Annotated in this window: 48 protein-coding genes, 2 tRNA genes and 2 pseudogenes (1 of these 52 cut by a window edge); 27 read left to right on the forward strand and 25 right to left on the reverse strand. The window is 68.6% G+C overall.

Translation table 11 applies throughout. The annotated features are described in order from the left end of the window. From A4R44_RS29050 to A4R44_RS29070, 5 genes are all read left to right on the forward strand, one after another. Window positions 1-750, forward strand: the 3' portion of a protein-coding gene (locus A4R44_RS29050; protein WP_067587645.1) for a substrate-binding domain-containing protein. Its footprint begins 438 nt before the window's first position; 750 of the gene's 1,188 nt are visible here — the last part of the coding sequence; the start codon falls outside the window, past its left edge; the stop codon is at window positions 748-750. Window positions 751-806: 56 nt separating this feature from the next. Next, entirely contained in the window at window positions 807-3,338 is a 2,532-nt protein-coding gene (locus tag A4R44_RS29055; protein WP_198545471.1) for an ATP-binding cassette domain-containing protein, read from the forward strand. Further along, window positions 3,331-4,359, forward strand: a complete 1,029-nt coding sequence (locus A4R44_RS29060) for an ABC transporter permease (protein ID WP_067587647.1) — start codon at window positions 3,331-3,333, stop codon at window positions 4,357-4,359. Before A4R44_RS29055 ends, A4R44_RS29060 begins: the two co-directional genes overlap by 8 nt. A 96-nt stretch (window positions 4,360-4,455) precedes the next feature. Then, window positions 4,456-5,118: a TetR/AcrR family transcriptional regulator gene (locus tag A4R44_RS29065; RefSeq protein ID WP_067587650.1), complete on the forward strand. Its 663-nt coding sequence runs from the start codon at window positions 4,456-4,458 to the stop codon at window positions 5,116-5,118. 111 nt (window positions 5,119-5,229) lie between these two features. Further along, window positions 5,230-5,649, forward strand: coding sequence for a PPOX class F420-dependent oxidoreductase (locus tag A4R44_RS29070; RefSeq protein ID WP_067587653.1), 420 nt, complete (start codon window positions 5,230-5,232; stop codon window positions 5,647-5,649). Between the two features lie 76 nt (window positions 5,650-5,725). On the opposite strand, the gene A4R44_RS29075 is transcribed toward A4R44_RS29070, so the two are convergent. The 5 genes from A4R44_RS29075 to A4R44_RS29095 all read right to left on the reverse strand — a co-directional run bounded on the left by A4R44_RS29075 (window position 5,726) and on the right by A4R44_RS29095 (window position 9,912). Beyond that, entirely contained in the window at window positions 5,726-6,505 is a 780-nt protein-coding gene (locus A4R44_RS29075; protein ID WP_067587656.1) for an HpcH/HpaI aldolase/citrate lyase family protein, read from the reverse strand. Window positions 6,506-6,569: 64 nt separating this feature from the next. Continuing rightward, window positions 6,570-6,944, reverse strand: coding sequence for an NIPSNAP family protein (locus A4R44_RS29080; protein WP_067587659.1), 375 nt, complete (start codon window positions 6,942-6,944; stop codon window positions 6,570-6,572). A 29-nt stretch (window positions 6,945-6,973) separates the two neighbouring features. Beyond that, entirely contained in the window at window positions 6,974-7,840 is an 867-nt protein-coding gene (locus A4R44_RS29085; RefSeq protein ID WP_067587662.1) for a crotonase/enoyl-CoA hydratase family protein, read from the reverse strand. 9 nt (window positions 7,841-7,849) lie between these two features. Beyond that, window positions 7,850-8,884 carry an NAD(P)-dependent oxidoreductase gene (locus A4R44_RS29090; RefSeq protein ID WP_067587665.1) on the reverse strand — a complete coding sequence of 345 codons (1,035 nt, stop codon included), beginning with the start codon at window positions 8,882-8,884 and terminating at the stop codon, window positions 7,850-7,852. 47 nt (window positions 8,885-8,931) lie between these two features. Next, on the reverse strand, window positions 8,932-9,912 hold the full coding sequence (locus A4R44_RS29095) for a nitronate monooxygenase family protein (protein WP_067587667.1): 981 nt from the start codon (window positions 9,910-9,912) through the stop codon (window positions 8,932-8,934). Window positions 9,913-10,205: 293 nt separating this feature from the next. Between A4R44_RS29095 and A4R44_RS29100 the strand changes: the two genes are divergently transcribed. The 5 genes from A4R44_RS29100 (at window position 10,206) to A4R44_RS29120 (ending at window position 16,273) form a co-directional block, all read left to right on the forward strand. Then, window positions 10,206-12,239 carry an NAD(P)/FAD-dependent oxidoreductase gene (locus A4R44_RS29100; RefSeq protein ID WP_198545472.1) on the forward strand — a complete coding sequence of 678 codons (2,034 nt, stop codon included), beginning with the start codon at window positions 10,206-10,208 and terminating at the stop codon, window positions 12,237-12,239. Beyond that, entirely contained in the window at window positions 12,239-13,822 is a 1,584-nt protein-coding gene (locus tag A4R44_RS29105) for a class I adenylate-forming enzyme family protein (RefSeq protein WP_067587669.1), read from the forward strand. The genes A4R44_RS29100 and A4R44_RS29105 overlap by 1 nt, the downstream gene beginning before the upstream one ends. Continuing rightward, entirely contained in the window at window positions 13,819-14,571 is a 753-nt protein-coding gene (locus A4R44_RS29110; protein WP_067587671.1) for an enoyl-CoA hydratase/isomerase family protein, read from the forward strand. The genes A4R44_RS29105 and A4R44_RS29110 overlap by 4 nt, the downstream gene beginning before the upstream one ends. Next, window positions 14,568-15,392: an enoyl-CoA hydratase/isomerase family protein gene (locus tag A4R44_RS29115; protein WP_198545473.1), complete on the forward strand. Its 825-nt coding sequence runs from the start codon at window positions 14,568-14,570 to the stop codon at window positions 15,390-15,392. The genes A4R44_RS29110 and A4R44_RS29115 overlap by 4 nt, the downstream gene beginning before the upstream one ends. Before the next feature lie 86 nt (window positions 15,393-15,478). Further along, a complete protein-coding gene (locus tag A4R44_RS29120; protein WP_067587677.1) occupies window positions 15,479-16,273 on the forward strand; it encodes an MBL fold metallo-hydrolase in 795 nt (264 codons plus the stop codon). A gap of 251 nt (window positions 16,274-16,524) precedes the next feature. Here the strand turns inward: A4R44_RS29120 and A4R44_RS47470 are convergent, their stop codons facing one another. Together A4R44_RS47470 and A4R44_RS29125 are read right to left on the reverse strand one after the other, a co-directional pair. Then, complete coding sequence (locus tag A4R44_RS47470) at window positions 16,525-16,833, reverse strand: carbohydrate kinase family protein (RefSeq protein ID WP_157905024.1); 309 nt, start codon at window positions 16,831-16,833, stop codon at window positions 16,525-16,527. Between the two features lie 358 nt (window positions 16,834-17,191). After that, window positions 17,192-18,199 (reverse strand): YhfZ family protein, encoded by a 1,008-nt coding sequence (locus A4R44_RS29125; RefSeq protein ID WP_067587679.1) that lies wholly within the window; start codon window positions 18,197-18,199, stop codon window positions 17,192-17,194. Window positions 18,200-18,207: 8 nt separating this feature from the next. Here A4R44_RS29125 and A4R44_RS29130 point away from each other — a divergent pair, with 8 nt between their 5' ends. From A4R44_RS29130 to A4R44_RS29145, 4 genes are read left to right on the forward strand one after another with little or no spacing between them, the layout of a single operon-like run. Next, complete coding sequence (locus A4R44_RS29130; RefSeq protein ID WP_232791825.1) at window positions 18,208-19,713, forward strand: FAD-binding oxidoreductase; 1,506 nt, start codon at window positions 18,208-18,210, stop codon at window positions 19,711-19,713. A 40-nt stretch (window positions 19,714-19,753) separates the two neighbouring features. Beyond that, complete coding sequence (locus tag A4R44_RS29135; protein ID WP_095213683.1) at window positions 19,754-20,695, forward strand: hypothetical protein; 942 nt, start codon at window positions 19,754-19,756, stop codon at window positions 20,693-20,695. Window positions 20,696-20,714: 19 nt separating this feature from the next. Continuing rightward, window positions 20,715-22,214 (forward strand): glycerol kinase GlpK, encoded by a 1,500-nt coding sequence (locus A4R44_RS29140; RefSeq protein ID WP_067587682.1) that lies wholly within the window; start codon window positions 20,715-20,717, stop codon window positions 22,212-22,214. A gap of 22 nt (window positions 22,215-22,236) precedes the next feature. After that, window positions 22,237-23,853, forward strand: coding sequence for a glycerol-3-phosphate dehydrogenase/oxidase (locus A4R44_RS29145; protein WP_067587684.1), 1,617 nt, complete (start codon window positions 22,237-22,239; stop codon window positions 23,851-23,853). 527 nt (window positions 23,854-24,380) lie between these two features. Here the strand turns inward: A4R44_RS29145 and A4R44_RS29150 are convergent. Further along, a complete protein-coding gene (locus A4R44_RS29150; RefSeq protein ID WP_067587876.1) occupies window positions 24,381-25,295 on the reverse strand; it encodes a helix-turn-helix transcriptional regulator in 915 nt (304 codons plus the stop codon). A 102-nt stretch (window positions 25,296-25,397) separates the two neighbouring features. On the opposite strand from A4R44_RS29150, the gene A4R44_RS29155 reads away from it, so the two are divergent. Genes A4R44_RS29155 through A4R44_RS29175 form a run of 5 tightly spaced genes read left to right on the forward strand, consistent with a single transcriptional unit; the run spans window position 25,398 to window position 28,913 of the window. Then, window positions 25,398-26,810 (forward strand): MFS transporter, encoded by a 1,413-nt coding sequence (locus A4R44_RS29155; RefSeq protein WP_232791826.1) that lies wholly within the window; start codon window positions 25,398-25,400, stop codon window positions 26,808-26,810. Then, window positions 26,807-27,196, forward strand: coding sequence for a DUF2255 family protein (locus A4R44_RS29160; protein WP_067587686.1), 390 nt, complete (start codon window positions 26,807-26,809; stop codon window positions 27,194-27,196). The genes A4R44_RS29155 and A4R44_RS29160 overlap by 4 nt, the downstream gene beginning before the upstream one ends. 30 nt (window positions 27,197-27,226) lie before the next feature. Further along, window positions 27,227-27,571, forward strand: coding sequence for a carboxymuconolactone decarboxylase family protein (locus tag A4R44_RS29165; protein WP_067587689.1), 345 nt, complete (start codon window positions 27,227-27,229; stop codon window positions 27,569-27,571). A gap of 53 nt (window positions 27,572-27,624) precedes the next feature. Continuing rightward, complete coding sequence (locus A4R44_RS29170) at window positions 27,625-28,059, forward strand: cupin domain-containing protein (protein WP_067587694.1); 435 nt, start codon at window positions 27,625-27,627, stop codon at window positions 28,057-28,059. After that, window positions 28,056-28,913 carry an aldo/keto reductase gene (locus A4R44_RS29175; RefSeq protein ID WP_067587697.1) on the forward strand — a complete coding sequence of 286 codons (858 nt, stop codon included), beginning with the start codon at window positions 28,056-28,058 and terminating at the stop codon, window positions 28,911-28,913. The genes A4R44_RS29170 and A4R44_RS29175 overlap by 4 nt, the downstream gene beginning before the upstream one ends. Before the next feature lie 1,714 nt (window positions 28,914-30,627). Here A4R44_RS29175 and A4R44_RS29185 read toward each other — a convergent pair. The 5 genes from A4R44_RS29185 to A4R44_RS29200 all read right to left on the reverse strand — a co-directional run bounded on the left by A4R44_RS29185 (window position 30,628) and on the right by A4R44_RS29200 (window position 35,035). After that, window positions 30,628-31,512: a hypothetical protein gene (locus A4R44_RS29185; RefSeq protein ID WP_067587703.1), complete on the reverse strand. Its 885-nt coding sequence runs from the start codon at window positions 31,510-31,512 to the stop codon at window positions 30,628-30,630. 200 nt (window positions 31,513-31,712) lie between these two features. Beyond that, window positions 31,713-32,537, reverse strand: coding sequence for a site-specific integrase (locus A4R44_RS29190; protein WP_095213692.1), 825 nt, complete (start codon window positions 32,535-32,537; stop codon window positions 31,713-31,715). A gap of 246 nt (window positions 32,538-32,783) precedes the next feature. After that, on the reverse strand, window positions 32,784-32,951 hold the full coding sequence (locus tag A4R44_RS48350) for a hypothetical protein (protein WP_157905026.1): 168 nt from the start codon (window positions 32,949-32,951) through the stop codon (window positions 32,784-32,786). A gap of 907 nt (window positions 32,952-33,858) precedes the next feature. Beyond that, window positions 33,859-34,923: a tyrosine-type recombinase/integrase gene (locus tag A4R44_RS29195; protein WP_157905027.1), complete on the reverse strand. Its 1,065-nt coding sequence runs from the start codon at window positions 34,921-34,923 to the stop codon at window positions 33,859-33,861. Window positions 34,924-34,961: 38 nt separating this feature from the next. Beyond that, window positions 34,962-35,035: transfer RNA gene (locus A4R44_RS29200), tRNA-Pro, on the reverse strand. A 124-nt stretch (window positions 35,036-35,159) separates the two neighbouring features. Between A4R44_RS29200 and A4R44_RS29205 the strand changes: the two genes are divergently transcribed. After that, window positions 35,160-35,233, forward strand: a tRNA-Gly gene (locus A4R44_RS29205). On the opposite strand, the gene A4R44_RS29210 is transcribed toward A4R44_RS29205, so the two are convergent. The 3 genes and pseudogenes from A4R44_RS29210 to A4R44_RS52645 all read right to left on the reverse strand — a co-directional run. Beyond that, complete coding sequence (locus A4R44_RS29210) at window positions 35,202-38,417, reverse strand: HAMP domain-containing protein (RefSeq protein WP_369805949.1); 3,216 nt, start codon at window positions 38,415-38,417, stop codon at window positions 35,202-35,204. The genes A4R44_RS29205 and A4R44_RS29210 overlap by 32 nt on opposite strands. Then, on the reverse strand, window positions 38,399-39,301 hold the full coding sequence (locus A4R44_RS52640) for a HAMP domain-containing protein (protein ID WP_369805950.1): 903 nt from the start codon (window positions 39,299-39,301) through the stop codon (window positions 38,399-38,401). The genes A4R44_RS29210 and A4R44_RS52640 overlap by 19 nt, the downstream gene beginning before the upstream one ends. Window positions 39,302-39,306: 5 nt before the next feature. Beyond that, window positions 39,307-39,912 (reverse strand): annotated as a pseudogene (locus tag A4R44_RS52645) (hybrid sensor histidine kinase/response regulator); the annotation flags it as partial. Between the two features lie 242 nt (window positions 39,913-40,154). Between A4R44_RS52645 and A4R44_RS29215 the strand changes: the two are divergent. Further along, entirely contained in the window at window positions 40,155-41,666 is a 1,512-nt protein-coding gene (locus A4R44_RS29215) for a SpoIIE family protein phosphatase (RefSeq protein ID WP_067587709.1), read from the forward strand. A 29-nt stretch (window positions 41,667-41,695) separates the two neighbouring features. On the opposite strand, the gene A4R44_RS48355 is transcribed toward A4R44_RS29215, so the two are convergent. Both A4R44_RS48355 and A4R44_RS29220 read right to left on the reverse strand, forming a co-directional pair. Beyond that, a complete protein-coding gene (locus A4R44_RS48355; protein WP_157905028.1) occupies window positions 41,696-41,845 on the reverse strand; it encodes a hypothetical protein in 150 nt (49 codons plus the stop codon). A 97-nt stretch (window positions 41,846-41,942) separates the two neighbouring features. Further along, the gene (locus A4R44_RS29220) at window positions 41,943-43,214 is read right to left on the reverse strand and encodes a serine/threonine-protein kinase (RefSeq protein ID WP_095213684.1); all 1,272 of its coding nucleotides are present in this window, start codon (window positions 43,212-43,214) and stop codon (window positions 41,943-41,945) included. Between the two features lie 200 nt (window positions 43,215-43,414). Here A4R44_RS29220 and A4R44_RS29225 point away from each other — a divergent pair, with 200 nt between their 5' ends. Then, window positions 43,415-43,867 carry a MarR family winged helix-turn-helix transcriptional regulator gene (locus tag A4R44_RS29225; protein WP_067587712.1) on the forward strand — a complete coding sequence of 151 codons (453 nt, stop codon included), beginning with the start codon at window positions 43,415-43,417 and terminating at the stop codon, window positions 43,865-43,867. Window positions 43,868-43,921: 54 nt separating this feature from the next. On the opposite strand, the gene aspS is transcribed toward A4R44_RS29225, so the two are convergent. Together aspS and xylA are read right to left on the reverse strand one after the other, a co-directional pair. Continuing rightward, window positions 43,922-45,166: an aspartate--tRNA(Asn) ligase gene (gene aspS / locus A4R44_RS29230; protein WP_067587715.1), complete on the reverse strand. Its 1,245-nt coding sequence runs from the start codon at window positions 45,164-45,166 to the stop codon at window positions 43,922-43,924. A gap of 387 nt (window positions 45,167-45,553) precedes the next feature. After that, window positions 45,554-46,705 carry a xylose isomerase gene (gene xylA, locus A4R44_RS29235; RefSeq protein WP_067587718.1) on the reverse strand — a complete coding sequence of 384 codons (1,152 nt, stop codon included), beginning with the start codon at window positions 46,703-46,705 and terminating at the stop codon, window positions 45,554-45,556. Between the two features lie 79 nt (window positions 46,706-46,784). On the opposite strand from xylA, the gene A4R44_RS29240 reads away from it, so the two are divergent. Continuing rightward, window positions 46,785-47,918 carry an ROK family transcriptional regulator gene (locus A4R44_RS29240; protein WP_067587720.1) on the forward strand — a complete coding sequence of 378 codons (1,134 nt, stop codon included), beginning with the start codon at window positions 46,785-46,787 and terminating at the stop codon, window positions 47,916-47,918. Here the strand turns inward: A4R44_RS29240 and A4R44_RS50910 are convergent. Both A4R44_RS50910 and A4R44_RS52650 read right to left on the reverse strand, forming a co-directional pair. Further along, window positions 47,915-48,262 carry a dienelactone hydrolase family protein gene (locus tag A4R44_RS50910; protein WP_232791827.1) on the reverse strand — a complete coding sequence of 116 codons (348 nt, stop codon included), beginning with the start codon at window positions 48,260-48,262 and terminating at the stop codon, window positions 47,915-47,917. The genes A4R44_RS29240 and A4R44_RS50910 overlap by 4 nt on opposite strands. 130 nt (window positions 48,263-48,392) lie before the next feature. Further along, window positions 48,393-48,755: pseudogene (locus A4R44_RS52650) on the reverse strand (dienelactone hydrolase family protein); the annotation flags it as partial. 68 nt (window positions 48,756-48,823) lie between these two features. On the opposite strand from A4R44_RS52650, the gene A4R44_RS29250 reads away from it, so the two are divergent. Then, entirely contained in the window at window positions 48,824-50,050 is a 1,227-nt protein-coding gene (locus A4R44_RS29250) for an alkaline phosphatase (protein ID WP_067587723.1), read from the forward strand. A gap of 216 nt (window positions 50,051-50,266) precedes the next feature. On the opposite strand, the gene A4R44_RS29255 is transcribed toward A4R44_RS29250, so the two are convergent. Together A4R44_RS29255 and A4R44_RS29260 are read right to left on the reverse strand one after the other, a co-directional pair. Then, window positions 50,267-50,737, reverse strand: coding sequence for an SRPBCC domain-containing protein (locus A4R44_RS29255; protein WP_067587726.1), 471 nt, complete (start codon window positions 50,735-50,737; stop codon window positions 50,267-50,269). Beyond that, a complete protein-coding gene (locus A4R44_RS29260; RefSeq protein ID WP_067587729.1) occupies window positions 50,734-51,069 on the reverse strand; it encodes a helix-turn-helix transcriptional regulator in 336 nt (111 codons plus the stop codon). The genes A4R44_RS29255 and A4R44_RS29260 overlap by 4 nt, the downstream gene beginning before the upstream one ends. Window positions 51,070-51,667: 598 nt before the next feature. Here A4R44_RS29260 and A4R44_RS29265 point away from each other — a divergent pair. After that, window positions 51,668-53,122: an amidohydrolase gene (locus A4R44_RS29265; protein ID WP_067587732.1), complete on the forward strand. Its 1,455-nt coding sequence runs from the start codon at window positions 51,668-51,670 to the stop codon at window positions 53,120-53,122. A 1-nt stretch (window position 53,123) separates the two neighbouring features. Here A4R44_RS29265 and A4R44_RS29270 read toward each other — a convergent pair whose 3' ends face one another. Further along, a complete protein-coding gene (locus A4R44_RS29270) occupies window positions 53,124-53,888 on the reverse strand; it encodes an SDR family oxidoreductase (protein ID WP_067587735.1) in 765 nt (254 codons plus the stop codon). Between the two features lie 101 nt (window positions 53,889-53,989). Here A4R44_RS29270 and A4R44_RS29275 point away from each other — a divergent pair, with 101 nt between their 5' ends. Next, the gene (locus tag A4R44_RS29275) at window positions 53,990-54,829 is read left to right on the forward strand and encodes a helix-turn-helix domain-containing protein (protein ID WP_067587738.1); all 840 of its coding nucleotides are present in this window, start codon (window positions 53,990-53,992) and stop codon (window positions 54,827-54,829) included. A gap of 119 nt (window positions 54,830-54,948) precedes the next feature. Continuing rightward, a partial coding sequence (locus A4R44_RS29280) for a leucine zipper domain-containing protein (RefSeq protein ID WP_198545474.1) occupies window positions 54,949-55,164 on the forward strand: 216 nt, incomplete at its 3' end.

Below are 55,164 nucleotides of genomic sequence, written 5' to 3' on the forward strand. Positions count from 1 at the left end.
TTCCGGAAGGCACAACAGTTCGGTTTGAAGATCGGCGTGAGCAACGCGCCGCTGGGCGACGCGGTCGTGCCGAAGAGCGTCACGGCGAGCGTGGTCCAGGACTTCGCCGACATGGGGACGCGTTTCGTGAAATTCCTCGACGCCGCAAAGAAAAAAGGCACGTCGAAGATCCTCGTGATCGGCGGCACCGCGGGCAACACGTTCGACCCGCTCGTCGTGTCCGAGATGCAGAAAGCAATCCGGGATACGGGTGCGCACGTCGAATTCCTCCAGCCCTCTCCGGTGGTGGGGAACTGGGACATCGCCGCGTCCGCGCAGGCGGCAGCGTCGGTGATCTCGAAGTACCCCGAGATCGACGGACTCGTGCTGACGAACGCGGCCGTCGCGTCGGGGGTGATCCGCGCCTTCCAGAATGCCGGGCGTCCCGTGCCGACTATCGCCGGAACGGGAATCACCAGCGGCGTCTTGTGCGATCTCCATGCCGCGCGGAAGAAAGACCCGAACATCAACATGATCAGTCTTGATGCGTCGGGAAATGTGCCTGCTCTCGCCCTCGCCAAGGCGATCGCTGCCTACCAGGGAATCCGTGCACCGGAACTCGGGCCCGACGACGCCGAGACCTACGTCAAGCTCGCGACCTATGTGGACACGCTGAATCACCAGATCCCCAAGTGCGACCCCGCATTGCCGGCAGACGCGGATCCGACCATGGCGCTCACCGCGCAGGAGATCGCGGCAGCGGTCAAATAGCTGCGGCCGCACCGGTTCAGGCGATCACTGCCTCGAGTGAGAAAGGTTCCCCCCCCATGAGCGCAGACGAGGTCACAGTCGACCTCGAACGGACGAAGCCACCCGCGGCCACCCCGTCGGACACCGCATTGACGATGAGGGACGTCACGAAGACCTATCCCGGGGTCCGCGCCCTCGACGGCGTGGCGCTGACCGTGCGGCCCGGCGAGATCCACGGCCTGGTCGGAGAGAACGGCGCCGGAAAATCGACCCTGGTGGGTGTCGCGGCCGGCACCGTCGAACCGGACAGCGGCGAGGTGTGGATCGACGGGGCGCGGTTGACCCGAGCGGACCCGGCATCGGCGCGCGAATCCGGCCTCGCCATCGTCCACCAGGAGCCTGCGCTCATGGCAGATCTCACCGTGGCGGAGAACATGGTCCTCGGGCAGGCCCCGCAGCACCGGCCTGGATGGGGGAGCGCCCGGGAGTGGGCGGCCCGGGTGCTTTCGGAATGGACCGGGACCAGATCCATCGACCCGGCGACGCCGGTCCGCGACCTCAGCCCCGACCGCCGGTTCATCGTCGAGCTGAGCAAGGCGTGCGCGCAACGGCCGTCCGTGCTGATTTTGGACGAGCCGACCGAGCACCTGGTCGCCGAGGACGTCGCCACGCTGTTCCGGGTGGTGCGCGGACTGGCGGCGGCGGGGACCGCGGTCGTCTACATCTCCCACCACATCTCCGAAGTCCTGGAAATCTGCGACCGGATCAGCGTCCTGCGCGACGGCGTCATGCAGGGCGTGCTGGAGGCGGACGAGGCCGACTACGGCAGCGTCGTCACCCGGATCGTCGGCAGGGAGCTGGACGCCGAGTTCCCCGCCAAACGAGCTGCGAGCGAGCCTGCTGAGACGCCTGTGCTCACTGTGTCAGGGCTCAACGGAGACGGTTTCGCCGACGTCGGTTTCGACGTGTTTCCGGGCGAGATCGTCGGCCTCGCCGGGGTAGAGGGCAACGGCCAGCGGGAAGTGATCCGGGCGTTGGCCGGGGTCGGGTCCTCCCGCGGCGAGGTGTCCGTCGGCGGTCGGAAGGTGGCGCGGAACCGGACGCCGGCCGCCGCCGGGAGCGGCATCGCGTTCGTGCCGAACGACCGACACCGCGAAGGCATGCTCAAAGGCCTTGGTGTCCGCGAGAACATCGCTGTCGGCGTCCTCGGCCGGCTGTCTCGTCTCGGGATCGTCAGTCGTCGCGACGAACGGGAAACCGTCGGCGAGCGGATCCGGGACCTCCGGGTCGCGACTCCTGGCATGGACACGCCGATCGACAGCCTGTCCGGCGGCAATCAGCAGAAAGCCGTGTTCGGCCGAGCGCTGGAACGGCGGCCGAAGGTCATCCTCGCCGACGAACCGACCCAGGGTGTGGACATCGGCGCTCGCGCCGAGATCTACACCTTGTTGCGCGGCGCGCTGTCCGATGGAGGCGCAGCCGTCGTGGTGTCGTCGAACCAGGCCGAGCTCGAGGGTTTGTGCGATCGGGTTCTGGTGTTCTCGCGTGGCCGCGTCGTCAAGGAACTGCGCGGTGCGGAGGTGACCGAGCACGCGATCGTCGAAGCCGCCCTGACGTCGACCGCGGCGCGCGAAGACCGCACGGCCGAAAAGCGCGGCACGGTCAAGAAACTCCTCGGCAGCGACTTCGCCCCGCCGGTGATCACGCTCGTGCTCACCCTCGCCCTGGCTCTGTACAGCTGGACCCAGAATCCGACGTTCCTATCGAACGTGGCTCTGAGCGGGCTCCTCACCACGTTCGCCGCGTTCGCTTTCGCGAGCTTCGCTCAGCAAGTGGTGATGCTCGTAGGCGCGATCGATCTGTCAGTCGGCCCCCTCATGGGGTTCTTGGGCGTCGTGGCGTCGTTCTACCTGCTGCCCGGGGCGGGCGCGCAACCATTCGTCTCGGGATTCCTCCTCATGATCGGCATCGCGCTGGTCGTCGCGGCACTGAATTTCGTGCCGATGCTGGTGAACATCCCGCCGTTGCTGACCACATTGGTCACTTATACCGCATTGCAAGGCCTGTCCCTGTTGCTGCGCCCGGTGCCGGGCGGGACGTTCGACGAAGGAGTGCTCGACACCGTCGCGACCACAGTCGGGTTTGTTCCGATCGCCGCGGTGGTCGCAATCGTTCTCGCAGTGATGCTCGACGTGGTGGTCCGGCGGACAACGTGGGGAGTCTCCCTTCGCGGCGTCGGCTCATCGCCGTCACATGCGCGCGCGGTAGGCGTCCGGGTCAAAGGGATCCAGCTGAGCGCATACCTGGTGGCGGGCACGCTGGTCTTCCTCGCCGCGCTGATGCTGATGAATCAGGTCGGTGCCGGCAACGCGAACGCCGGCGTCAGCTACACGCTGACCAGCATCACCGCGGTGGTGGTCGGGGGGACCAGCATCAAAGGCGGACGGGGCGCGTTCGCCGGGGCGCTGACCGGTGCGCTCCTCATCGTCGTCGTCAATTCGGCAGTGACTTTCCTCGACCTCGGCACCGCGTGGCAGACCTACCTGGTCGGCATCCTGACCCTGGCCGCGGCGGGCATCTACTCACGACTGCGGAGCAACAATGGCTGAATCGTCGATTCCCGGGGCGAAGCACCTACCGGGAAGCTCGCTCAAATCTCTCGACTTTCTGATGGTGTGGGTGGCGCTGGCCGCGCTCGCGATCGTCAGCGGGATATTCGTGCCCGGAACACTGGCGCCCTCCGGTCTGCTGGCGATGCTGCCGTTCGCCGCGGTGCTGGTGATCGCTTCGATCGGCCAGTGCCTGACCATTCAGAGCGGCGGCATGGACCTCTCGGTGCCGGGCTCCATGACGCTGGCAGCCGCGGTGGTGACCGGTCATGCCGACCGGCAGGACGGCCGCATCGGCAGTGCGGTCCTGCTCGCCCTTGGCGCGGTGGTGCTCGGCGGCCTGCTGAACGGCGTGGCGGTCACGAAGCTGCGGATCCCGCCGATCGTGGCGACTCTCGCCGTCAACGCCTTGATGCTCGGATTTGTGCAGAGCTACACCGGCGGGGTGCTCCAGGCAGTTCCGCCGAACCTGGCAGCGCTCGCGAGCGCCAAGACGTTCGGGCTGCCCAACACGTGGTACGTCGCCGCTGTATTCGTCGTGATCGCCGCGGTCGCGGTGAACAAGACAGTCTGGGGGCGGCGGCTGACCGCCGTCGGCGCCCAGCCGGAATCGGCACGGGCGGCCGGGATCTCGGTGTCTCGCTACGTCATCGGCACCTACACCGCGGCCGGCCTGTGCTTCGGCATCGCGGGGATCCTGCTCGCCGGGTACCTGCAGACTCCGGCGACGACGATCGCCGACCCTTACCTGTTCTCGACGATCACCGCGGTCATCGTCGGAGGGACGGCGTTCGGTGGCGGCCGCAGCAGGATCGTCGGTACGGCGGTCGGCGCGGTGTTCGTCAGCCAGCTCAACGTCTTCCTGACGGCCACCGGGGCGCCGTCGTCGATCACCTACCTCGTCCAAGCCGCCGCCATCGCGATCGCCGTACTGCTCAACAGCGGCGGCTCGCTCGCGGAAGTCCGCGGCTACGCGCGGCGTCTCGTGCGCCCGTCGCACCGGGCGCCGACGGAAGCCTGAGCGGGTACGGCTGGCCGCCCTGCCGAGCTGTGTGTCAACATGAGTGTAGACAGACTGAGTTGTCCAGGGCGGGACGAGCAGCAGAGGACGAGGAACGTGGCGAATCCCAGGGGGTCGAAAGACTCGAGCGGTCTGGACCGTCGGCGGAAGCTGGCGCAGACCAAGGAGAACGCGAACTACGCGGAGAAGCGGGCCCAGATCCTCGCTTCAGCCGCCGAGGCGTTCGCCGAAGTCGGCTACGACGCCACGACCCTGAACGACATCGCGGCGCGCGCCGGGACCGACCGTGCTTCGGTGTACTACTACGCGTCCAGCAAGGAAGAGCTTTTCCAGCAGGTGTGCTCGGGCATGCTCGCGTCCAACCTGGCAGCCGCGGAGGAGATCGCCGCGCGTGAGCTGAGCGCGGCGGAGAAGCTCGAGCTGATCATGGTGCATCACCTGCAGACGCACGAAAAGGGCTATCCGCAGTGGACGGTGCTGGTGCGGGAACTGCGCCGGGTGACCGATGCGCGGACCGAATGGTCGAGGGACGAGGTCGAGCGGATGCGCCGCTACGAGGCTGTCGTCCGCTCCATTCTCCAGGACGGCATGGACGACGGCAGCCTGCGCTCCGACGTCGATCCGGAGGTGGCGATGCACGCCATCTTCGGCATGCTGAACTGGACGCACCGATGGTTCCGCCCGGACGGGCATTACGATGCGGCGACGGTCGCGAAGGAGTTCGCGGTGATCACGCTGTCGGGGCTCACTCAGAGGTAGCGTGGCCGCGAATTCTCATGCGACTGCCTGGTTCGGCAGGAATTCCGTGGCCTGTGGCGAGGTTGGCACAAGCGAGTACAACCCGTTCACGAACCACGAAGGACGCCTAACGTGGCAGACGAGCTTTCGGACGAAGTCAAGAAGTACATCGACGAGTCTCGCGTCTTCGCGACGCTTGCGACAGTGTTGCCCGACGGTCAGCCGCACCTGACGGTGGTGTGGATCAAGCGCGACGGTGGAGATCTGCTGCTGTCCACCACGGTGGACCGGGTGCAGGGGCGGAACATCGCTCGCGACCCGCGGGTGACCGTGATGATCAATCCGCCCGAGAACCCGTATGCGTACGTCGCGATCCGCGGGACTGCGACCATCACTCCCGGTCCGGACCGCGAGCTGCCGGACGAGCTGTCCCGGAAGTACACGGGCCAGGATTACGCCACGTTCAACCCGGCATCGAAGAACGACGGCGAACGCGTCGTCGTCCGCATTGCTCCGGGCAAGATCACGGGGCGGTGGCAAGCGGTGCACTGAGCGCCGCCGGGTGTCCGGCCGGCAGAGCGGGGGGTGGGCTTCACCAGAAGCCCACCCCCTGCTCTGCTTTTGCCGGTCAGAACCAGCGGTGCCCAACGGTTTCCTTGCCGAGTTCGGTCGCCATGGACCTGATCTGGCGGATCATCAGCCCGATGTCGGAGCCGAGCGATACCATCCCGAAGCCTTGCTTCACGCGGTTCTGGGCGTCCGGAGTGTCCCGCGCGACGATGCCGGTGCGGATGCCGCGGTCTCGGGCTCGGCGGAGGATGTCAAGGTTCAGGTCGGCTACGCCAGGGCCTTCCCATTCGCCGACGGCGCCGCGGCTGGCGGACATGTCGCCGGGGCCGAGGAAGACGGCTTCGATCTTCTCGGCGGCGAGAATCTCGTCGAGGTTGTCGTAGGCGCGCTGGGTCTCGATCATCGGGACGAACAACAGTTCGTCGTTGGCGTTGGCCACGTACGACTGCAGGTCGAGGCCCCATTTAACGCTGCGCTCGCCGCCGATCCCGCGCCGCCCGATCGGCGGGTAATAGAAGTGCTGGTAGGCCGCTCGTACTTCGTCCGCAGTGTCGACCAGGGGAAGAATGACCCCGTGGGCGCCGACGTCCAGCGCGCGCTTGATCGGTTCGAGGTCTTGGGACGGGGGACGGACGAGCACGGTCAGGTCGGTGCCGCGCGCCGCGGCCAGGTGGCCCTGGATGTCGCGGAAGTCGAGGTAGCCGTGCTCCATGTCGATGCAGATCCAGTCGATGCCGAGCAGTCCGGCGACTTCGGTCACGGCCGCGGCTTCGGAGGTCACCCACAGCCCGAAGGCGGTCTCGTCGGCGGCGAATTTGCTGCGCAGTTTCTCGTTCACTGTTGTCCTCGTGGTGGCCGCGGACCGCCGCGGCCGGGTTGTCGGGGAAGGGCGTGGCCCGCTGCTACGGGGTCTGCCCGTAGCTGAACGCGGTGAGCGGCTCGGTCGGAGCCACTGGGAGTTCGCGGATGGGCGAGAATCCGGTGGGGTACATGATCGTGTTGTCCCACCGGATGATCATGGGGCGGACCACCTTGATGCAGGCCTGCCAGTCGGGATCCGCGGCGAGCTCGGCGCGGCGCCGCCTGCGGTCTTCGAGATCGCGGAACGCCCAGAAGTGCCGCACTTGGTTCTGCGTGCCGAACTCAGTGGTGAAGTAGCCCAAGAACCCTTCGAGGATGCGCTTCTGCGCGGGCAGGCCGAGGGATTCGTAGTTGTCGAGGAACTCGGGGAGGGGGATTCCGGGGTCGATGTCGTACGTGCGCTGCTCGACGAGCATGGTTCTCCGATCGTGTTCCGCGGCTTGGGTCAGCCGAGGTCGGGGACGTCATGGACGGTTCGGGTAAAGACCGGTGCGCGCTTTTCGAGGAATGCGGCGACGCCTTCTTTGCCGTCGCCGATCGACGCGTGCCACATGGCGAGGCTGTCGCGACGGTGGGCGTCGAGCGGGTGCGCGGATCCGGCTCCGGCGAAGAGGAGCCGGCGGGCCATAGCGATGGCAGCCGGAGAACGTTCCCGCACAAAGGAAAGCGCCAGTGCGTGCGCGGCCGGGAGCAGCTCGTCCGGTTCGTGGATCGACCGGACCAGCCCGGCATCGAGGCTTTCTTGGGCGGTCAGGATGTCAGCGGCGTAGACGAGCTCGAGCGCTTTCGAGAGGCCGACGATGCGGGGCAGGAAGAACGAGGACGCAGCCTCGGGAACGATGCCCAGCTTGCCGAACACGAAACCGATCCGTGCGCGCGCCGACGCCATGCGGATGTCCATGGCCAGGGTCATGGTCGCCCCGATGCCGACGGCGGCTCCGTTGATCGCAGCGATGACCGGCTTGTCGCAGGCGTGGATAGCGAGGGCGACTTTTCCGCCGGTGTCGCGAACGCCGTCCTGGAAGGGCGGCTCTGTCAGGTGGTCGCGCAAGTCGTCCGCGGTCGGCGCCGCAGTTTCATCCAATCCGAACACATTCCCTTCGGCGGACAGGTCCATGCCGGCGCAGAACGCTTTCCCGGCACCGGTGACGACGACCGCGCGAACGTCGTCGGCGGTGCGCACCCGGCGGAAGGCTTGCTCCAGTTCGGCCGCCATGGTGACAGAGAAGGCGTTGAGCTGGTGCGGGCGAGACAGTGTGAGGGTCAGGATCCCGTGTTCGTCGACGTTCCAGTCCAGAGTGCTGAAATCCATCGATCGGCCTCAGTTGTTCGGTGCGGCGACGGGCGGTAGGCCGGCGTCGGCGCGATTGGCGTTGATGGTGCGCAAGAGTCCTTCTTCCAGCCGGATCCTTGGCGCGTAGCCGATTTCCGCGGCAGCACGGCTTCCGTCGTGCCGGACGGCCCAGGTCATGGACGAGCCGGGCGGGAGCGGAGCGTCGTTTTCGTCGAGTCGGACCGGTGCTGCCGGGAAGACACGGCGGACGAAGTCGTAGGCGTCCTTGATCGGGCGGTATTCGCCGAGTGTGAGGTAGTCGCGCGAGCCGGGTTCGGTGTGTGCCAAGGCTTTCAGACAGGCGTCCGCGACGTCTTCGATGTAGACGAAGTCCATGGAGCGCGCGCCGAACGGCACGACGACCTCGACGTCATTGCCGATCGCGGGGTCGTAGAGCAGAGAGGAGAGCCATGAGGTGCCGCTGCCGCGGGAAGCCTTGATGTGCTCCCCGTATCCGTAGATGCGGCTCAGGCGTAGGCCGGTGATGCTCAGGCCGTGGTTGCGCGCGTACTGGCGGGCAAGGTACTCGTTGAACACCTTGGTCGCGCCGTAGAGGTAAGGCGGGTCGTAGACCGATTCGTCGCTGATTGTCTGGCCGGCGTAGGCAGGACCGTGCCCGAACACATCCATGCTGCTGGCCCACACGACTTTCTTGAGCTTGAGCCGTGCCGCCGCTTCGAAGACGTTCGCGGTGCCTACTGCGTTGACCTGGATCGCGAGCGGCGGATTGGCTTCGACCGCGGCGGACAGCATCGAGGCCATGTGCACCGCCTTGGTGACGCCGTGGGTGCGCATCGTGTCGCTCAGCGCGTCCAGGTCCCTGATGTCGCCGACGACGATTTCGGTGCGGTCGGCGTAGTCGTCGCCGATAATACGCTTGAGGACATGCAGGTCAGGCGTCGGCGCGTCCGGTCCGCCGGGGCCGCCGAACAGTCCGAAGAGGACGACTTTCTCGCCCGCGGCGAGCAGGTCGCGGACGACGTAGCTGCCGGCGTGCCCGATGCCGGTCACCATGACTGCCATGTGCGGTGGCTCCTTCAGATCACCGCCCGGGAGGGCGGGGTGGGGTTTCAGCGAGCCAGCAAGGCCGGCAGGCTCGTTCCGAGCAGATCCTCCGCCTCGGCGACGATGGTGTCGACGACCTCGCGGCACGGGCGGATGTCGTGCACGAGCGCCTGCGACTGGCCGGCCCACCAGAGCCCGTCGTCCATCAGTCCCTTCCCGAGCACCGACTCCCGTCCGCGAGCGCCGGACGCGAGGTCGGCGATGTCGTCGAAGGTCGAGCCCGGTTGCCGCTCGATCTCGCGGATCTCGTCGGAGACGGCGTTGCGGGCGACCCGGGCGGTGTTGCGGAACTTTCGGAATACCAGGGCGGTGTCGCGTTCGGTGTTCGCGACGATTTGCTGCTTGACGTTGTCGTGCACCTGGGCTTCGTCCGTGGCGACGAAGCGGGTGCCCATGTTTACCGCGCTGGCGCCGAGGGCGAGGGCGGCTACGAGACCGGCTCCGGTCGCGAACCCGCCGGAGGCGATGGTCGGCAGGCCGACCTGAGCCGAAACCGCGGGCACGAGCACCATGCTGGGGATGTCGTCCTCGCCAGGGTGCCCGGCGCATTCGAACCCGTCGACGGAGATCGCGTCGACGCCGAGGCGCTGCGCGGACAGCGAATGCCGGACTGCGACGGCCTTGTGCACGACCTTGATGCCCGCGTCCTTGAACGCGCGGACGTGCTCGGCCGGGTTGGCGCCGGCGGTTTCCACGATGGGGATCCGGTTGTCGATGATCACTTGCCGGTATTCGGCATACGGCACCGGGTTCACCGTGGGCAGGATCGTCAGGTTCACGCCGAACGGCCGGGCGGTGCGAGTTCGCGTGCGCCGGATTTCCTCGTCCAGAGCCGCGGGAGTCGGCTGAGTCAGCGCGGACAGGAAGCCCAAAGCCCCTGCCTCGGCGACGGCCGCGATCAGTTCCGCGGTGCCGACTCCGGTCATCCCGCCGCAGACGATCGGGTGCTCGATCCCGAACTCCTCGGTGAATCGAGTGCGCAGCATGTGGTGTCGCCTTCCGTCGGAACGCACGCGCGCCGGGTGCTCGGCCGGCCCGCCGGACGTACAGTGGTCGCCAGGGCATCAACGTCACTGTTGACTCGCGGTACACCCTGCTCCGTCGGACGCCTTCTGTCAACACGCGTGTTGACTCCGTGGGTGCGGGCGTTCTACCTTGGGAGCCGGGTCCAGTGCGTGGCCCTCCTGTCATCCGCCGGCGAACGGCAGCTCTCCGCTTTCTCGTCCGAGAGGCGTGTCCGGACGCGTTCACCGGCCGTATCCGAGGGGATTTCAACCTGATGTCCAGCGACAATCCCGGGACCGACTCCGGCGGGACCCGTGCGTGGGGAGAGCCCGTCGTGCCGTTCAGCCTGGCGGGGGAGCCGGCAGGCATGCCCGTGCCGTCCGGGATCCCCTCGCCCGCGTTGACGCCGGAAGCGGTCGACGCGGCAGTCGCCAACGCCAATGTGCCGACGTTGATCGCGACGCTGGTCCAGCTCACCGGAACTCGCGAGTGGCTGGCCGAGCGCTACCGGCCGGAGCGGGCGCGGGGACTCACCGAGAGCGACGGCGGCGGATTGCCGGAGAACATCCAGCAGGAGGTGCGGACGGCCGCGGCGGTTGCGATCCGGGAATGGCTCAACGGCAAGCCGGTCGCCCTTCCGCGGCTTGCGCCGGACGAAGCACTGGAGATCCTGCGCTTCACCGTCGGCGAGGAGGTACCGGGGGAGTACGCCGACTACATCCAGTCGGAGATCTCGGCGATGGCTCCGGCCGACGACCTCGACGTGGGACCTCGCAAGACATTGAGCGGGCTCTCGGTCGGGATCATCGGCGCAGGAGTGTCGGGCATCGCGTCAGCGATTGCGCTGATGCGCCGCGGCGCGGACGTCGTCCTTTTCGAACGCTCCGACGACGTCGGCGGCACCTGGCACGCCAACCGCTATCCGGGATGCGGTGTGGACACAGCGAGCCACCTGTACCAGTTTTCCTATGAGCCGGGGGACTGGTCGTTCTACTACGCGCCGCAGACGCACCTGAAGCAATACCTGCGCCAGGTCGCCGAAATGCACGAGGTGACGAGCCGGGTCCACTTCGGCTCCGAAGTCGTGGCTGCCGAGTACGACGACGTGCGATCGAACTGGACCTTGCGGGTTCGCAGGAGCGACTCCGGGAACCGCGAGCACACAGTCGACGTGCTCATCAGCGCAGTGGGCGCCTTCGGCACGAAGTCAGTTCCGCCGATCGCGGGTCTCGACAAGTTCGCCGGGCCCACCTATCACACCGCGGACTGGCCCGCCGACGCCGATCTCGAAGGCAAGCGCGTCGCGGTGGTGGGGACCGGAGCCAGTGCGATGCAGCTCGTGCCGGCCGTCGCGGACTCGGTCGCATCGATGACGATCTTCCAGCGCAGCCCGCAGTGGGCGGCGCCGTTCGAGGCGTTCCATCAGCCGATCAACGAGGGTTTGCGGAGCCTGTTGCGCACGGTGCCGGTGTTCCGGGCGTGGTACCGGGCAAGGCTGGGCTGGATCATGAACGACAAGATCCACGCTTCGCTGCAGGTCGACCCGGACTGGCAGGACGAAGGCCGGTCGATCAACGCGGTCAACGCCGGGCACCGGCGCTTCTTCTCCCGGTACATGGAGAACGAGCTGGGCGGCGACGCCGATCTGCTGGCCAAGACGTTGCCGGCGTATCCGCCGTTCGGCAAGCGGATGCTGCTGGACAACGGCTGGTTCCGGACGTTGACGCGAGAGAACGTCGAGCTCGTGGTCGACCCGATCGCGCGGGTGGTGCCCGACGGCGTCGTCACCGCTGGTGGCAAGCACATCGAGGTCGACGTCCTGATCCTCGCTACGGGATTCGACGTCGTGCATTACCTGTCCACAGTGGACGTCCGAGGGGTGGGCGGGGCATCGTTGAATTCGGTGTGGGACGGCGACGACTGCCGCGCGTATCTGGGCATGACGGTCCCCGGCTTTCCCGGCCTGTTCTGCCTGTACGGGCCGAACGCGGCGCCCGGGCACGGCGGGAGCTACATCAACACCGTCGAGTGCCAGCTCGACTACATCGCGGATCTGCTGGAGAAGATGCGTTCCGCGGGCGGGGTGGCGGTCGACGTGAAGCCGGAGGCCTACGCGGAGTACACCGAGCGGGTCGACGAGGCGCACCGCCGGATGGTGTGGTCGCAGCCGGGCGTGACGACCTACTATCGCAACGCGCGCGGCCGCGTCGTCTATGCGAACCCGTGGCGGATCGTCGACTACTGGCATATGACGAGGACGGCTGACCTCGAGAACTACGAGATCCGGAAGCGGAGTGTCGGCGAGTGATGGCGGTGCGGGAAACGCAGACCCTGATGGACATGTTCGAGCAGGCGGGGGCTCTGGGCAACGCGCCGTTCATGTCCTATGTGGACCAGCTCGACAAGGCTCCGGCCGAGACGATGGCCTATGGGGAGTTCGCGGCTCGGGCACAGCGCGTGGCGGCGAATCTGTACCGCCGCGGCGTACGCCGCGGCGACCGGGTCGCCCTGGTAGCGCTGCCGAAGACCGACTACGTCACCACGCTGGCCGGCTCGATCCTTCTGGGTGCGATTCCGGCTCCGATCAACCACCACTTCAAGGCGCGGGAACTGCGCGCGACGCTGGCCGTGCTCGAACCCGCGGCGGTCGCGGTCGACGACGCGACCTGCACGACGGTCCGCGGGGCGATCGAATCATTCGGCGACGCTCCGCGGCTCGCTGGCATCTCCGGCTGCACCACTGCTGATGTCATGCTGGACGACCCGGCCACCGACTACCCGCGACCGGCGGTCACCGCCGACGACCCGGCGCTGATCCTGCACAGTTCCGGCACGACTGGCTTGCCCAAGCTGGTCCTGCGCTCACACGGTTCGATCGGCGGGTTCCTCGACCTGTTCGCCGGCTATTTCGGCGAGGACGAGCACTTGCTCAACTTCCTCCCGCTTTACCACCAGGCGGGGCTGCTGCTGAATGTCCTCACCGCGTGCCGGCTGGGCACGGACGTCGTGCAGACGTCGCGATACTCGACCTCGTCGTTCTGGACGCTGGTGGACCGCTACCGGGCGACTCACGTGAATCTCGTGTCGCCCATGGCGAGCTTCATCCTCTCCCGTCCACCCGCCGACGACGACCGCGAGCACTCGCTGCGGTGGATGGTGATCGCCGGCCGCAACGACCACTGGGCCGACTTCCAGGACCGTTTCGGAGTCACCGGGATGACGTTCTACGGTTCCACCGAGACTCTCCAGATCACCTCGACCGGCACGCCGAAAAACGGCCCTGTTCCCCGGGAGATCCTCGAATCTGTCGGAGCCGGCACCTATACGGGACCGGTCATCGGCGACCTGACGGAGTTCCGCGTCATCGGTCAGAACGGCGCCCGGATCGACGCTCCTGGTGTGCCCGGGCGGATCGAAGCTCGTGGCCAGTACTGCTTCTCGGAGTACTTCAACCAGCCGCAGCAGACGAAAACCGCGTTCACCTCCGACGGATGGTTCGTGACCGGCGATCTCGGCTACACCACGCCGGACGGGGCGCTGGTGCTGCTGGGCCGCGAAAGCGGCATGATCCGCCGGTCCGGGGAGAACATCGCGCCTCGAGAGATCGAACTGGTGCTGGAGGACCATCCCGAGATCAAGGAAGCTCTCGTGGTCGGCGTGCCCGACGAAGCACGCGGGCAGGAGGTCTTCGCGCAGGTGGTCCTCGAACCGGGCTCTCGCCTGGCCGCTGACGACGTGTTCGCCTACCTCGACGAGAATGTGAGCAGTTTCAAGGTGCCGCGATACCTGGAGTTCCGGGACGAGTTCGAGCGCACGGCCACGTTGAAAATCAAGCTCGACCAGACAGCGACCGTGGACCGGTCCGCCGTGCACGACCGGTTCAAGTCGTGAGCGGGGTCGCCGAGGTCCTCATCGACGATCCTCGTACGCGCAACGCGCTCGGGACCGCAGTGCTGCACGGGATCGCCGCATCAGTTGAGGAACTGTCGACTCAGGACGAGACACGGGTCATCGTGCTGGCCGGAGCGGGCGGAACGTTCTCCTCCGGCGGCAACCTCAAGGAAGACGCGCCAGTCGAAGACGTCATCGCCGCCACCATGCGTGTCTACGCTGCGATCGCCCAGTCGCCCAAGCCCGTCCTCGCGCGGGTCGAGGGCAACTGTCTCGGCCTCGCAGTCGGGATCATGGCTGCGTGCGACCTCGCGATCGCGGCTCGGGAAACGAGGTTCGCGCTCCCCGAGCCGCATATGGGCCAGGCGCCCACGATGGCGGCCGCCATCATTGTGCCGAGGCTCCGCCCAGCGGACGCGAACCAGCTCTTGCTCACCGGTGCTGCCTTCGGCGGAGACCACGCTTACCGCATCGGACTGGTCAACGCGAGTGTCCCGGCCGTCGAACTGGCGAATGAGCAACAGCAGTGGATCGAGTGTCTGGTCGACGGCGGTCCGGTCGCATTGGCGGCCTGCAAGGAACTCGTACGGACCATGGCGACTGCCGAACGCTCCGACGCTCTTCAGAAAGCGGCGGCGCTCACGGTCGAGCTCGCAGACAGTTCCGAGGCCCGCGAAGGAGCATTGGCTTTCCGTGAACGCCGCTTGCCGGCATGGCAGGAAACCCTTCGAGACAAGGAAATCCCGTGACTGAGTTCGACACCATCACGGTCGAGCACGCCGACCACATCAGCTGGATCGTCCTGGACCGGCCGCAGGCGGCGAACTCGCTTTCGCACGCGCTGCTCCAAGATCTCAGCGCGGCACTGCGGGCGCTGCGCACCGAGGGAGCCAAGGTGCTGGGCATTCGCGGTGCGGGCAAGGGTTTCAGCTCCGGCTACGACCTGCGGGACGTCGCGTATGCAGACGCATCCGGCAACCACCCGGTAAAAGACCGGGAGCGGCTGCAGGGGTACATGGATCATTACCTGGAGATCTGGGACCACCCGAAGCCGATCATCGCCGCGGTGCACGGCTACTGCATCGGCGGAGCGACCCAGCTGTGCACATTCGCCGACCTCACCATCGTGGCGGAGGACGCCAGCGTGGGGGAGTCGGTGGTGCCGATCGGCGGCGGATTCGTCGCCCCGACCTGGGCGCCGCTTGTCGGTGCTCGGCGCGCGAAGGAGATGACGTTTCTTCCCGGCCACCGCATCGACGGCCGGACCGCGGCCGAGTGGGGCTGGGCCAATTACGCGGTACCGGCGGGCGAGGTCGTCCGCACCGCGGAGTCCTACGCCGAGCGGATCGGCCGAATGCCAGCGGACGCGTTGCGAATCAAGAAGCTGGCCGCGAACCGAGCCGCCGAGTCCGGCAATCCGCGGGAGATCGCTGCCTTCGTAGCCGAGCTCAACGCGATGGTCCACGCGACGCCGGGCATCACGGCTCTGCGCTCCTGGCTGGCGGACGTCGGACTCAAGGCGGCTGCGCACGCGTACGCCACGGGCGAAGGACTACCCGAGGGCCTCTAGCTTGAATCAACACGTGTGTTGACACTGTGTGCGGCACCTTCTACCGTTGCGAGAAGCGGGACGACGTCGTCTGACGGGAGCGGAAAATGAAGGTCGGAAGCCTCGAAATCGTGCCGATCGTCGACGGAGTCGCCCGCGAGCCGATCGAAAACGCGGTGTCGCATCCCGACGGCAAGTCCTGGGACTGCCCGGACCATCCCGCCGACGACAACGGACGCATCCGCCTCGACATCGGATCCTTCCTCATCCGGATCAAGGACCGGGTCGTCCTGGTCGACGCCGGCGGCGGCGTGTACGCAGACGAGAGCACGCAGACCGGAGAAATGCTCGACAACCTCCGCCGCGCCGGCGTCGAGCCCGCAGACGTCACCGATGTGTGCTTCACGCACATGCACTGGGACCACATCGGCTGGTCGACGACGCACGGCGAGATCACCTTCCCGAACGCGACCTTCCGGGTGCACGAGAAGGATTGGGCGTACTTCATGACTGGTCCGGCTGCGGTGCCCAAGATCCGGGACCTCATCCTGCCGATCGAATCCCGGGTGGAGCCGATCGACGGTGAATCCGAATTTTTCCCCGGGTTGATCGCCCGGCCAGCACCCGGGCACACGCCCGGCAGCACCGTCTATGTGGTCCATGACGAGGGCGAGCGGGCTTTGCTGCTGGGCGATACCTTGCACACAGTCGGCGAACTCACCGAGCCGGAATGGATCGGGATGTGGGATGTGGACCCGGTAGCGGCAGGCATCATGCGGAGTCGCCTCGCTGAGGAACTCGCCGAGTCAGGGGATGTCTTCGCGCCCGCGCACTTTCCGGAGCTCGCGTTCGGTCGTCTGTTCACGGTTGACGGGATACGCAAGTTTTCCTGGGTGCCGTAGACGGGGTGGTCCACGGCATGGCGCAAGCCGAGCAGTCCTGCACGCTTTGCGCCATGCCGAGCAACCGGCGCGCTGCGCCAGTTCGCGCTTCGTCCCGCGGAGATCGTCGGAGTCGAGGGTCAAGGCCGGCAAGGAGGAGCGCATTGCTTAGTGCCGCGGCGACGAATCGGTGTATTGGCTACGTGGCTGGAGACGGTTGCAAGCAATGTGTCCGGGCTGATGTCCTGGGCCGGCTAAGCCGGCCCAGGACATCAGCGGGCCGTCGCGTGCGCGGTGTCGAGTTCTTTGCGGGTGGGCATCGAGGCGGCACCGCCCAGGGAAGAACATGTGATGGCTGCCGCGGCGACTGCGCGCGAGGTGATCCCGGCCCAGCCCGCGAGATCTGTTGGAGGACCGGAGAGCCAGAGGTCTCGCAGGATGCTTGCCATGAAGCTGTCGCCCGCGCCGGTGGGGTCAGCGGCATTGATCGTCGGTACCGGGACGAGTTCTGCCCCGGACCTGCAATTGGATTGATTGGAGCTTCGGGGCGGCTTGAAGTCCACCTGCTTCGCGCTGATCACGGCACTCCGCGGTTGCGGCCGGGCGACATCGTGCAAGCAGGCGTCGCGCATTTCGTGCGATAGGTGATGGTGGGTCTGTCGGGTGCGAACGAGGATGGGTCGGTCGCACGGCAGGATTGCGGTTGACGGGTTGAAGCTGGTCCCAACCACGGTGGTTGCGACCAGCCTGGGGCGGCAGCGATGTTGTTCGCAGTCTTCTTGGGTCGGCACGGACGCCGAGCGTTCCAGCCGGATTGCCTGGACGGCGACGGAGCCGGGGGCGAATTCGGGACATCGGCACGCATCGCCGGGTGCTCTCGGCGGTGCCGGGCTGTGTGCGGAGTCGGATGCGTCGGCGCAGCGACGGCTTGGTCGTCGGTTAGCTTCGGCCGGTGTGCTGCGCGGCGGTTCTCGCGGCGCGCCGCAAACGGGAAGCGCGTTCGGCTTCCTCCTCGAATCCCCGGTTCTGCTCCTCGTCGAGCTGGGCGAACTGAAGTGCGGACAGGACGGCGCGGATCTCCTCGCGCGCGCCTCCCATCGCGAGTACGGCGCGGGACAGTTTCTCGCGCACTGCCTCAGCTTCGGGTCGGGAGATCGGGAGCAGGGACAGCCCGGCGAGTTCGACGGGAATCGGCGATCGGGTGACGTGCCAGACCCCGGCGTCGACGATGCCCGCGGCTACGTATGCGGGAACGTCCGGGAACGGTACGTCCACGTAGCGGAAACCCGCGTCGCCGGGGAATTCCGCGCGAGTCAGTGCCTCGTGGTCGAAGGAGTCGCGGTCGATGGCGACCGAAGCGGGGGCGCGGGTCAGGGCGTCCGTCCTCCGGACGGTGACCAGGCGGGCCGGAGCATAGTAAGTGCCGGGCTCGAGAGTCCGAACCGTGCCGTGCCATGCAGTTGCTTCGGCTGCGCGAGTGCCATCGAGGGTGCCGCTCGAGACCACGGTCAGGTCATGCTCCCCGTTCCGCACAGCAGACAGTCGTTGCGAGCCGCCTCGAAGATGCTGCACGGTGTGCGGGATGCCGAGCTCGCCGAGGCTGGCCGCGATCGCCTGTTCCAACGCGTCCATTTCGACCGCGCCTGCCGGTGACAGCACCACGCGGACCGGTGCCAGCCGGGCCAGTTGCCACCCGGCGCCGACATCGACCGATTCGATCCGTCGGCCGAGGTGGCCGCGAGAGACCGTTGCCAGCGCGCCCCGGTCCGCCAGCAGGTCGAGCGCTCGCTGAATCGTGCCCGCGCTGATGCCGAGTTCCGTTCGCAGCGCGGTGTTCGTGGTGAGAGTGCCGCCGGTTCCCTTCGCGAGCGCATCGACGACCAGCGCTCGGAGGGCAGCCTCCAGTCCCTGTTGCGGGGTCGCGGACTCGGCTGTGCCCGTGGTCATCCGCCTCCTTGTCCTCGGTCGCATCTCCGGCGCTTGACAGCAGCGCGGTCGGCGTCAATAGTACCAAACACGGAATACTCAAAATTTGGATTATTGCTCGACCGGGAGTGAACCCTTTGTCCCTCGACAACGACGCGACAGCAGCCCTTCGTGCCCTCCTCGGGCCTGATGCGGTGGATGCGACCGACAGTGCTCGCGACGCGAGCAGCCATGACACATGGCCGCTTTCGACCAAACAGTCCATGGCTGGGCGGCACCCGCACCGCGCGGATGCGGTCGTCGCGCTCAGCTCGTTCGACGAGGCGTCCGGTGTCTTCCGGATCGCTGCGGAGCACCGGATTCCGGTCACGGTCCGCGCCCTCGGCTCGTCGGTGACCGGGCAGCCCTTGCCGGTCGACGGGGGCATCGTGCTCGACGTGTCGAAGATTCCCGCGGAGCACCGGATCGACGAGCGCGACATGACCGTGACCGCGTCCGCGTCCTTCAACGGCGGCGTCCTGGAAGATCTCCTCGCAGAACGGGGCTACACGACCGGGCACTCGCCTCAGTCGCTCTATCGGTCGACCGTCGGCGGGTGGATCGCGACGCTGGCCACCGGGCAGTTCTCCTCCATGTACGGCGGCATCGAGGATCTCGTCACCGGGTACACCGTCGTGCTGGCAACCGGCGAGACAGTGCGCGTGGAGGCTCGTCCGCGCGCAGCCATGGGGCCTGACCTCCGGCAGGTCTTCCTGGGCTCGGAGGGGACTCTCGGGCTGGTCACCTCGGTCACGCTGAAGATCTTCCCCCGCGACTTGCCGACGCGTCTGCAGACCTTTGCGCTGCCCACCGTTGAGGCGGGCCTCGAGCTGATGCGGGAGCAAGCGCTGCAGGGGCTGAGCCCGTACCTGCTGCGGTTCTACGACACCGACGAAGCTCGGCATGCCCTGAAGGACCCGTCGGTGGGCACCCCCGTCCTGTTCGCGGGCACCCGCGGACCCGAGGATGTCGCGCGCGCGGAGATGCAGGTCCTCGAACGTCTGGCCGCGGCTCGGGGCGGGCGGCTTCTGGGGCCGGCCGGTGCGGAGGCCTGGATGGGACGCCGTTTCGACTTCTCCACCGTCGAGAACCTCCTCGGCGAACCAGGCGGCTACGCCGAAACGATCGAGGTCGCGCACACCTGGTCCGGCATCGGCGGCCTGTACCAGGCGCTCAAGGAGTCGCTCGCGCCGCTCGCCGACGAGGTCCTCGCGCACTTCTCGCACGTCTATACGCAGGGGACCTCGATGTACGTGATCCTGCTGGGCCGCGCGGAGACCGACGCCGCAGCCGTGGACCGGTTGCGGCAGATCTGGGACACGGCGATGGCCGTGTGCCTGGAACACGGCGCTGAACTGTCGCACCATCACGGCGGCGGGCTCGCGCGATCGCCGTATGCGCGCCGCTCTCTCGGGTCGGCGCACCTGGTGCTGCGCAAGATCAAGTCGGCGCTGGACCCGGCCGGAATCCTGAATCCCGGCAAGCTCGGCCTCTGACCGCCGCCGGCGTATCTCAAGTCCAGGAAAGGGAATCCCTATGCACATCGACGTGTCGGGGCTCGTCGGCGCCGCCGCCGGAGGCTTCCTCGGAGCCACCTTTGGCGCGCTGGTCGCGTTCGTGTTCACCGGTATCGCCGTCCTCATCGGCGTCGCGGTCCTGATGGGATCGGGAAACTCCGCCTTCCTCGACACCGTGGCCTTCGGGCCAGTTTTCGGCCCGCACATCTCCTTCGCCGCCGGCGTGGCCGCGGTCGCGTACGCGCACCGGCGGGGATTCGTCGCCTCCGGCCGCGACATCGTGACACCGCTGGTGAGTCTGGCGCGGCCGAGCGTTCTGCTCGTCGGCTCCGGATTCGGAGTGCTCGGATACCTCGGCGAACGGCTCTTCTCCGCAGTTCCCTGGTTCGGGGCGAACACCAACACCGCGGCCCTCGCTGTCGTGGCTTCCGCGGTACTCGCCCGGCTGGCGTTCGGGCGCAGCGGGTTGGTCGGCGCGCACGCGGACGGGGTGACCGGCTGGGCTCGTTTCGTTCCGGATGCTCGCCATGTCTGGCTCTCCTACCAGCAGAAGCCCGGAATGGCGATCGTGCTCGGACTCTTCGTAGGCGGGCTCTCGGCCTGGGCGGCGGTGAGCTTGCTGGCCGCTTACCCGCACGCCAGCGGAGCGATCTACCTCGGATTCGGGGTCTCGGCGGTCTCGCTGCTGTTCCTGGCGTTCGGGGTCGAAGTTCCCGCGACCCACCACATCACGCTGGTCAGCGCGGTCGCCGCGGGCGCTGTCGTCACCAAGTTCTCGACAGCGGACCCGCTCGTCGGTCTCGCCGTCGGCGCGGCCGCCGGGGGAGCGACGGCGCTTGTCGGAGAGGCGTTCTCGCGATTCTGGCTCATCCGCGGGGACACTCACATCGATCCGCCGGCCAGCGCGATCTGGCCGATGACGACGGTGGCGCTCGCCGCCGTCGCCCTGTTCCCCGCCTGAATCTCTTTGGGAGACAACGATGTCCGCGCTCGCCCGCATTCTCGTCATCGACGCCGGAACCACCGGCATCCGCGCTCTCGTCTACGACGAGCAGGCCAGGATCGTCGCGCAGGCTTACACGGAATTCCCGCAGTACCATCCCGGGCCCGACCGCGTGGAGCAGGACGCGATGGAGATCTGGGACGCCACGCGGCGCATGGTGGCCCAGGCGCTGGGCAATTCCGGCACGGCTGCCGCCGAGATCACTGCGGTCGGCATCACCAACCAGCGCGCGACCACAGTCATCTGGGACCGCGAGACCGGGCTTCCGATCACGCGCGCGATCGTGTGGCAGGACACCCGCACCGCCGATCGCGCCGCCGAACTGGAGGCCGAGTGGGGCGAGCGGGCCTACCGCCGCACCGGCTGGTCGGTGGCACCGGTGTACTCGTCGCTGAGCATCGAGTGGGTCCTGCGAAACGTCGACGGCGCGCGGGAACTCGCCGACGCCGGACGGCTGGCCTTCGGCACGATCGACTCGTGGCTCGTGTACCAGCTCACCGGCCGAGCCGAGCACGTCATCAGCGCTTCCAACGCATCGGTGACCGGTTCCTACGACCTGATCGCCGACGAGTGGTACACCGAGTGGCTCGACCGGCTCGGGATCCCGGTGGCGCTTTTTCCGCAGGTGCGGGACGACTCGGGGGTGCTCGGGCACACGACCGCGGAGGCGATCGGCGCACGGATCCCGATCGCGTCCGCGATCGCCGACCAGCATTCGGCCCTGTTCGCTCAGGGCTGCATCCGGCCCGGGGCGGTCAAGTGCACGCATGGCACCGGCACCTTCCTGGACATGACGATCGGGTCCAAGCCGGTCATCGACCCGGCGAGCGGGCTGACGTCCCAGATCGCCTGGCGGATCGGGGGCCAGACGGTGTACGCACTCGAGGGCTACGCCGGGTCGACCGGTGCGGCAGTGCAGTGGCTCCGCGACGGGGCGGCGATCATCGCGGATTCCGCGGAGTCCGAAACCGTCGCCCGGCGGGTCGCCGACAACGGCGGCGTCTTCTTCGTGCCGGCCCTGACCGGCCTTTCCGCACCGTACTGGGATCCCTACGCCCGAGGGACGATCATCGGGATCAGCCCCGGTACGGAGCGCGGTCATCTCGCCCGCGCGACCCTGGAGGGCATCGTCTTCTCGGTGCGCGACTTCGTCGACGCGATGAGTGCGGTGTCGGGGTATCCGATCACGCAGATCGCCGTGGACGGCGGCGCGTCCCGGAATGATCTGCTCATGCAATTCCAGGCCGACCAGCTCGACGCGGTGGTGACGCGACCGAAGAACACGGAGGCGACGAGCCTCGGCGCGGCGTTGCTGGCAGGGCTGGCTACCGGAGTGTGGCAGTCGCCCGAGGAGGCGGTGGCGACCGTGGAGATCGACGCGACGTTCACCCCGCGGATGGACGCCGGCCGGCGCGAGGACGAGTACGCGGCGTGGCGGCGCGCGGTCGAACGCGCCCGCGGCTGGCTGAAGAAATAACCCTGCGAAGAAAGGCAGAACCGTGCAGCGACCCCGTCGCGAGGACCTGGTCCACCGGCTTTTCGACCTGATCGTCATCGGCGGCGGCATCACCGGCGCGGCGACCGCGCGAGACGCGGCGCTGCGCGGGCTGTCCGTGCTGCTGGTCGAGAAGGACGACTTCGCGGCCGGCACCTCCAGCCGCTCGTCGAAGCTGATCCACGGCGGGCTGCGGTATCTGGAGACCTACCAGTTCCGGCTCGTCGCGGAATCCCTGCGCGAGCGCGAGCGGATGCTGCGGCTCGCGCCGCACCTGACCGAGGTGCGTCCGTTCCTGTACCTCCTCTACGAGGGATATCCCGAGTCGAAGTCCCTGCTCAACCTCGGACTCACGTTCTACGACGCCGCTTCCGGCGAGTGGCGCAAGCGGCGGCACCGGATGCTGTCCGCGCGCCAAGTCCTGGACCGCGAGCCCCACCTGGCCGCTGACGGCCTGCTCGGCGCCGGCATGTACTACGACGTCCTCACCGATGACGCGCGACTCACCGTGGACACCGCAAAAGGCGCGGCGGATGCTGGAGCGCGGTTGATGAACCACGCCACCGTGACCGGTCTCGTTCTCGACGGGGGCAAGGCACGCGGCGTGACCCTCGCCGACCAGGTGACCGGCGAGGTCTATGACGTCCGAGCCAAGCAGGTCGTGAACGCCACTGGGCCGTGGACCGACCGTACCCGTGCGCTTGAGCACGGCCGCGGCCCGACCGGTCGGCTGCGCCCGACCAAAGGGGTGCACATCGTCGTCCGCAAGAGCGACTTTCCGCTCAACACCGCGGTTTTCCTGCGGTCGCCGGACGACAACCGGGTGGTGTGGCCGACCCCGTCGCTCGAAAGCGACGTCGTCTACATCGGAACCACTGACACCGACTACGACGGCGACCCCGACGCGGTGAAACCGGAGGACGCCGACATCCGGTACCTGCTGAACGTGGCCAACCGGACGATCCCCGCCGCCCGATTGACCGAAAAGCATGTCGTGGGCGCCTGGGCCGGCTTGCGCCCGCTGGTCGCGCCGGAGCCTGGAACCTCCGCCAGCAACACGTCGCGCGAGCACGCAATTACCGTCGGCCCGACCGGCATGCTGACCATCTCCGGCGGCAAACTCACCAGCAACCGCGTCATGGCGAAGCACCTCGTCGACGCGGCGGTCAAACGCCTTGGCATTCCGGGGAGACGGAAGTACCTCGCCGACAAGGTCCCCGTCGTCGGCGGGGCCGCGATCGATCACTCCGAGTTCACGGGTCGCGCCCTCGCCGCCGGCGTGCCCGCTGCTGTCGCCGAAAGCTGGCTGCGTCGGTACGGCTCGCAGAGCGAACAGTTGCTCAGCCGTTGGACGACGTCTTCCAACGCACAGGAGATCATCGGGCCGCGGGGTTTGTCGCGAGCCGAGGTACGCCACTGCGTCGCCGAGGAAATGTGCCAGAGCCTGGCAGACCTTCTGGTTCGGCGGACGTCGATCTTCTTCTGGGACGCGCGCGGCGGCCTGGACCAGATCGACGCCATTGCCGGAGAACTGGCGTCCCTGCTCGCCTGGAGCCCGGACCGGGAACGGATGGAGATCGCGGAGTATCGGGCGCTAGTCGAGAAACACCGGCCGCATTGACGCGGTGCCGTTGCTGTCCCGGAAAGGCAGGCCGCCCGGTGCTTCCGTCACAGGACGACGTCATGAGGGCGCTCGCCGGGTACGGCACCTCTCGCCTGGAGCCGCAAGGCTCCCTCCGAACGTCCGGGACGAGAAGATTCCTGGCCTGGCCGGTCTGGGAGGTGCCGGCCGGCGAGTTCGCCCGCAGCGGGCAACGGAGCAGCAGAACGCCGGTTCAGCGGAGGCGGGAGTCAGCGCGGCGAAGCGGAGAGGATGTTGCGCGGCTGAGCCGCTGAGTGCGGAGGTGACCAGTGGACCGTTCTCGATAGCTGGGCTGCTGTCCAGCCGCGCCAGGTCCTGACTGTGGCGAGTCGCTCTCATTCTGGATCGGGCGCACCAGCGCTGGCGACCGAGGAAGGGGCCCGACCGACAACCTGGCCGAGACATCGGCCGTCGCGCGGGCGTGCGTCGACATCGCTGCGTCCTTGCCGAACCTGAATCTTATTCTCTGGTTTTTGCCTGCCACGCGGAAGACTGGCCTGCCGGGTTCAGGTGGACTTGTTGGTGCTCTCCTCCGACAGCGTGTCCTCTGTCGTGGGCTGTGCGAGCCGGGACGGCTGTGCTGCTTCGGTGGCGGCCCAGGTAGCGAGCAGGTTGAGGCTGTCGGCCGAGGGGCTGGCGGGTTCGGCGGTGTAGGCGGTGAGGACGAGTCCTGGTGCGGCGACGAGTTCCATGGAGTCGTAGGCGAGTTCGAGGTAGCCGACGACGGGGTGGTTGAAGGTTTTGACGCCGCCTCGATGGGAGCGCACGTCGTGAGCTCCCCAGCGGGTGCGGAACGCTTCGCTGCGGGTGGCGAGTTCGCCGATCAGTTCGGTGAGGGCGGGGTCGTGCGGGGTGCGGCCGGCTTCGGTGCGCAGCAGAGCGACGGCGACGGACAGGGCGCCGTCGTGGTCGGGGTAATAGTCGGCGGCGCGGGGATCGAGGAAGTCGAACCGGGCGATGTTGCCGCGGTGCGCGGGCTCGTCCAGGACGGGGGAGTACAGGGCTCGGCCCAGTGCGTTGGCGGCCGCGATGTCGAGTCGGCCGGTGCGCACGAAGGCGGCGGTGCCGACCATCGAGTCCAGGATCCGCTGCACGCTGGCCGGGATTTTCGGCGCGGTCCGCCGTGGCGGTGTGCGTACCGGTTTGGCTGCTCGGGCGAGGTTGAACAGGTGCTGGCGTTCGACGTCGCTCAGTTGCAAGGCGCGGGCGACGGCGTCGAGCACGTCCTCGGACACCCCGGCGATGTGGCCTTTCTCCAGCCGCGTGTACCACTCCGGGCTGACGCCGGCCAGGACGGCGACCTCCTCGCGGCGCAGCCCGGGCACGCGCCGCCGCCCGCCTCCGGGCAGCCCGACCTGCTCCGGGGAAAGCTTCGCGCGCCGGGTCAGCAGGAAGTCCCGGATCTCTTCGCGGTTGTCCACGCCGACCACGGTACGTCCCGGGGGCGGCGGCGAGGGGGGTTGAGGTTGTACCCCCGTAACGCGACCTGTCTGGCCTGCGCGAACTGCGGTGTGCTCGTTGGCGTGAACGACCCCTTCATTTCACCGTCCGCCGGATCGCCGGCCGCTGCCGTGCTGGATCGTCTGGCGAGCCGCGACCGGCACGCCGGGGCGGCGTTGGCGGCGGCGGTGCTCGGGTTCTTCGTGGTGACCCTGGACGCGGTGGTGGTGAACGTGACGCTGCCGACGATCCGGGCCGATCTGGGCGGCGGCGTGGCGGGACTGCAATGGGTGGTCGACGGGTACACGCTGATGTTCGCCGCGCTGCTGCTGACCGCTGGATCCTTGTCGGACCGCCTGGGCGCCCGACGCGCCTTCGGCTTGGGTCTGGCGGCGTTCGTGCTGGCCTCGGTCGCCTGCGGGTTCGCGCCGGCCCTGGGGACGCTGGTCGCCGCCCGGTTCGTGCAAGGCACGGCCGCTGCGGCGGTCATGCCGGCATCGATGGCGCTGCTGCGCGAGGCCTACCCCGAGGCCCGGGCTCGCGGCCGGGCCGTGGCGGTGTGGGCGATGGGCGGTGCGGTCGCCTCGTCCTGCGGGCCGGTGCTGGGCGGTGCGCTGACCGAGGTGGACTGGCGGCTGATCTTCTTCCTGAACGTCCCTGTGGGCGCGGTCGCGCTGGTGCTGCTGGCCCGGGCCCGGCGCTCGGCGCCTCGGGCGGTGCCGTTCGACGTGCCAGGCCAGGTCACCGCCGCGGTCGCGATGGTGGCGCTCACCTTCGGGGTGATCGAGGCGGGAGCCCGCGGCTTCGGCGACCCGGTCGTGGTGGCGGCGCTGGCGGCGGCTGGCCTGGGCATGGCCGGGTTCGTGCTCGCGCAGCGGCTCGCGGCGCATCCGATGGTGCCGCCGGGCCTGTTTCGCTCCCGGACCGTGGTGATCACCGTGGTCAGCGGGTTCGCGTTCATGGTCGGGTACTACGGGCTGCCGTTCGTGGTGAGCCTGTTCCTGCAGCAGGAGCGCGGCCTGACCGCGCTGAGCACGGGGATTGTGTTCCTGCCGATGATGCTGATCGGGCTGGTCCTGACGCCGTTCTCCGCGCGGCTGGCCGAGCGGCTCGGCCGCAAGAGCCTGATCGTGACCGGGCTGGTGCTCATGACCGTCGGGCTCGCCGCCGTCGCTGTGCTGCCCGCCTCCGCGTCGCTGTGGGCGTTCGCCGCGCTGATGGTGCTGGTCGGCCTAGGCGGACCGACCGTGTCCCCGCCCGCGACCGCGGGGCTGCTCGATGCCGTGCCGCACGCCCAGGCCGGGGTCGCGTCCGGGGTGTTCAACACCAGTCGCCAGATCGGGGGCGCGCTGGCGGTCGCCGTGTTCGGCGGTCTCCTGGCCCGGCCGGGAGCGTTCGTGCACGGCGCGCAGGCGAGCCTGTGGATCGCCGCCGGCGTTCTGGCCCTGACCGCGATCCTCGCCCTTTTCCTGCCCACCGCGAAGGAGACCTCATGAACGACACGACACCGGCCTGGAGCGGCAGCGAACTGTCCCGGTTCGGCGACGCCGGGGAAATCGAGATCAGCACTCGCCGCCGGGACGGCAGTCTGCGGCCGTTCGTGCCGATCTGGGTCGTCGCCGTCGGCGGGGCGCTCTACGTCCGCTCCTACCGCGGAGCGGCCGGAGCCTGGTACCGCCACGCCGCCGGGCACCCCGCTGGCGCCATCCGGATCCCGGGCCAGCAGGCCGAGGTCGTCGCTGCCGCCGCCGACCCGGGCGTGCGCGAGCAGGTCGACGCCGCCTACCGGACCAAGTACGCCCGGTATGGCACCACCTACCTGCAGCCGATGCTCGCCGACCAGGCCGTGGCCGCCACCCTGCGGCTCACTCCCGCGCACTGACCGTCCATCCGATCGAAAGGAATCGCGCTCATGACCGACAACCAGAACGAGAACAGCGCCGGCTGGACCGGCGGACAGAACGCCTTCGGAGACTTCGCTCCCGGAATGGTGCACTACACCGACAAAGTCCTCTTCGACGAAGTATGGGAGCGCGACGGCCTGTCCAAACGCGACCGCAGCCTGATCACGATCTCCGCGCTGACCGCGCTCGGGAAAATGGACCAGCTGCAGTTCCACCTCGCCTTCGCCCGGCGCAACGGCGTCGCCGACGACGAGTTGAAGGAAGCCCTCCTGCACCTCGCCTTCTACTCCGGGTGGCCGAACGGCATGGGAGCGACCACAGTGCTGAAGAACATCGTCGAGAACGACGCCTGAGCGCACAACCGCCCACACCCCGCGAAGAACCGCCGACACGAACAAGGAAAGCCATGACCGCGAACGACTTCGACCAAATCTTCCCGCTCGGCGAGAAGAACGACGCCTACGCGCAGTACTTCACCGGCCAGAGCTACAACGCCCCCCTCGCCTCGGGAAGCGTCCCCGTCAACAACATCTCCTTCGAACCCGGCTGCCGCAACAACTGGCACATCCACCACGGCACCGGAGGCGGAGGCGACCAGATCCTGCTGTGCACGGCAGGCAGCGGCTGGTACCAAGCCGAGGGCGAAGACCCCGTCAGCATGAAGCCCGGCACCACGGTCCGCGTCCCGGCCGGCACCAAGCACTGGCACGGCGCGAAGGCCGACTCCTGGTTCTCCCACGTCGCCTTCATCACCCCGGGCGAGGGCGTCAGCAACGAATGGCTCGAACCGGTCACCGACGAGGAATACCGCACGCTGCCCAAGAACGGAGACAACGCATGACCATCCTGAACGAAACCTACCCCCTGGCCGGCGGCGCCGAAATCCCCAAACTCGGCCTGGGCACCTGGTTCATCGACGACGGCAAAGCCGCCGAAGCGGTGCGCGCCGCGACCGAGATCGGGTACCGCAACATCGACACCGCACAGGCCTACGGCAACGAACACGGCGTCGGCGAGGGAATCCGCACCAGCGATCTTCCCCGCGAGGAACTGTTCGTCTCCACCAAACTCGCCGCGGAGATCAAGGACTACGACCAGGCCGCGGCCGCGATCGACGAATCGCTGTCCACACTCGACATCGGCTACGTCGACCTCATGCTCATCCACTCGCCGCAACCGTGGAACGACTTCCGCGGCGACAGCTACGCCGACGGAAACCTCGCCGCGTGGCGAGCACTGGAGAAAGCGCACCAGGAAGGGAAGATCCGCGCGATCGGCGTCTCCAACTTCCTGCAAGCCGACCTCGACAACATCCTCCGGAACGCCACCATCGCGCCGCAGGTGAACCAGATCCTCGTGCACGCCGGAAACACGCCCGCGGAGCTGATCGCCTACTGCCACAGCAAAGACATCCTCGTCGAGGCATACTCGCCCATCGCGCACGGCGAGATCCTGAACAACCCCGCTGTCGCGACGGTCGCCGACCGGTACGGAGTCTCGGTCCCGCAGCTGTGCATCCGGTACACGCTCCAGCTCGGCACCGTGTCCCTGCCGAAAACCGCGAACCCCGACCACATGCGCTCGAACGCCCAGGTCGACTTCGTCATCTCCGACGCGGACATGGACACCCTCCAGAACCTGGACGAACGGGACTACGGCGACTCCAGCGCATTCCCTGTCTACAGCGGCAAATAACAGCGACCAGCGCGGCCCGGCATCGCCGCTCAACCGGCCGGGCAGCCCGACAGCGGACAAACCCGCCGCCTCCGCCCCGGACCTGATCGGCCGCGACTTCTCCGGGAATGCGGAAGCAGATGGGGGCTCGCCACAACTTATATCGGGATCACCCGATCCGGGATTCCGAATCTCCAGCCCGCAGTCGGCCTGCTCGCCGGTGTGCCCGCCGTTGCCCTGGTCGGCCGCCGGCCCGGACTAGGGTTCGCGACCGCGCGGCGTTTCGGGTCCGCAGGTCACCCCGTTGGCACTGGTCGCGCGGTCCGCAGCGCACAGCCGAGATGGCCGCCGGTTTGTCTCGTCACGGGATCAAGGCGCACGCGTTCCCCTCCGACGTGCTCGATCGCGCCCAGCTCATTACGGCTCTGCAGGGCGCTGACGACACCCTTGGTCCCATCGAGATCCTTCAGTACAGGCCGATGGCCAACCGTCCAGGTATCGCGCGAGCACATCTGTGGCTTTTCGTCGAGTATTCGTATCGGATGGAGGCTGACGGACGTAGACGTCCGGCGGAGATCGTCGGCATCACGGAAGCACTCGAGCACCTGGTACTGACGCTGGCTGAATGGCTCTTGGACGTCGCCCGAAGAGTCCGCCGTCCAGCCGCAGCGCTCGCTGTGGCCAGTCTTGGTCCGGGTGAGCAGGTGACACTTGCTCTGCGGGGCATATCGCCGACAGTGTCGGTGAGTTTGACGAGACGACTCTTGCCGGGTGACGGTGTCGGGTGCTGCCCGGATCTGGCCACTGCCCCACCATGGCTTGGCCAGGGCCATGCCCGACCGGGTACGGCGCTTTAGGGGCGGAAGCCCGCTTCGCCGATGCGATGCCCGTGCGCAGCTGGAACTCGGTGGCGGCGTGCCAGAAGATCTCGAGCGCGCCAAGGCACGCTGCTCGGCGGATAGAGGAGGCGGCAAACGCGAGCTCCGCCGCCGTGACCAATCGATGGGCGAAGACGACGGCCAGTGACAGGGTTCCGCCGCTGTCCCTGCGAGCCAAACCGTTGTCATCGGTCGGTTCCGGACGCGGGGAACTTCTCCATAGTGATCGTGCCGGCGAGCCGTTCCACGGCGATCTCGACAGCGCAACGCTGCACGGTGCGACAACTGTCCCGGCGGATTGCCCGTTTAGCTGTCGGAATCCTTGAGTCGTCCGATTGATTCCTGGCGTAAGCCTACGAACTGGACCAGAGTGCCGAGGGCAGGGATGAGGCTGGCGAGGGACCACAGGGCTAGCCCGCCCGCGGTGGTGCCTGCGATGCCTGCGATCCACGCGGGTTGTATCTGGGCCATCGCGCCCCAGACGATCAGCATCGCGACCGCGAGCACGCCGATTAGGGTCGTGCTGAGGAACGGGGTGAGGTACCGCTCCGTCGCGATGCCGAGCTTGTTGAGCTTTCGGAGGAATTCTGTGTCCAGTCCGGCTGCTTGGATTGCCATGCCGGCGATGACTCCGCCGATCACGACGCCTGCGAGTGCAGCGCCGATGGCGACGNCTTTCGCTTTGTCTGAGGCACCGAGCGCGATCCAACAGCCGCCTCCGCCGCCGAGGAGAATCGCGACCCATTCGCCCCACCACATCTCACGCGGTCCGAACCTCGCGTATTGCCAGAAGGTCCGCGCGGCCGCGTTGCCCTCCCACCTGACCGGTCGTCCGTCCGGCTGCACTGCTGGGGGAGTCACGGGGCTGAATCCAGACGGCTGATCAAAGCCGCCAGTACGCGCACTACCAACGTGGCCAGTGCGGCGCGCCCGGTAGTGAGGCGTTCTTCGTCCGGCATCTCGCGCGTGTCGATCTCCTCGGCGTCGCCGTCCTCGGTCTCGCCTCGTGCGCGGACTTGCACGTGCCCGTTGGCGAGGTCGGGGCTGATCGACTCGATCAGTTCATCGTCGATCTCGAGACTCGACCGCTTCGTCGCGCGCAGAGTCCTTTCTTCCTCGTCCGCGTTATACGCGGCCAGCAACTTTCGATGTTCGGTGAGGTCGACGCCGGGATTCGTGCGCTTGATCCAGAGCGTCAGCTCGCTGATGACACGATGGGCAGCCAACCACTCCGTGACGCGAGTGCCGGAAGAAACGAAGTCCAGGTCGTAAAGGCCGGCGAACTCACGGCTTTGTCCCCATTGGCCCACTACTGCGCGGACGACCGCTTCCGCCTCGGCTCGTGCGTCGCCGACTGACATGCGCTCCGGCGGGCTGAGCGCGAACCAGCGGTTTCGGGTGTCGATCGCGATGATGGGGCCTTCGTCGTCATCGCTGCTCCGGCGGAAGGTCAGCAGCTGGAATCGATCGGCGAGCCAGCCGTAGTCGCCGTCGGGGAGGTCTGACAGCCTGAAGATGCTGAGATACCACGGATCGTCGGGATTGCCGGCGTCGTCTGCGACGACCGAGGCGAGCTGTCCTTTCTCCAGCCGCTCCTCGAAGAGCCGGATCAAGAACAGATACCGGGAGTATGCCCGCTCTCCCAAGGGTTCCGCGCCGCGGACGTTGATCCGTCCGAACGCGATGCGCTCATATGACGCGCCGGTTGGCGTTTCCTGTACCACGTCGTACTGAGTCGTCATCGACGTCCCTCTCGTCGTAGTCGCTTGCTCGACGCCGTGCATCGTCAGGTGCTCGTGTCTGGCGGAGTCGAGGTCGCTTCGACGTCGCTCAGCGTTACAACCAGGAGGTTCGTGTTCGTGCCGGTCGAGTTTGGCCTGGGGCCCTCCGCTCGGGCTCGGAGGGCCCCAGGTGTGGCTGTGCTGGTGGTGCTCCGCGGGCGTTACTGCGGTCCAATTGCGGCTAGCGGATATGGCTCGCCCGTCAGGGCAACGAGCGCGGCCGCGACTTCCTCGATGGTCGCGCTGACATAGGTCAGTGTGTTGCCCGTTCGGCCGCTGGTTTGGACGTGGCCCGCGTAAGCAGCGGCCACGGCGTAGCCGAAGTTGCGTTCGACCCACGTGAGCGTCGTGTACCGGAGCCAGTGCGAGGTGACTCCCAGCGTCGAAACCCAGGGAAGGATGCGGCCGATTCGCTTCCAGATCTGGTCGTAGTAGGTGATCGGAATCGGCCTTCCGTTGCGATGGCGGAGCAATTGTGCGGTCCTGTCGTGGTCCGGGGCCCGGTAGCGCTCGTGGGCCAAGAGCGCGTCCATCAGGCTCGGCGATACTGGCTGGGCGCGCACGGGATNCAGGCTCGGCGATACTGGCTGGTCGCGCACGGTATTTCCCTTCTCTCTCAAGCCGACGGTGAGTTGTTTGGTATCGAGGTCGCAGGGGCGCAAGGCTTTCGAGCCGCCTCGCCGGCACGCGGTTTCGATATGCAGCCGGATGATCAGGGCGGTCAATGCCGGGTCGATGCCGGTCGTGGCGGCGACCTCGTTGATCTCGGAAAGCTGTGCCGTTGTCAGCGGCCGTCGAGTGCTTTTCTGTTTTGCTGGTCGACGCAGTTCTCGTGTCGGGTTGTTGCCTTGGGGAATCAAGTGATCGGCAACAGCGCACCGGTAGAGGAATTTGATCGCATCGATGAAGTTCGCTCGTGCGCCGAGGCCGTCCCGTGAGTTGGGGCGAAGCGCCGATCGTTCCTGCACTTCGATCGAGAGATTCATGATTTCCGACGCAGTCGGCTCGTCGATGAGCCGAGTGGGCCACTCGTCTTTTGCGACGTCCGGTAGACGGCCCACATTTCCCGGGAACTGGCTGAGGCGGCTTTCAGAACCTTCGGCACGTATTGCGTGAAATTCGGCATTTCCCTTGGTCTGTAGCCGAGGTCGGCGAGGTCCTTCGGCGAGACACCCATGGTCGCCAAGAGCGCTTTTGCGGCTGCGACGATGTCGACGAACTGTCGGTCCCAGTCATGCCAGCCCCTCGGGGAAGAAGCGCTGATGCGTTTCGGCAAGGAGCTGTTCGACGAGCGGCATGGGATAGATCAGGAGGAGATCCGCGGAACGGCTGGCGGCCAGCAGCAGCGGGTCGCCGGTGCGTATTTCGCACCGCGACCGCAACCCGGCAGGCACCTTCACGCGGGGTCCGCCGATTACGGCGAAAGGCCCCTCGGGGTCTCGGCGGACGACTACCGCCGTGTCATCGCGCGACGGACAGCCTCGTGCCCGCACTCCAATCGAGCGTGTGCAGGAGCCTTCGCTCGGCGAGGCGCCCGGATCGGTCGATCCGGGCCATCGTGTAACTCCACGCGGCTTCGGGAAGACGAGCATGGATCGTGGGCAGAGCCGCCGGCGACGGCGCAGAGGCTTTGCCCGAGCCGGTCAGGCGTGCCGTCGCGGGCGGGAACAGCGGAGCGGGTCGTGGCTCAGGCATCCGACCACCTGCGAGCCTGGCCTCGGCAGCCAGCGGCGTTCGTCAGGTGCGCCCTGACGGACTTTGTCGAATACGCAGGGTTCGATAAGCAACTACTCCGTGTGTTGTGACGGTCGAGGCAGCGGCTCGAGGTCGCGTGGGGATGTATCACCGATATTCTGCGGTAAGCGGCCGCTTTGTGGGGAATCCGGCGATACATCCAGCAAGCGGGGACGCCACACCGGCGTCGTCGAAGCTTCGATCTGCGTCGCCAAGCGGCATCGCGACCGCGGTACCGGGAATGCCCTGCTGCGCAAGCAAGTCATGGCCACCACCAATGCCAGCCTATGGGTCCTGCAACCCTCGATCTTCACCGAGGGCCGCGTCAGTCTCACGCTGCACCGCTCCGCTAGCGACTGCTGTCGGCGCCCGCTAAAGGATTGCCCAACGCGCGTTCACCTGGCATGACACTCTCCTCATGGAATGCCGCAGCTCCATCGGTTGTCCGGAACACTGCCGCACACGCGCGGAACCGCTCACGTCGGGCGGGGACACAACCCGCGCACATCATGTGACACCGGTTGCCGTGGAGTCAGGCGCTCATTTGGCACGCCATGTGGCAAGCAGCGCGATTCAGAGAGCGTCCCCGACCCGGATTTTCCTGGCGGCTTCGTGGGCCCGTTCGGCGGCGGCACTGGCTCCGTACCTCCGGGCCATCTGTGCGGTAGTCCACCCGTTCAGCAGCATCAGGTCTCCTTCACTGCCGCCGGACTTGAGGAAGGTGTGCGACTGGAAGTGCCGCCCGAGGTGCGCGTGGAGATTGCGGCCGAGCACGCCGCGTGCGTCGGCTTCGTTGCCTCGTCGTCGGAGCATGATCTTGATGCCGTTCGGTGAGAGCGGCGTGCTTCGACGGTGGTCGCTGAGCCACAGTCTGGTGGTTGCATCGGCGTAGGGATGGCGCGCACGGACGCGGAGGTAGCGGCCGAGGGCTTTGCCCGTGGCGGCGCTGAAAGGCAGCGCGCGCCATTTCCCGCCTTTGCCGAGGACGTTCACGACGCGACGAGACAGGTCGAGGTCCCGTTCCAGGTCGATGTTGGCGATTTCGGAGAGCCGGCCTCCGGTGTCCCAGATCAGCCGGATGATTGCTTCGTCTCGGCGGCTGTGGAAGTCGCGGCCTTGGCAGTTCCGGAGCACCTGCTTGATGAATTCCACCGGGGTGATAGGAATCGGCTGGTCCGGGATGTGCGGCGGTTTCATGCGAGCCATCGGGTGGTGCTCGATCTCCTCCTCGGCTACAAGCCAGTGGAACCACGCGCTCAACGCCCGGTAATTGTTGTTCGCATTGCCAGGACTGGTCGTGGCAATGCGATAGGCGATCCACCGTTTGACGTGGTTCGGCTCGTAGTCTTCAGGCTCGGCCGGCTCGGGCGGAACAGAGGCCAGCCACGCCTCGGGGTCGTCGGCTTCCGGCGGTGCGACCGGGTCGGCGAGCCAGATGTGGAAGAAGCGCACGGAGTCGCAGTAGCCGCGGATCGTGCGGGAGCTCTTGTTCTCGGCCTCGAGTGACATGGCCCACTCGTCGATCAACGCCTGCCAGGCCGGCGGAGCGGGCTTCAGGGCTCGGGTGCGCATGTGAAAATCCTCAAATAGGAGTGTCACTGAGCGCTGTGCTAGCTCCCGGACCGCGTCCGGCGGCACGAAAAAGGGGCTGAACCCGCAGGTCCAGCCCCTATCTGTCGGGATGACAGGATTTGAACCTGCGACCCTCCGCTCCCAAAGCGGATGCGCTACCAAGCTGCGCCACATCCCGGCACCCCCGAAGCCCTGGTCTCCGGAGCCGCTCAAGGCCTCCGGAACCCCGGTACCCGGGGGGTGTACGACCCACCCTAGCGGGCACGCTAAGCTTGCTTCGCTCCCGGGTCACCGAGGGCGCTGCGGGTGTAGCTCAATGGTAGAGCCCTAGTCTTCCAAACTAGCTACGCGGGTTCGATTCCCGTCACCCGCTCCAACGCTTCCACCTCCGACGAGGACGACGCCGCATCCGCCTCCAGGCGGGCGGCGATCACGTCCAGCAGGAGGTCGGTGTCCACCGGCTTCGTGATGTAGTCGTCGGCCCCGGATGCCAGGGTTCGTTCGCGGTCTTCCTCCGTCGCTTTCGCTGTGACGGCGATCACGGGCAGGTCTTCGTGGGCCGCTTCGGCTCGGATGGCTGCGATGGTGGCGTTGCCGTCCAGTTCCGGCATCATCACGTCCATCAGCACCAGCGCGGTGTCCTCGTGGCGCTCCAGGGCCCGGATTCCGGCCACGCCGGTGTCGGCGTAGATGACTTCCAGGCCCTCCTGTTCCAGGACCGCTGCGAGGGCGAAGACGTTGCGCAGGTCGTCGTCGACGATGAGGACCTTCTCGCCGTTGAAGCGTTTCGGGGCGCTGTTCGGCTCTGCCACGGTGATGGTGCTCGGCAGGACCGGCAGCTTCGGGGTGGGCCGCACGGGGGTCGTGGGGGCGATCAGGTTCGCGGCGCCGACCGGCAGGTACAGCGTGAAGGTGCTGCCTCGGCCGGGGACGCTGCTGACGCGCAGTTCGCCGCTCAGGAGTTCCGTGAGCTGCTGGCTGATCGACAGGCCAAGGCCGGTGCCGCCGTATTTGCGGCTCGTCGTTCCGTCCGCCTGGCGGAAGGCGTCGAAGATGACTTCCAGCTTCTCCTCGGGAATGCCGATGCCGGTGTCCTCGACGCCGAACGCGATGATCCCGGCCGCCGAGCGCAGGGACTCCTGTTCGACTTCCTCGGGGTCGGCCATCCGGATGTGCAGGCGTACGCCGCCCTCGTCGGTGAACTTCGCGGCGTTCGACAAGAGGTTCCGGAGCACCTGTTGCAAGCGGTGCTCGTCGGTGTGCACGCTGCCCGGGACCGGCGGGTCGATCAGGACGGCGAACTCCAGGCCCTTGTCCGCGGTCAGCGGGCGGCACAGGGATTCGACGTAGTTCACCAGCTCCGGCAGCGTCACGTCGGACATCTGCAGGTCCAGCTTGCCCGCCTCGACCTTCGCCAGGTCGAGGATGTCGTTGATCAGCTGCTGCAGGTCGCTGCCCGCCGCCCAGATCGTCTTCGCGAACTGGATCTGCTTCTCGGTGAGGTTGCCCTCCGGGTTCTCCGACAGCAGTTTCGCCAGGATCAGCGCGCTGTTGAGCGGAGTTCGCAGCTCGTGCGACATGTTCGCCATGAATTCGTTCTTGTACTGCGACGCGACCGTCAGCTGCCCGGCCCGTTCCTCCAGCTCCTGGCGAGCCTGCTCGATTTCGATGTTCTTGACCTCGATGTCGCGGTTCTGCTGAGCCAGCAGCGCCGCCTTCTCGGCCAGTTCGGTGTTCGACCGGCGCAGTTCGCCCTGCTGGGCCTGCAACTGCTCGGACCGCGCGCGCAGTTCCTGGGCCAGCCGCTGCGATTCGGTCAGCAGGGCCTCGGTGCGCGAGTTCGACAGGATCGTGTTCACGTTGACGCCGATGGTGTGCCGCAGCTGCTCCAGCAGGTCGAGGTGCACCGCGGAGAACTCGTTGACCGACGCCAGTTCCAGCACGCCGAGCACCTCGCCCTGGAACAGCACCGGCAGCACGATCACGTTCACCGGCGGGGCCGAGCCGAGCCCGGACGACACCAGCGCGTACTCCGGGGGAGCGCCGTTGACCAGTATCGTCCGGCGGTCCACGGCGGCCTGGCCGATCAGCGATTCGCCGAGCCGGAACCGCAGGCCGGTGCGGGCCTGGGCGAGGCCGTAGGCGGCGATGCAGTCGAGCAGCTTGTCCGGGTCGCCGGCGTCCTCGTCGTCGTGCGCGATGAAGAACGCGCCCTGCTGCGCGCTCACCAGCGGGGCCAGCTCGGACAGGATCAGCGTCGCCACCGAAGCGAGGTCGCGGTGGCCCTGCATCCGGCCGGACAGCCGCGCCAGGTTCGTCTTCAGCCAGTCCTGTTCGCGGTTCGCGGAGGTGGTCTCCTTGAGGTTCGCGATCATCTGGTTGATGTTGTCCTTGAGGTCCGCCAGCTCGCCGGACGCGTCCACGGTGATGTGCCGGGTCAGATCGCCCGCGGTCACCGCGGTCGCGACCTGGCCGATCGCGCGGACCTGCGTGGTCAGGTTGCCCGCCAGCTGGTTCACGCTCTCGGTCAGCCGCTTCCAGGTGCCGGACACGCCTTCGACCTCGGCCTGACCGCCCAGCTTGCCTTCGGTGCCGACCTCGCGGGCAACCCGGGTGACCTCCGCGGCGAACGCGGACAGCTGGTCGACCATCGTGTTCATCGTGGTCTTGAGTTCCAGGATCTCGCCCCGGGCGTCGACGTCGATCTTGCGCGACAGGTCGCCGCGCGCCACCGCCGTGGTGACCTGCGAGATGTTCCGCACCTGGCTGGTCAGGTTGTGCGCCATGAAGTTGACGTTCTCGGTCAGGTCCTTCCACGTCCCGGCCACGCCGGGCACCCGCGCCTGACCGCCGAGGATGCCTTCCGTGCCGACCTCGCGCGCGACCCGCGTCACCTCGTCGGCGAACGCGCGCAGCGTCTCGACCATGTCGTTCAGCGTCCCGGCCAGCGCCGCGACCTCGCCCGCCGCGTCGATGGAGATTTTCTTCGACAGGTCGCCGTTCGCCACCGCGCTCGCCATCGTGGCGATGCTCCGGACCTGCACGGTCAGGTTGTCGGCCATGACGTTCACGTTGTCGGTGAGGTCTTTCCAGATCCCCGCGACGCCGGGGACGCGCGCCTGGCCGCCCAGCCGTCCTTCGGTGCCGACCTCGCGCGCGACGCGGGTGACCTCGTCCGCGAAGGCGGACAGCTGGTCGACCATCGTGTTCAGGATGTTCTTGAGCTCCAGGATCTCGCCGCGCGCGTCGACGGTGATCTTCTGCGCCAGGTCGCCGCGCGCCACGGCGGAGGTGACCTGGGAAATGTTCCGCACCTGGTCGGTGAGGTTGTTGGCCATGAAGTTGACGTTGTCGGTGAGGTCCTTCCAGGTCCCCGCCACGCCCGGCACGGTCGCCTGACCGCCGAGTTTCCCTTCCGTGCCCACCTCTCGCGACACTCGGGTGACCTCGTCGGCGAAGGACGAGAGCTGGTCGACCATCGTGTTGATCGTGTTCTTGAGTTCGAGGATTTCGCCCCGCGCGTCGACGTTGATCTTCTGCGTCAGGTCGCCGCGAGCCACCGCGGTGGTGACNCTCGGGTGACCTCGTCGGCGAAGGACGAGAGCTGGTCGACCATCGTGTTCAGCGTCGTCTTCAGCTCAAGGATCTCGCCGCGCGCGTCGACCGCGATCTTCTTCGTCAGGTCGCCTCGCGCCACCGCGGTCGCGACCTGCGCGATGTTGCGGACCTGCGCGGTGAGGTTGTTGGCCATGAAGTTCACCGAGCCGGTCAGATCGCGCCAGATGCCGGCGACCCCGGGCACGGTGGCCTGGCCGCCCAGCTGCCCTTCGGTGCCGACCTCGCGGGCGACCCGGGTGACTTCGTCGGCGAAGGACGAGAGCTGGTCGACCATCGTGTTCATCGTGGTCTTGAGTTCGAGGATCTCGCCGCGCGCGTCGACGGTGATCTTCTGCGTCAGATCGCCCTTCGCGACCGCGGTGGTCACGTGCGAGATGTTGCGGACCTGGTCGGTCAGGTTGTCGGCCATCTGGTTGACCGAGTCGGTCAGGCCGCGCCACGTGCCGGCCGCGCCGGGGACCTCCGCCTGCCCGCCGAGGCGGCCCTCGCTGCCGACCTCGCGGGCGACCCGGGTGACCTCGTCGGCGAAGGACGAGAGCTGGTCGACCATCGTGTTCAGCGTCGTCTTCAGCTGCAGGATCTCGCCCCGCGCGTCGACGTCGATCTTCTTCGTCAGATCGCCCGCCGCGACCGCCGTGGCGACCTGCGAGATGTTGCGGACCTGGTCGGTCAGGTTGTCCGCCATCAGGTTCACCGAGTCGGTGAGGTCGCGCCAGGTGCCTGCCACGCCCGGCACGCGTGCTTGGCCGCCCAGCCGTCCTTCGGAACCGACTTCGCGCGACACCCGGGTGACCTCGTCGGCGAAGGACGAGAGCTGGTCGACCATCGTGNGCGAGCCACCGCGGTGGTGACCGAGGCGATGTTCCGGACCTGCTCGGTGAGGTTGTCGGCGAGGAAGTTGACCGAGTCGGTGAGGTCGCGCCACGTCCCGGCGACGCCGGGGACTTCGGCCTGACCGCCGAGGCGGCCCTCTCCGGCGATCTCCCGGGAGAGCCGGATCACTTCGGCGGCGAACCGCGACAGCTGCGCGTTGAGGCCGTTCACGGTCTTCGCCAGCTCGGCGTACTGCCCGCGCAGCGGGCGGCCGTCCAGCTGCAGCGCCATCGGCTGCGACAGATCGCCCTCGGCGACCGCGCCCAGCACCCGGTCCAGCTCCACGACCGGGCGGCTGACGTCCTCGATCAGCCCGTTGACCGTTTCGACCGCCGTGGCCCAGCCGCCGGGGCCGACCTCGGTGTGCACGCGCTCGGTGAGCTTGCCCTCCTGGCCGACCGCGCCGCGCACGCGCATGAGTTCGGTCACCAGCCGCTGGTTGCGCTCGGCGATGTCGTTGAACGCCGACGCGAGCCGGGCGGTGATCCCGTCGCCGTGCGCCACGAAGCGCCGCCGGAAGTTGCCGTCCCCGAGGTCGTGCACCGCGGCGAGCAGCCGCTCCAGCGCCGCGACCTCGTTGGCCGGGACGGAATCCGGGTCATGGGCCCCGGAGTTCCGGGGGCTCCCGGAAGCCTGGGGAGTCTCTGTCATCTCTGCCGACCTTCCCACCACGCGTGTGCCAGCCATGGTCGTCGACCCAGCCTGCCACGGTTCGCCCTACACTTCGACCCAGTCCGCCCGCACACACTGTGCCAACCTGGAAGGACCAGGACCGTCAGGTCGACCCGGAGGCAGGAGGTTCGTGCATGGTGTCACGGCCCGCTCCGGCGTCGGCCCTGCCACCCGGCGCCGAGCTGCCCGGGCACGCCGGTTTCTGGCGCTCGGTGCTCGACGACGTCCGGGAGCCGGTGTTCCTCCAGGATTCCGAAGGCGTCCTGCGCTGGGCCAACGCGGCCGCCGAACGGCTCGGCCCGGCCGAGCTCGTTAGCGTGACCGAGACCACCGGCAAGGTCGGCCACCGGCCGGCCAAGGTCCGCGCGCTGCCCGGCGGCTGGCGCGCCTGGACCGTGGTCGACGACGGCCGCCGCCGTCCGGAAGAGTTCCTCGCCGAGGCCGGTCCGAAACTGGCGCTCGCGCGCGGACGGCACGGCACGGCGCGGGTGATCGCCGAGCTGGCGGCGTCCGCTCTGGGCGATTGCGCCTTCGTGCTGCTGCCGACGACCCGCGGCCGCTGGGAATGGTGGAGCTGCACCGAGCACGGCGCGGCGGGCCACGGCCGGATCCGGCGGGTGCCGGCGCAGCTGGCACCGGTGGTGTCCGACGCGGTCGCCGACGTCGCCCGGCCCGAGGTCCGCGCGGTGCCCGCGACCGAGGTCGCGGCGTTGCCCGCGGCGGTCGCCGAACCGTTCGAGGGGCACCTTGAGGTGTCGGTGGTCTCGTTCGGTTCCGGCATGGCGGGCGCGGTGCTGCTCGGCAGGCGCGGCGAGCCCGCTTTCGGCCTGTCGCAAGGAGAGGCCGTCGAGGCGTTCGCGGACGCGGCCGGCACGGCGCTGGCGAACGCGCAGCGCTACGCCCGCCAGGAGGAAGCCACGCGCGGGCTGGAATCGACGTTGCTGCCGACGCCGCCCGCGCAGGTCGACGGCGCGAATTTCGAGCTGTGGTACGAGCCCGCGGGCGGCGTGCTGGGCGTCGGCGGCGATTTCTACGACGTCCTTTCCCGCGACGACGGCAGCGCGTTCGTGGTCGTCGGCGACATCTGCGGCAAAGGCGCCGAGGCCGCCGCGCTGACCGGGCGGGTGCGGCATTCGCTGGCCGCGCTGCATCTGGTCGAACGCGACGGCCGGACGATGCTGCGGCTGCTCAACGAACTCCTGATCTCCGGCGGCAGCAACCGGTTCGCGACGCTCGTGCTCGGTTCGATCGCCGCCGCGGAGTCCGGGCTCGACGTCACCCTCGCCTCCGGCGGCCATCCCGCCCCGCTCGTGCTGCGGCGCGGGGGAGGGGTCGAGGAGATCAGCGTGCCCGGCACGCTGGTCGGCGTTTCGCCCCAGGCGCGCTTCGCCGAGGCGACGACGCACCTGGACGACGGCGACGTCTGCCTGCTCTACACCGACGGCGTCACCGAAGCCCGCAACCGCACGGAATCCACCGAACTGTTCGGCGACGAACGGCTCTACGCGGTGCTGGAGGACTGCGTCGGGCAACCGGCGCGGGAAGTCGTGCGCCGGTTGCGCGACGAGGTGCGGGAATGGCTCGGCAATTCCGGCCACGACGACATCGCGGTGCTGGCGATCGAGGCCGCGCCGCGCGCGGAGTAAGCCGGAATTTTCTTGCCCGGCCCCGGAAGCTACTTCCCGGGCCGGACTTCCGGCTCCGGTTCGGGCGCTGGCGCCGGAACGGTCTCGGCGTCGCGTTCCGGCTCGGCCGCGCTGGCGGTTTCCGGGCGCTCGAAGTGTTCCCGGCACTGCCGCCCGAACCGGCGTGCGTGTGCGGTCATCGCCTTCCCCCTCCCCGCCTCGCCACCAGGATCGCGCGCCGGGACGGAGTTCGCCACCGAATTGCGCCGCGTCAGCCGGCCGGGTGGTCCGGTCTGTCTAATGTGGAGGCCTGCCGCGCGGCGGCCCGTTGCCCGGAGCACGGGGCTTTTTCGGGTGTCCCGGCGGCTTTTTCGGCGGTTTCCGGTCCGGACGGTTCGCTTTGCCCGGGGGCGCGGTGACGGTGCGGGTCGTCGTGCTGGGCGGGGGAGCCGTGGTGTGCGCGGGCCCCCTCCCCGAACGGACCGGCGGATGCCAGGGAGCCGGGTCCGGTGAATCGGCCGCGGCGGAAGAAGGCGGCGAAACCGGAGCCGGCCCGGGGACGGGCGCGGACTCGGTGCCCGGCCGCAGCGGAGCCGTGAGCAGAAGCGTCCCCGCGGCGACCAGCGCCACCGGCAGACCCGCGGCGAGCACCGCGCGCCGCCGTGAGACCCGGTGGCGGCGGCCGAAGACCGCCAGCCGCGTTTTGAGCGGAAGCCGCAACGTTTCCGTGCCGCGCAACGCACGCGCCACAGCGGCCGCGGAGGGTCTTTCTTCCGGATTGCGCATGGTCATCGCGCGCAGAGTTCTCGCCAGCGGTTCCGGCGCGTCCGACGGCACTCGCGGTGCCCGATGCAGCCGCACCACCGCGGTTTCCGCTGCCGTGCCCGGGTATTCGCGGACGCCGGTCAGGCATTCCAGGAGGACGAGCCCGAGCGCGTACACGTCGGAAGCCGGGCCCGGGTGCTCGCCGAGCACCTGCTCCGGGGAGAGGTAGGCCGCCGTCCCGACGACCGCGCCGGTGTCGGTCACGCGGGTCGCGTCGACGATGCGCGCGACGCCGAAGTCGGCGATCCGCGGGCCCTCGCCGGACATGAGGATGTTGGCGGGCTTGAGATCGCGGTGGGTCACCTCGTGCGCGTGGACGTGGGCGAGCGCCTCGGCCAGCTGTGCGCCCAGTTCGACGACCTGGTCGGCGGGCAGCGGCCCGGAGCGCAGCCATTCGGACAGGTTGGGCCCGTGCACGCAGTCCATGACGAGGTAGGCGTACCCCTCGTCGACCCCGGCGTCGACGAACCCGACCAATCCCGGATGCCGCACCGCGCGCAGTGCCGCGATCTCCTGGTCCCGGCGGTTGCGGCCCAGTTCGACCGCCCCGGCGTGGAACAGCTTGACCGCGACCGCGGCTCCGGTTTCGCGGTCCTCGGCGCGATGCACGCAGGCTGTCGCGCCTTCGCCGATCCGCTCGCCCACCTCGTACCGGCCGGCCAGGACCGGTGGCACGGGCCCATGCCGGCCCAGCGCGAATCGTCTCGCGGTCGTGCCCGCGTCCGAATCGCCGGTGCCGGTCATCTGCCGATCGCCTTTCCCCCGAGTAGCGGGACAACTTACTCGCCGGCGGGCGAGCGCAAAAGCGGAGCCGGTCGGTTTCGCGAGTACAGTGGCGGCTGGGTACTACCGGCGCGCGCAATACTTGCAGTGGCATTGAGCCGCGCTCATGCTGCCCGGGGCCGCGGCCGCCCGCAACCGGGGCCGTCTGGAGGAGGTGCACCATGTCGGTGTCGGACGACGCCGTCGAGGCGCGCGCGCAAGGCTGGCGGACGCTGGCGGCGCTGCACGCGCGGATCGAAGACCGGCTGAACCGCGCGCTGGAAAGCGAGCACGAGCTGTCGGTGAGCGAGTACACCGTGCTCGACGTGCTCGGCCGCCAGGACGGCTTCCACCTGCGGATGAGCCAGCTGGCCAACGCGGTGGTGCTGAGCCAGTCGGCGACGACCCGGCTGGTCACGCGGCTGGAAGAGCGCGGCTTGCTGTCGCGCTACCTGTGCCAGGACGATCGGCGTGGCATCTACACCGAGGTCACGCCGTCCGGGCAGAAGCTGCTGGCCGCCGCCCGCCCGACGCACGACACGGCGCTCTCCGCCGCGCTCGCCGAGGCGGAGGAGCTGCCGGAGCTGGCCCCCTTGGTCACCGCGCTGGGGTCGCTCACCTTCGCTGCCAAGTGACGTGAGGGAAACCCTGCGGGAATCTGGTTCCCGCAGGGTTCCCTTCACCGACGGTCAGGGCCGCAGGCGGTGCAGGTCCCGGGGGAAGAGCGTCGCCCCGCGCACGTTCGCCACGCCGAGTACGCGCGCGACCCAGCGCTCCAGCCCGATCGCGAACCCGCCGTGCGGCGGCATGCCGTACGCGAACGCGTCGAGGTAGTCCGAGTACTGCCCGGCCGCCTCGCCGAGCACGGCAAGGTAGTCCGCGTGCCGATGGAGCCGCTGGCCGCCGGTCACCAGTTCCAGGCCGCGGAAAAGCAGGTCGAAACTGTTCGACCGGACCGGGTTCGCCGGGTCCGGATGGGTGTAGAACGGCCGTTTCGCCATCGGGTATCCGGTGACGAACAGGAATTCCGACCCGTGCTCCCGCGCGGCCCATTCGCACAGCCACCGTTCGTGCGCGGGCGCGAGGTCCGGTTCGCCGCGCGGGTCCTCGCCGGTGTTCCGGGCCAGAAGTTCTTGCGCCGCGGCGAAATCGATCGACGGGATTTCTGCCGGCACCGCTGGCGCGTCCGGCCCGGCCGCAGCGGCCATCTCCGCTACGACGTCGCGCAGCACGGCCATCACGTCACGGTGGTCGGCGATGAAGCCCAGTTCCGCGTCGAGACTCGTGTACTGAGCCAGATGCCGTGCGGTGTCATGCGGTTCAGCCCGGAAGACCGGCCCCGCCTCATACACCCGCTCGAACACCCCGACCATGGCCTGCTTGAAAAACTGCGGCGACTGCGCGAGGTAAGCGGGACGGCCGAAGTAGTCGAGCTGGAACACATTCGCCCCGGATTCCGTCGCGGTGGCAACGATCTTAGGCGTATGGATCTCAGTGAATCCCTGCCTGTCCAACACTCGCCGAAACGCCGCGACACTGGCCGCGGCTACCTCGAATCGCCGCCGCAGCACCGGATGCCGCAACGCGACCGCGGCATTGTCCAGCACCACCGGCAAACCAGCGGCCGCTTCAGGCCGGTAAAGAGCAAACGGCGGCCGCTTTTCCGGCGCGGACAGCACTTCTATGGCGGGTTCCCACAGCTCGGCTCCTTGCGGGGCCTGCGGATTGGCGACCACCTGCCCGGTGAGCCGCACAACGGTCTCCTCGGCGACCTCCGGCGGCTCGGCGAACACCGCCTGCGCGGTGCCGGACCGGTCGCGAACGACCAGGAACGCCACGGATTTCAGCACGCGCCGGCGGTGCACCCAGCCGGCGATCGTCACGGTGGAGCCCACGCGGTCACGCAGGCAGGCCACCGGGGTGCGGGTACTCATTCCTTCTCCTGAGCGCACTCGGCGACCCCTTGGGGGTGCGGGCGAGAAGGGACACTCGCGGTGCCACCGCACCTTCGCCGCCGGAGGGGCGGCCTCGTTCTGGCCGGATGACGGCGGCCGGGCCGGCGGGGCATTTCCTCCCCGCACTCGGGAGTGTCTTCGCGCTGGGCCGCGACGCTGCCTTCGCACCGGCGGCAGCTCTCTGTCCCTCGCGGTGCCCTGCGCTACTTGTCTCCGTCAACGTGTTGCCCGCAACGGTAAAACACCGCCGCCGCCCGCGTCGCCTGATTTACTGATCCGGCCACGAGCAGGCCGACCTCGTCCGGCACGTAACTGCTGCTGCGAAGCCATTGGGCCGTGGCTGTGGTCGGATCAGAAACGATCGGCTCAGTGCCGCACGCCCAGCAGATGCTCCAGCGCCAGCTGGTTGAGCCGGGTGAAATGGTACCCGCGCCGACCGGCCGCCTCGACGTCGAACTCGTCGGCGGCCAGATCGTCCAGGGTTTCGCCCTCGGACAGCGTCGGCGTGGCCAGCTCCGGCACCCGCGACGCGGCGAGCGCTTCGGCGACTTCCGGATCGGCACGGAACGCGCGGGCTTTCTCGCGCAGGATCAGGTAGGTGCGCATGTTCGCCGCCGCGGAAACCCAGACGTCCTCGGGATCCTCGGTGCGCAGCGGTTTGTAGTCGAAGTGCCGCGGGCCGTCGTAGCCGCCGTGTTCCAGGAGGTCGACGAGGAAGAACGCGCTGGTGAGATCGCCGTGCCCGAAGATCAGGTCCTGGTCGTACTTCGGGCCGTGCTGGCCGTTGAGGTCGAGGTGGAACAGCTTGCCCTGCCACAGCGCCTGCGCGATGCCGTGCACGAAGTTGAGCCCGGCCATCTGCTCGTGGCCGACCTCCGGATTCAGCCCGAACAACTCGGGCCGCTCCAGGTGGGAGATGAACCCGAGCGCGTGGCCGATCGTCGGCAGGAGGATGTCGCCGCGCGGTTCGTTCGGCTTCGGCTCCAGCGCGAACCGCAGGTCGTAGCCCTGCGAAACGGCGTAGTCGGCGAGGACGTCGAGACCTTCCTTGTACCGGGCGAGCGCGGCGCGGACGTCTTTCGCCGCATCGGATTCCGCGCCTTCGCGACCGCCCCACAGGACGTAGGTCTGCGCGCCGAGTTCCGCGGCGAGGTCGAGATTGCGCCGGACCTTGGTCAGCGCATACCGCCGGATGTCGCGGTCGTTGCTGGTCAGGCCGCCGTCCTTGAAGACGGGATGGCTGAACAGGTTCGTCGTCGCCATCGGGACGCGCAGGCCGGTTTCCGCCAGCGCTCGCTGGAACCTGGCGATCGCGGTGTCGCGGTCCGGTTCGGTGGCGAGCAGATCGTCGTCGTGGAAGGTCACGCCGTATGCGCCAAGGCCGGCCAGCCGGTGCACGCTCTCGACCGGGTCGAGCGGCGGCCGGGTGGCGACGCCGAACGGGTCGGCCGCGGGCCAGCCGACGGTCCACAATCCGAACGAGAATTTGTCCTCCGGCGCGGGGGCGTAGTCGGCCATGCCCGTCCCTTCATTTAGTTCATGTTGTAGACTAAATACTGCGCTACGGTCGTCCCGGCCGTCAAGAGCGGAGGTGTGGATGGAACCGGTCCGGCACGACGCGATGCGGGCGCGGAACCTCGAACTGGTGCTCGGCGAGATCAGCCGCGGCGGCCCGCTGACCCGCGCCGCGCTGGCGGAGCTGACCGGGCTGACCAAGTCGACCGTGTCCACTTTGGTCGGCTCGCTGCTGGAGGCGGGCTTCCTGTCCGAGACCGCCGCCGTGCGGGCGGGGGAGCGCGGCCGGCCCGGGGTCGAGGTTTCGCTGAGCGGCGCGCGGATGGCTTCGCTGGGGCTTGAGGCCAATGTGGACTATCTCGCCGCGTGCGTACTGGACTTGACCGGCGCGGTCCGCCGGTCGGTCCGCGTCGAGCGGGACAACCGCGGCGTGCCGGCGGAAACTGTGCTGAAGGCGGTGCGGGAGCTGGCTTCCGCGGAGTTGGCGCAGGCGCGCGAGCTGGGTTTGACGGTCGCTGGCGCGGTGCTCGCGGTGTCCGGCCCGGTGCGGGACGGCGTGGTGCTGAGCGCGCCGAACCTCGGTTGGCGGAACGTTCCGGTCGAGTTGGAGCTGCCGGTCCCGGTTTCGGTGGACAACGAGGCGAATCTCGGTGCACTGGGCGAGCTGTGGTTCGGTGCCGGGACGGCGGATTTCCTTTACGTGTCAGGCGAGATCGGCATCGGCGCGGGGCTGGTCGTGGACTCGCGGCTGTTCCGCGGCACCGGCGGCGAGCTGGGCCACGTCCTGGTGTCCCCGTCCGGATCGTCCTGTCGCTGCGGTGCGGCCGGTTGCCTGGAGACCTACGCCGGGCAGGAAGCGATGCTGACCGCGGCCGGAGTATCCACAGTGGACGCGCTGTCTGCTGCCTTGACGACGGGCGACGACGCGGCGTTGTCGGCCGTCTCGGCGGCAGGGGAGGCGTTGGGGCTGGCGCTGGCGTCGGCGGTCAATCTGGTGGATGTGGACCGGGTGGTGCTCGGCGGCGTGTTCGGGCCGCTGTTTCCCTGGCTGGCTCCCGCCGCGGAGGCCGTGCTGCGGACGCGCTTGACCGGCCTCCGCGGTTCGGTGCCGGTGCTGAGCCCGTCCGCACTCGGCGAATCCGCCGCGACACTGGGCGCCGCGGGCCGCACCATCCACGGCGTTGTGGCCGATCCGGGACCGTTTCTCGCCCGCTAGCCCAGGTTCTCGGCCAGCAGAGCCACGACGTCGCGCCAGGCCCGCTCGGCCTGCACCGGCTGATAGCCGACGCCGGGGAGGAGCCGCTGCTCTGGGCCGACCGGCGGGTGGTGGAAAGCGTGCTGGGCGCCGCCGTAGACGGTGAGCCGCCAGTCGACGCCCGCCGCCTGCATCTCGGCGGCGAACGCGTCCCGTTGCGCGGGCGGCATGATCGGGTCCTCCGAGCCGACGCCCGCCCACACCGGGCAGCGGATGTTCGCGGCCTCGCCCGGACGGCCGGTGACCAGTCCGTTGACCGTGCCGATCGCGCGCAGCTCGACGCCCGCGCGGCCGAGTTCCAGCACGATCGCGCCGCCGGTGCCGTAGCCGATTCCGGCGATCCGGCTCGCCCGGGGCGCGGGAAGCGGGGGCNCCGTAGCCGATTCCGGCGATCCGGCTCGGGTCGGTCCGCGGTTCGGCGAGCAGGACGTCGAGCGCCGCGTGGCCGATGTCGCGCATCCGGTCCGGGTCGTCGAGCAGCGGCAGGCAGCGGGCCAGCATCTCGTCGGGATCGGTGAACCAGCGGCCGCCGTGGATGTCGAACGCGAGTGCCGCGTAGCCCAGTTCGGCCAGCGCGTCGGCCCGTGCGCGTTGAAAGTCGTTGAGGCCGGTGCCCTCGGGCCCGATCAGGACTGCGGGCCGAGGGCCGGTGCCTGCGGGGAGCGCGAGGCGTCCGACCATGGTGAGGCCGTCTGCCGGGTACTCGACGGTGCGCGTCGTGACGGTCTCCATGAGAACCCACCGTAGTGAGCACCGAGACCCGGCGGGGTGCTGTTCACCGTCGGCGGACACGTCCATTCAGGTGACCCTCTCGCAGCGCTCCGGGAAACATGTTAGGAAAGCTTCCTAACTAAAGGAGGATCCGGATGCGCAAGACGATGGTGCTCACCGCGGCCGTGCTCGCAGTGGCCGGGGCGGTGCCCGCGGTCGCGACGGCGGGAGACAGTCCCTCGGCGGCCTCCGGCGGCTGGCATCCGAAGGCGCGCAACATCGTCTACATCCAGGGCGACGGCATGGGCGCGGCGCAGCGGGAGTTCGTCCGGCTCGCGACGACCGGCCGCACCGGCGACCTGGTCATGAACCGGCTCCCGGTCACCGGCATGGTGCACACCGACCCCGGCGACCCGGGCGAACTCGTCACCGACTCGGCCGCGGCGGCGACCGCGCTGGCCACCGGGCACAAGACGCGCAATGGCGCGGTCGGCCAGGACGCACAGGGCCGTCGCCTGCTGACGGTGCTTGAACAGGCGAAACGCGCTGGGAAGTCGACTGGCCTGGTCACCACCGCGCAGGTCACCGGCGCGTCGCCGGCCGCGTTCGCCTCCCACGTGCCTTCGCGGGATCTGCAGAGCGACATCGCGCAGCAGTACATCACCGAAAGCCGTCCGGAAGTTCTCCTCGGCGGCGGCGAAGACTGGTGGCTGCCGAAGGGCGATCCGGGCGCGTGGCCGGACAAGCCGGGAGAGGAAAGCCGCAGCACGCACGGCAACCTCATCGAGCAGGCGAAGCGCTCCGGCTACACCTACGTGCGGAACGCCGGCGAGCTCGCCGCGACTCGCGCGCCGCGGCTGCTCGGACTGTTCGCGAACGAGGACATGGTCGACTACGGCCCGGATGGCAAGGGCGCGTACCAGCCGAAGGTCGCGCTGCCGGTGATGGCGAAGAAGGCGCTCGACACGCTTTCCGCCAACCCGCGCGGCTTCTTCCTGTTCCTGGAAGAAGAAGGCATCGACGGAATGTCCCACGAAAACAACGCGCACGGCGTCCTCGACGCGGGCCGGGCACTCGACGCGGCTGTCGCCGAGGTGCTTCGCTTCACCCGCTCGCATCCGGACACCCTGGTGATCGTCGGCGGCGACCACGAGACCGGCGGACTGGCCATTGAGGACACTGACGGTGCTCCCGAGGGCGATGAGGACGGTCCGTTTCCCGTTCCCGGCACCAAACTTTCGCTGACCGTCGACTGGACGACCGGCGACCACAGCGGGGTGCCGACCCCGGTCACCGCGACCGGCCCCGGCGCGGACCGCCTCGACGGGACGGTGGACAACACCGACGTCTACCGCGCGATGGTCTCCGCCGCCCGCCTATGATGCTCGTGAGCCCCCGATCGCGGGCCAGCCCTTGGCGAACGACGTGTACGTGCGACGGCCGAAGAGCAACCCGTCAGCCACTCCGGCGCCCGCTGGACGAAGGCCTGGTCGAGATGCGGAACGAACCCGCGAACTGGTCGCTGGTGTCCACTGTGGACGACCCGGGCCCTTGGCCTGCCCCGTCGAGAGTGCCGAACGCGGTCATCGAGATCTGTGTCAGGCCCCGCTTTCCGCGACCCGGGCGAGCTGAGCCGTGACCGTGCCCCAGCCGTCAGCGAACCCGAGGCCGGCGTGCCGTTCCCGGGCCGCCGGGTCCCCGTGCCGGACGACGACACGGTAGTCCGTGCCGTCCGGATGGTCCCGAAGGAGCACCTCCGCCGTCATCGCGACCGGCAGCGGGTTCGCCGGCCGCCACGCCCTGTCGAGCGCATTCGTGAAAACAATCCGCTCGCAGTCTTCCACGACGAGGAAACACGCGTCGAGATGCGGGACGAAGGTGTCGCCGTCCTCGCTCATCCGCGTGACGAACGCACCCCCAGCGCGCACGTCCAATTCCTCGACGCGGCACCGCAGCGGGGCGGGAATCCACCACCGGGCGAGGCTGGCCGGGTCGGTCCAGGCGTCCCAGACGCGCTTGCGGGGTGCGCGGATGACGCGGTCGAGGGCGAGATCCAGGTCGGGGTTCACGGCTGGTCCTCCTGGCTGGTGACGAACTGTTCGAGCCGGTCGGTGCGCCCGGCCCAGACGCGCCGCTGCTCGGCGAGCCAGTCCTCGACGAGCGCGAACCGGTCGCGGTTGAGGACGCACGTCCGCACCCGGCCGGACTTCTCGGTGCGGATCAGCCCGTGCGACTCAAGCATCCGCACGTGCTTCATGAAGGACGGCAACGTCATCGGCGCGTCGCCCGCCAGATCCCCGACGCTCGCCGGCCCCTGCCCGAGCCGCCGCACGACAGCTCGCCGGGTCGGATCGGCGAGGGCGGCGAAGACCCCGTCGAGCGTGGTCGAATACTGATCCATGAGGCTAAGTATTGCGGGCGGGAACGGTGAGCGCTAAGTGTTTCGAAGGCCGGCCTGACGGGCTGCGGCAGCCGGGGCAGGACGGCGCCTGGCTGCTGAAGCGGGACCCGCACTCGGCGCACAGTCGGAGTTCGAAGCGTTCCCGAGGCCCTATCGGCTGCCTGATGCGGCTTCCGCTGCGCGCCCGGACCAGGGCGGGCAACCGGTCCCGCCGCTCAAGCCGGTCGTGGCGCGGTAGCTGACGTGGAGACGACGTCGGTGCGCGGTAGCTGACGTGGAGACGACGTCGGTGCGCGGTAGCTGACGTGGAGACGACGTCGGTGCGTAAAGTCCAGCCTGCGCGAGGGGCCGGCCGGTCAACGGCCACCCGCCCGCATCCGCGAGCCAGGGTGATCCGCACCGACCCGCGCGGGTCGGCGAAAAGAAGCGGCAACCGAGGGAGTCGAACCCTGCGCGGCTTGTGAAGGCGGCGCTCCTGACCGGCCCTGACCCTTCGGCGGGCGACGGCTGCCATGCATTGCGAGTACCCGTTCCAACGCCCGCCCCAGCACGAGAATTCCCGCTTCACCCGAACGGGGCTGACTGGCAGGCTGGGCACATGGACGATCTTCTCCTCCGCCGCGTCCGGGTCGGGCTGCGGGGACCGCTCGCCGACGTTCGGGTGCGCGACGGTGTCGTGTCGGCTGTCGAGGAACCGGGCGCTGGAACCGGGTTCGCGGCCCGCGTGCTCGACGGACACGGCGGCACGCTCCTGCCTGGCCTGGTCGACGCGCACGCGCACCTCGTTCAGTGGGCCGGTTTCCGCAGGCGCATCCCGCTGGGCGGGGCGCGATCCGCGGTGGGCGCGGTCGAATTGCTGATGGAGAAGCTGCTCGACGCTCCGGCGGGGGAACTCGTCGTCGGCGCCGGGTTTCGGGACGGGCTCTGGCCGGATCGGCCGCACAAGGATCTGCTGCAGCGCGCGCTGCCGGGCCGCGCGGTGGCGCTGTTCAGCGCGGATCTGCATACGTTGTGGCTCAGCCCGGCCGCGTTGAAGCTGATCGGCCGCGAGCATCCGACCGGCGTCCTGCTGGAGAACGACTGCATGAGCGCCACGGCCGCGTTGCCGTCCGCGCCGGTCGAGGTCCAGGACGCTTGGATCGCCGATGCGTTGGCGGCCGCGGCGAAGCGGGGCGTGACGTCGGTGGTCGACTACGAATACGCGGACACGGTCGCGGATTGGACTCGGCGGGCGGCCGCGGCCAAACCAGCGACGAGGGTTTCCTGTGTGATCGCCCGGTACTTGCTGGACGAGACCATCCAAAGAGGACACCGGACCGGTGATGTTCTCGCCGCGGGCGAAGGGTTGCTCACGGTCGGCCCGTTCAAGCTGTTCGTCGACGGCTCGCTCAACACCCGCACCGCTTACTGCCACGATTCGTACCCGGGATCCGGCGAAAACGGGCTGCTGGAGCTGCCGCCGGAGGAATTGGTGCCGTTGCTGCGCCGCGCGCACGAACACGGGCTGATTCCGGCGGTGCACGCGATCGGCGACCACGCCAACACCATCGCGCTGGACGCGTTCGCCGAGGTCGGCTGCCCGGGCCGGATCGAGCACGCGCAGTTGCTGCGGCCCGAGGACGTGCCGAGGTTCTCCGCGCTCGGGCTGGTCGCGAGTGTGCAGCCCGCCCACCAGCCCGACGACCGCGACGTCGCCGACCGGCATTGGCACGGCCGCACCGATCGCGCGTACGCCTACCGCGCCCTGCTGGAATCCGGCGCCCGGCTGGAACTCGGCTCGGACGCGCCGGTCGCGCCGCTCGATCCGTGGGACGGGATCGCCGCCGCGGTCGGGCGGACCGACGACGAGCGGCCGCCATGGCATCCGGAGCAGGCCATCCCGCTCGCCGACGCGCTGGCCGCGTCCTCGGGCGGCCGCCGCGGCGTCCAGGTCGGCGACGTGGCCGACCTGGTGCTGACGGCGGCCGACCCGAGCGGACTGTCGGCAACGGAGCTTCGGGAAATGCCGGTGTCCGCGACGATCGTGGCGGGATGGCCGACGTACCTGGCGTAGTTCACTTTCCGTGCGGGTCCGCGGCGTTGAGCATCGCCACCACCTCGTGGTAGTCGCCGCGGGCCTCGCCGTGGCGGAGGAATTTGACGTTCTCGACCTGGATTTCGGTCGCGTCCGGCTGTGTTTCGAGCAACGTCATGACCTCGCTGACGAAGGCGTCCAGCGGCATCGCGAACTCGCTTTCCTCCTGGCCGGGCAGGAGCGCGGTGCGCACGGACGGCGGCTCCAGTTCGACGACCTTCACCGAGGTGTCGGCCAGCTGCAGCCGCAGCGATTCGCTGAGCAGGTGGATCGCGGCCTTGGACGCGTTGTAGCTCGGCGTCGCTTTCAGCGGCGCGAAGGCGAGGCCGGACGAAACGGTCAGGATGGTGGCGTCCGGACGGGTCTGCAGGTGCTCGACGAACGCGGCGATGAGCCGGATCGGGCCGAGGACGTTGGTGGTCAGGGTCGCTTCCGCGCTGTCCAAAAAGGACTCCGGGCGGTGCCAGTCCTCGACGCGCATGATGCCCGCCATCGGGACGAGCACGTTGAGATCCGGATGCTTCGCGAGCACCTCCTCGGCCGCGGTTTCGATGCTCGCCGGATCGGTGGTGTCGATCTGGACGGTGTCGAGACCGGGGTGGTCGGCGGCGATCCGCGCGAGCAGTTCGGTGCGTCGCCCGCCGACGATGACGGTGTTGCCCTTCGCCCGCAGTTCGAGGGCGAGAGCGAGGCCGATGCCGCTGGTCGAGCCGGGGATGAAGACGGTGTTTCCGGTGATGTCCATGCCACTGAGTTTCGGCCGCCCGGCGGCGCGGCGGCAGAGACCGCAGATCGGGGGACCGGCGATCCCTGGCTGGCGCGGCGGGCCGAGCCGATACTGGAGCCATGGATCGAGCTGAGCTGGCTGCCTTCCTCCGCAGCCGTCGCGAGGGATTGCGGCCCGAGGACGTCGGGCTGCCCGCGGGCGCGCGGCGGCGAGCGGCGGGACTGAGGCGGGAGGAGGTCGCGGCGCTGGCGGCGATGTCCACCGACTATTACACGCGGCTGGAGCAGCAACGCGGACCGCAGCCGAGCGAGCAGATGCTGGCCGCGCTGGCCAGGGCATTGCGGCTCACCGACGACGAGCGCGACTACCTGTTCCGCCTCGCCGGCCGCACCGCGCCGTCACCGATCGTCGCGGCGACGCACGTCGCGCCGGCGCTGTTGCGGGTCCTCGACCGGCTGTCCGACACGCCCGCGCTCATCCTGTCGAACCTCGGCGAGGTGCTGGTGCAGAACCGGTTCGCGGACGCGTTGTACGGCGACCGATCGCAGTACACCGGACTGGCGCGCAGCGAGATCTACCGGTGGTTCACCAACCCGGGCGAGCGGCTCGTCTACCCGGCGCACGACCGGGACCGGCAAAGCCGCGCGTTGGTGGCGAATCTGCGGGTGGTGCACGGGTCGATGGGCCCGCGTTCGCGGGCGGGCGAACTGGTGCGCGCGTTGACCCGGGAGAGCCCCGAGTTCACGCGGCTGTGGGAAGAACGCCAAGTGGCCAAACGGTTCGAGGACCACAAGGTGCTCGTGCATCCGCAGCTGGGCGAGATCGAGGTGGACTGCCAGGTGCTGTTCACCGAGGACCAGTCGCAGGCGTTGCTCGTGCTGACCGCGCCGCCGCGCAGCGAGGCGTTCGAGAAGATCCAGCTGCTCGGCGTGCTGGGGAACGAGCAGTTCGCCGGGTAGCTGAGGTGTCGTGAGTGTTTATGCCGGTGAGAACCGGGTGCCTGAGTTCAGGGCTTGTCTGACATATAGAACTGACGGAGATGCTTGACACCGGGGCTTCCTGACCATAGGAGTTGCTGGTGAGCGAGCCCCGACTGGACCGCCAGGCGCGCAGGCGCCTGGCGGTCTTGCGCCACGTCGAGGAAGTGTCCGGAAACGTGGCCATGACCTGCCGGTATTTCGGGATCAGCCGCCAGGCCTACTACACCTGGCTGCGCCGTTACGAGACCGAAGGCGTGGACGGGCCGCGCGAGCGGTCCACGCGTCCGCGGACCAGCCCGAACGCCACCCGGGCG

The organism is Amycolatopsis sp. M39 (assembly GCF_001651785.1).
Taxonomy (GTDB): domain Bacteria; phylum Actinomycetota; class Actinomycetes; order Mycobacteriales; family Pseudonocardiaceae; genus Amycolatopsis; species Amycolatopsis rubida.

What these genes read in the sequence shown, in the direction of transcription:
- A4R44_RS29055 (WP_198545471.1), top strand. Translation starts at nt 807, where the DNA reads ATGAGCGCAGACGAGGTCACAGTCGACCTCGAACGGACGAAGCCACCC.
- A4R44_RS29060 (WP_067587647.1), top strand. Translation starts at nt 3,331, where the DNA reads ATGGCTGAATCGTCGATTCCCGGGGCGAAGCACCTACCGGGAAGCTCG.
- A4R44_RS29080 (WP_067587659.1), bottom strand. Translation starts at nt 6,944, where the DNA reads ATGCTCGTCGAGCAGCGCACGTACGACATCGACCCCGGAATCCCCCTC.
- A4R44_RS29085 (WP_067587662.1), bottom strand. Translation starts at nt 7,840, where the DNA reads ATGGATTTCAGCACTCTGGACTGGAACGTCGACGAACACGGGATCCTG.
- A4R44_RS29090 (WP_067587665.1), bottom strand. Translation starts at nt 8,884, where the DNA reads ATGGCAGTCATGGTGACCGGCATCGGGCACGCCGGCAGCTACGTCGTC.
- A4R44_RS29095 (WP_067587667.1), bottom strand. Translation starts at nt 9,912, where the DNA reads ATGCTGCGCACTCGATTCACCGAGGAGTTCGGGATCGAGCACCCGATC.
- A4R44_RS29100 (WP_198545472.1), top strand. Translation starts at nt 10,206, where the DNA reads ATGTCCAGCGACAATCCCGGGACCGACTCCGGCGGGACCCGTGCGTGG.
- A4R44_RS29105 (WP_067587669.1), top strand. Translation starts at nt 12,239, where the DNA reads ATGGCGGTGCGGGAAACGCAGACCCTGATGGACATGTTCGAGCAGGCG.
- A4R44_RS29120 (WP_067587677.1), top strand. Translation starts at nt 15,479, where the DNA reads ATGAAGGTCGGAAGCCTCGAAATCGTGCCGATCGTCGACGGAGTCGCC.
- A4R44_RS29125 (WP_067587679.1), bottom strand. Translation starts at nt 18,199, where the DNA reads ATGACCACGGGCACAGCCGAGTCCGCGACCCCGCAACAGGGACTGGAG.
- A4R44_RS29135 (WP_095213683.1), top strand. Translation starts at nt 19,754, where the DNA reads ATGCACATCGACGTGTCGGGGCTCGTCGGCGCCGCCGCCGGAGGCTTC.
- A4R44_RS29140 (WP_067587682.1), top strand. Translation starts at nt 20,715, where the DNA reads ATGTCCGCGCTCGCCCGCATTCTCGTCATCGACGCCGGAACCACCGGC.
- A4R44_RS29160 (WP_067587686.1), top strand. Translation starts at nt 26,807, where the DNA reads ATGAACGACACGACACCGGCCTGGAGCGGCAGCGAACTGTCCCGGTTC.
- A4R44_RS29165 (WP_067587689.1), top strand. Translation starts at nt 27,227, where the DNA reads ATGACCGACAACCAGAACGAGAACAGCGCCGGCTGGACCGGCGGACAG.
- A4R44_RS29170 (WP_067587694.1), top strand. Translation starts at nt 27,625, where the DNA reads ATGACCGCGAACGACTTCGACCAAATCTTCCCGCTCGGCGAGAAGAAC.
- A4R44_RS29175 (WP_067587697.1), top strand. Translation starts at nt 28,056, where the DNA reads ATGACCATCCTGAACGAAACCTACCCCCTGGCCGGCGGCGCCGAAATC.
- A4R44_RS29185 (WP_067587703.1), bottom strand. Translation starts at nt 31,512, where the DNA reads ATGACGACTCAGTACGACGTGGTACAGGAAACGCCAACCGGCGCGTCA.
- A4R44_RS29215 (WP_067587709.1), top strand. Translation starts at nt 40,155, where the DNA reads ATGGTGTCACGGCCCGCTCCGGCGTCGGCCCTGCCACCCGGCGCCGAG.
- A4R44_RS48355 (WP_157905028.1), bottom strand. Translation starts at nt 41,845, where the DNA reads ATGACCGCACACGCACGCCGGTTCGGGCGGCAGTGCCGGGAACACTTC.
- A4R44_RS29220 (WP_095213684.1), bottom strand. Translation starts at nt 43,214, where the DNA reads ATGACCGGCACCGGCGATTCGGACGCGGGCACGACCGCGAGACGATTC.
- A4R44_RS29225 (WP_067587712.1), top strand. Translation starts at nt 43,415, where the DNA reads ATGTCGGTGTCGGACGACGCCGTCGAGGCGCGCGCGCAAGGCTGGCGG.
- aspS (WP_067587715.1), bottom strand. Translation starts at nt 45,166, where the DNA reads ATGAGTACCCGCACCCCGGTGGCCTGCCTGCGTGACCGCGTGGGCTCC.
- xylA (WP_067587718.1), bottom strand. Translation starts at nt 46,705, where the DNA reads ATGGCCGACTACGCCCCCGCGCCGGAGGACAAATTCTCGTTCGGATTG.
- A4R44_RS29240 (WP_067587720.1), top strand. Translation starts at nt 46,785, where the DNA reads ATGGAACCGGTCCGGCACGACGCGATGCGGGCGCGGAACCTCGAACTG.
- A4R44_RS29250 (WP_067587723.1), top strand. Translation starts at nt 48,824, where the DNA reads ATGCGCAAGACGATGGTGCTCACCGCGGCCGTGCTCGCAGTGGCCGGG.
- A4R44_RS29260 (WP_067587729.1), bottom strand. Translation starts at nt 51,069, where the DNA reads ATGGATCAGTATTCGACCACGCTCGACGGGGTCTTCGCCGCCCTCGCC.
- A4R44_RS29265 (WP_067587732.1), top strand. Translation starts at nt 51,668, where the DNA reads ATGGACGATCTTCTCCTCCGCCGCGTCCGGGTCGGGCTGCGGGGACCG.
- A4R44_RS29270 (WP_067587735.1), bottom strand. Translation starts at nt 53,888, where the DNA reads ATGGACATCACCGGAAACACCGTCTTCATCCCCGGCTCGACCAGCGGC.
- A4R44_RS29275 (WP_067587738.1), top strand. Translation starts at nt 53,990, where the DNA reads ATGGATCGAGCTGAGCTGGCTGCCTTCCTCCGCAGCCGTCGCGAGGGA.